We start from the raw sequence: 45,456 nt of genomic DNA, 5'->3' as shown, positions 1-45,456 counted from the left end.
TGGCGTTTGCGGGCGCGGCACAGCCTCAGTGCGTCCTGAGGGAGCCCAAAACCCGAAATACCCGGCTGAAACGCGTACATTTACCCAATCCACATCCGAAAACGGGCCGTTTTTCCCCCAGCTCGGTCACGCGTTGGCGCCGTCATGTCCACGGCGCCGGTTTCGGTGGATTGATCAGCGATTCCCTCACGCGGCAAACAAGCTCGGAAATACCGTAAAGCCAGGCATGCAAACGGGTTGGACATAGCTTCGGCAAACCACTTCGATCAACGATCGCTAATTTGACGACGCGAAGCGGCGGCAAATGCGTTGACGGGAAGGCACGGTTATGCACGTTCACTCGAATACCATTGAATAGTCGCGATCTTCTTCCAGCGGCTCAAGGTTGGAGAAATACAACTTAGGTCGCCGCGCCCCGATGCGACCTGTTTCATCAATTCGGTTAACTGTTCCAAACAGCCTGCATTTCAGGAACAGTAGTGGCTTGTAGCGAACAATACTTCCCGTTTCAGGGTATGCAGTCAGGATGTGATCGTTGTACTTGAATCCCATCGAGTTTGACGTTTTGTTCTCCCGAGTGACTTCGCCCTCCAAGACTACGTAGTCGCCATGAACTAGCTCTGGGAAGAGAACGTCTTCCTCAAGCTCAGCATCTTCATCACAGAAAATGTACTTATCCTTCAAATCAACTATTTCTTCGTCAACGTCGCCGGCCTGCACCGAGCCAATAGCAAATGATCTTCCGTCTTGAATGTTTTCAGCCATGTCTTTCAAAAGCCCGGGATTCGTACTGACATACAAATCTAGTATGTGCTTGGGAACAAAGAGAACTTCTCCATCTTCGTTTGTAATTCCGATTTGCTTTAGGCCATCAGTGAACTGAACGTTCTTAAATTCACGGATGGTAACATTTCCCATGTGCTTCCCGATTCTGGCGAACCATTTTATGGAATCGATAGCCAACCTAAACAGTTCCGTTATGCCGAAGTCCTCGAAATCTTTGTCCGCCATCTTTTGGGCGGCCTTCGTGAAATAAGCGGTGGCAACCACCCCCAAACCTGCTTGAACCCAGCCTGCGACTGTTTCCGGTATTAAAGCTTCCCATGATCCTTTTCGAACGCGGACCGGTATTTCAAAGTCAATGTTTCGAAAGTCAGGAGCGCGTTTGGCGATGAAGTAACGTAAAGCCGAATCAAATCCAATCAGCGCCTTGGCCTGCTTCCGAGCATCCATGAGCCCGTCCTCGACTAGCGGGCCTTCGTACTTGATATATCCGAGATATTTCTCTTCGTCCACGGAAGCAGCCTCTCGCTAAGCCTTTGGTGCATAACTACAAATGGGCACCCGAAAAGGCGTCTTGTTTTACGCCTCCGGGGCACCCAATACTTCGCCGAGCTAGGCTACTGCGTGCTTGACCATAGTGTCAAATGTGATAGCGAGCCGTAGGGTGGGCAAAGCGCAGCGTGCCCACGCGGATTTTCATGCGGGCTCACCGAAGCTGCCCGCTTTTTCCGATTCACCCGCCGCCCAATCTTCGGGCAAAACACCCCTTGCCACGTAGCGGTGGAAAGACGAGTAGGGCCAATCGCTTACTCGTCCTGCCAGGCCGTGCTTGACCGGATTGAAGTGAATGTAATCCACATGCCGGTCGAGCTCCGCGCCATCCCGGATCTGATGTTCCCAGAAACAGCGTTGCATGATTCGGCGTAACCGATATTGGGCTTCCTGCGTCAGCCCAACCTATCGCCCACCGGCCCGCACGCTGCAGAGCAATATTGCATGATCTGGTCAAAGATCGGGACGGCTTGTTTCAGTATTTCCAGTGCAGATAGCAGCGGGGCGAAGATGTCGTCATCCTCGGTAAATTCACCATACTCCAAAAAACTGTTTGCCAGCATCTGGTTATCCAGAGTGACCGGAAGGAAGAAATTCCCCTTGTTCCGGTTTTGAAAACCGAGCGCGGTGAGCTTGGAAATAAGTTCTTGCGGGATTGTCTTGACCCAAGCACTCCGGGTATTCCTTAGTCCGAAAGCGCCCACATCAATCTTGAAGAGAAAACCAGCTCGTCCGCCTTGAGTCGCGACATCACAAAATAGGGCACTCCAAAAATCATCATCGCCATCAATATAATCGATTGCAAACTGCGCCTTGAATTTAGGGCCTTCTTCTCCTGGGTTTGTAATCCAGGCCTTGGGTGCGAGCCAGCAATCGTTATCCGACTCCAATTCGTATTCCCCATCCCAGTCGTTTTTTTCGGCAAACGAGTCGACAGTCACATCGATCCCTTTCAAAATAGCCGGCTCAACGACCTGCTCGAACAGAACGGCCGCCTCATTGAACATCTTGAGCTGAGAAAGAATCAATTGCCCTGCTTTTTTATCTTCTGACATGCTTTTTCTCCTACAAGTTAGAATGAACGAATTTTCTTGAGAAAACACCGAACGGCATATTCGGCACTCTGGCGCGGAATGGAGAGAAGGGGCAGGTCGTGTGTTACTGCTTTACGATTCGGAAGTTGTTGCTCCAGCGCGGAGGCAAGTGATTTCCAGAGCATAGGAACGATCCGACCCGAATCCGCATACTTGCCTGCTGAAGTTGCCTCCTTGCCCTTTGGGGTCAGGAAAACAACCGCCCAGGGCCGGTTGCCTGCACGTTCCTCGGCCTGCCGGCAATAGCGTTCCAGTTGCTCACTCTGTTCCGGGGCATTAATCTTGATTTCGACAATAAGGTAAAAATTCTTGGCATCGATCTCGACATCCACCCGGTCGGCAATTTCGCCGTTTGGGTTGATTTCCGTGCGCACCCGACAAAACTGCCCAGGTTCTGCCGAAAAATCAGCATTGAAAAACGACTGGAAATGGCGATTGACCACAGCCAGCAGGCCATTGATGGCGGCGACGCCAAGACCGTGGCTACCAAGCGGATTCAGCAGCCAAGCCAGCACACTGGCATTGCGCGTTTCTTTGGATTCCAGACCAGCTATTTCCCACGGGTCAAAATGAAAAGCACCTTGACGTGAAGCAATGAGCGGTATTTTCAGGCTCGCTAGAAAAGCAGCAAGGCCATCCGGATCAATCGCGACACGCGCCGTCTTTGGAGCTTCGACCTGGACTCGGTAAGCTGAAAAACCGTAAAAAAAGCCGGGCAACCACTTGGACAATCTCTGTTTTTCCGGTGCGCTACGCGTTTCGGCGTATGCTCGGAAAAAGCCCGGCAGTCGCTCAGAAAGGGGTTGTGTTGCTGCTGTCGTCATCTCAAGTCATCTTTTTCAAAACCCTATTACAAATAGAGGACAGGCCACGATTCTTGGATCCATCCCCAAACCCCTGCCCGCTCGGGCTGACGCAGGAAGCTCAAAAGATTCAACCCTCGCTTGAAAAACACGATTGCGAAGCCCGCGCACCTTGCGTCCCACCCAAGCATCACGCACAGAAATCGCTCCGTTGTGCAGGTTGCAGCCGGCAACCGTTGTGCTCCAGTATTCCCGGCATGAACGATATTGGGCTTCCTGCGTCAGCCCAACCGGGCTACGAGGCCTCAATGCTTAATCCCCTTCATGCGACGGAACTCCTCATAAACTGCTATACCTTTATCGTCACATGACTTCCTAAGATCGCGAAGTTGCTTTTCAAATGCAGCATCTAGTTCAAACACCTTGCCACGTCGAACGCTACTTCTAACCGACTCTCTATAATCGTCGGTGATTCTTATCTCTTCCCCCTTGTAGGCATATTCTTTGACAAGCTTTTCAATATTCGCCCTTGTCTCCACCTCAACTGTCGATTCAAGCGCTGAGCGTTGCATTTGGTAGCTCGCTGCAAGCCCAGAAAAGTCGGGCATTGTGCATTGCAGTGCGGATCGACGCGACTCTATGAATGCTTGAAGTTCAGAGTAGTAGCTTGCTGGTACTTGATCGCCACCTCGCATCGTCTTGGCCACTTCCACTGATTCGACTAGCGCAACATATGGGCGCGGCCATTCAGATTCTTCTGCCCGGATAAGATCAGAGCCTTCAAGGTGCGTTGACCAGTCCCTAGCGAAATTTTTGATAGAGGGAAGCATGTATGCGCGCAAGACGTCGAGCAACACAAGCTCCCATCGGGCTGAGTCGAGCGACTTTACCTGCGCTTGCAAGGCTCGTTCAGCATCTCTGGCACGTTGTATCGCAAGAAGTTCCTGTTTTCGGGCATCGCTTGCACTAGTAGATAGCTGAGCGTTTCTCTCCAATTCCTTTTTCCACCTCTCGCGAAGCAATGACGTGTCCCGACTCACTCGCTGCTGCTCGACAAGAAGTTCATCAAGTCGACGCTGGGCGTCTGCTTTTTCAATCTCGAGTCGGGCGGCTTGCTCTTCCAGCTGCTGATTCTGAAAGACCGGTAAGACCGTGTAGAAGTATCCGAACACGCCCAACAGTAATAAACCTACTTGCGTAAGATGTGCTATGCGCTGCAGCCAGACATCAAGTGGCCGACTGCCAACCATAGCCGCAGCATTGGTATGAGCGACTCGCGATTGGCGACGCCGCAGGCGCTGCGGTAGTTTCATTTAAGGGCGCATTCCTGCGCTGCGTGAAACGCTGAATGCTTCCGCGTTGCTTCATGCCCCGCGCGGCACGGTCTGCGCCTCGGCGAACTCGTAGATGCCCTCGGCGCCGCCCTCGCGGCCGAAGCCGGATTGTTTGATGCCGCCGAATGGCGCTTCCGGGGTGGGGCCGGAGCCGGTGTTCCAGCCGACGTGCTGGAACTGCAGCGCCATGATGGAGCGCTGGGCGCGGGCCTCGTCGCGGGTGAACACGTAGGCGGCCAGGCCGAACTCGGTGTCGTTGGCCATGTCCAGCACCTGCGCCTCGGTGTCGAACTCGATCACCGGCACCAGCGGGCCGAAGGTTTCTTCCTTGCAGCAGGCCATGTCGTGGGTCACGCCGCGCACAACGGTCGGGGGGTGAAATCCGCCCCATTCGGTGTCGATCGGCTGAGCGCCGCCGCCGACCAGCAGGGTCGCGCCCTTGGCCAGGGCGTCCTCGACGTGAAAGCGCACTTTCTCGTAGCCGGCGCGGTCCACCAGCGGGCCGATGTCGGTATCCGCATCCATGCCGTTGCCCAGCTTGAGCTTCTTCACCCGCGCGACGACCTTTTCCAGGTACGCATCGACCACGCTGCGCTGCACGTACACGCGGTTGGCGCACACGCAGGTCTGGCCGTTGCCGCGGAATTTGCTCGCCATCAGCTGGTCGGCGGCGTGGTCGAGGTCGGCATCCTCATAAACGATGAACGGCGCATTGCCGCCCAGCTCCAGGGTCAGGCGCTTGACCAGCGGCGCGCTTTTCTCGATCAGCTCGCGGCCGACTTCGGTGGAGCCGGTGAAGCTGATCACCGCCACGTCGGGGTGGCCGAGCAGCGTATCGCCGATCATGCCGGCCGAGCCCATCACCAGGTTGGCGCGCCCGGCCGGCAGCTTGACGACCTGATCCAGCAGCGTGAACAGCGCCAGCATGGTCAGCGGGGTCTTGGAGGCCGGCTTGATGACGCTGGCGCAGTCGGCGGCGATGGCGGCCGAGAGTTTTTTGGCGATCATGCCGATCGGGAAGTTCCACGGCACGATCAGCCCCACCACGCCGGCCGGGCGGTACTGCACGGTCCATTCGCAGCCGCGCGGCCGCTCGGCCAGCTTGCGCGGCTTGAGCAGGTCCAGGTGCTCGGCGCAGTAGGCGAAAAAGCCGGCTGCGTAGTCGGCCTCGCCGGCGCCCTCCTTCCACGGCTTGCCGTGCTCCAGGGTCAGGATGCGGCCGATTTCCTCGCGGTGCTCGCGCAGCGCCTGGGCGATGCCGGTCAGCCACGCATGGCGCTGCTCGAAAGTCGACGGCGTGCGCAGCGCCTGCTTGGCGGCGCTGATGGCGGACAGCACTTCGTCACGGCCCAGCGAGGCCACGTCGGCCAGGTGGTCGCCGGTGGCGGGGTTGATGACCTTGAAGGTCTTGCCGGCGGCCGGCTTGGTCCAGCGGCCGTCGATGTAAGCGTCCAGATGCGGCAGCAGCGGGGAGTCGATCATGATCCGTCCTTGATGGCCGAAGGCGCCTGCCCGGCGCTGATTGAGGTCGATGGCATTATAGGCCGGCCGGTCGTTCGGGCCGGCGGACGAGGAGGCAGCGATGGGACAGCACAAGTGGGCGGAGCAGGCCCCGGACGAGGATTTTTTCCGCATCCTGGCGCCCGATGGCGGGCTGGTCGGGGAGGCGCCGGATCTGGACGACGCCACGCTGCTGCGCATGTACCGCGCGCTGGTGCAGACGCGCGCCTACGAGACACACACCATCCGCATGCAGCGCCGTGGCGAGCTGAGCGTGACCGCGCAGTCCACCTACGAGGAAGCCGTGGGCCTGGGGGCCGCGGCGGCGCTTCGCGAAGGCGACTGGTGCTTTCCGTCCTACCGGCAGTTCGCGGCGCACCTGTACTGGGGCGTGCCGATGGACCGCACGCTGGCCATCCTGCGCGGCGGCGCGCCCGAGACCGTCGCCGAACATCTGCCGATGGAGCGCCCGCCGGGTGTCACCTTCACCCCCTACGGCGTGATCCTGGGCACCAATGTGCTAAATGGCGCAGGCTCGGCCATGGCCGACAAGCTGAACGGCCGCGACACGGTGACGCTGGCCTTCACCGGCGAGGGCTCGACCAGCGAGGGTGATTTTCACGATGCGCTGAACTTCGCCGCCGTGTTCAAGGCGCCGCTGGTCGTCGTGGTCCACAACAACCAGTGGGCAATTTCCACGCCCGCACACCGCCAGCACGCGGCGCCCACCTTCGCCCACAAGGCGCTGGCCCACGGCCTGCCCGGCGAGCGGGTGGACGGCAACGACGTGCTGGCCATGTACCAGAAGACGCGCGAGGCGGTGGACCGCGCCCGCAGCGGCAGCGGCCCGACGCTGATCGAGGCGGTCACCTACCGCGTGGTGGACCACAACACCTCCGACAGCGCCGAGGTCTATCGCGACCAGGCGCTGGCCGAACACTGGAAACAGTTCGACCCGCGCCCGCGCTTCGAGGCTTACCTGACGGCCCGCGGCCTGTTCACCGAGGCGCTGCGCGAGCAGTACGAGGCCGAGTGCCTGGCCGAAGTCCAGGCCGCCGCGGCGCGGGCACTGGCACTGCCGCGCTCGGACCCGATGACCATGTTCGACAGCCAGTTGCACGGCGATCCGGGCTGGCACCTGCGCCTGCAGCAGCGGGAGCTGGCGGCGGAACTGAGCGGCGCCAATCCGTTCACCAGCATCGACCCGGAGACCCTGGCATGAACGCGCCGACCACCGGAACCACCGATCTGAACCTGGTGCAGGCCGTCAACCAGGCCCTGCGCGACGAGCTGGCCCACGACCCGCGCGTGCGCGTCATGGGCTACGACATCGGCCCCATCGGCGGCGTGTTTCGCGCCACCGAGGGCCTGTACGACGCCTTCGGCGGCGAGCGCGTCATCGACACGCCGCTGTCGGAAAACGGCCTCATCGGCGCCGCCGTCGGCATGGCCATGCGCGGCGAACGGCCGGTGGTCGAGATCCAGTTCCTGGGCTTTCTGTACAACGCCTTCGGGCAGTTCGTGTGCCTGATGTCGAACGTGCGCGAGCGCTCCGGCGGCCAGTTCTCGGTGCCGATGACCATCCGCACGCCGTTTGGCGGCGGCATCAAGCCGCTGCAGTTCCATTCCGAATCGACCGAGTCGTACCTGATCCACACGCCCGGCGTGCGCGTGGTATGCCCGAGCACGCCGGCCGAGGCCAAGGGCCTGCTGTCGGCCAGCATCCGCTGCGACGATCCGGTCGTGTTCCTGGAACACAGCCGCCTGTACCGGGCATTTCGTGAGCCGGTGCCGGACGCGCCGTACGTGCTGCCACTCGACCAGGCGCGCGTGGTGCGCGAGGGGCGGGACGTGACCGTGCTCGCCTGGGGCGCGATGGTACATACCGCCCGCCAGGCCATCGACGAGATGGAAGTGGACGCGGAGCTGATCGATCTGCGCGTGCTGGCGCCGCTGGACACCCGCACCATCCTGGATTCGGTGCGCCGCACCGGCCGCTGCGTCATCGTCCACGAGGCGCGGCGCACGCTGGGCCTGGGCGCGGAACTGTCGGCGCTGGTCAACGAGCACGTGTTCGACTGCCTGAAGGCGCCGGTGCGGCGGGTGACGGCCTTTGACGTGCAGTTCCCGGAGAACCAGATCGAGGATTTCTACCTGCCGGACGTGCGGCGCGTGCGCTATGGCATCGAGTCCGTTCTGCAGTACCGGTTTTGAGGAGGCGCTTATATGCGTTTTGAATTTCGTCTGCCCGACGTCGGCGAGGGCATTACCGAATCCGAACTGCTGGCCTGGCACGTGGCGCCTGGCGACGAGGTGCAGGAAGACCAGACCCTGTGCGAGATCGAGACCGACAAGGCGACGGTGGAAATCCCGGCACCGTGCAGCGGCCGGGTCGAGCAACTGGCCGCGCAGGTCGGGCAGATCGTAAAGGTCGGCGAAATACTGGCCGTGTTCGATGCCGAACGGGCGCCCGCGCAGCAGTTCTCGGGCGAGAAGCACGCCGCGCCGGTCGCGGCTGCAAGCCCGCCGGCCCTGCCTGCACGGCAGCCCGCTGGCCCGGTCCGCGCCGCGCCGAGCACCCGCCGTTACGCACACCAGCAGGACGTGGACCTGGCCGCGGTCACCGGCAGCGGCCCCAAGGGGCGCGTGCTGCGGGAAGACATCGACGCCGTTCTGGCGCGCGTCGCGCGCCCCGTGCCGACACCGACATCGGCGCCCTCCCCTGCCATTGCCTCATCGCCAGCCGCCGGCGGCGAGCGGCGCTGGCGCCTGTCCGGCGTCGCCAAGGCCATGTACGACAGCATGAGCCGCGCCGCCCACGTGCCGCAGGCAACGACGGGCTTTGCCGTGAACGCCGCCGCCTTCGAGACCGCCCGGGCGCGCCTGGCCGCCCACACCGGGCAGCGCGTGTCCTACGTCGCGCTGCTGATCAAGGCGCTGATCCCGGCGCTCAAGGCCATGCCGCAGTTCAACGCCAGCATCGACGACCAGACGCTCGAAGTGGTCGAGAAGCACTACTACCACATCGGCTTTGCCGCCTATACCGACGCGGGTCTAGTGGTGCCGGTGATCCGCGACGCAGACCGCCTGAACGTGGTGCAGCTGTCGGCCGCCATCGATGATCTGGCGGCCCGTGCCCGCGAGCGCAAGCTCGCCCCAGACGACATGCGCGGCGCGACCTTTACCTTGAGCAACTGGGGCAGCCACGGCGGGCAGGACATCTTCGGCACGCCCATCATCAACCCGCCGCAGGTGGCCATCCTGGGCATGGGCCGGGTGCGCAGCGAGCCGGTGGTGGTCGACGACAGCCGCATCGAAATCCAGCGCCGCCTGAACCTGGTGCTGTCCTACGACCACCGCCTGATCGACGGCGTGACCGCGCTGCGCTTCATGCAGCCGATCCTGGCGGCGGTGCAAGACCCGCTGCTGCTGCTGGCGGATGCTTGAAGTCGCGTGGCTCTCGGGCGAGGCGGCAGCCGAGCCTCACGCCGCCCGCGCCGGATGCGCGGCGTGCAAAAAGCGCAGCAGCGCGGCGCGGCAGTGGGTAAAGACCGCGTCCTCGGCCAGTGCCAGGCGCTCGCGCGGGCGCGCCAGCGGCACGCTCATGACTTCACCCACATGGGCGTGCGGGCCGTTGGTGAGCATCACCACCTTATCCGACAGCAGCACCGCCTCATCCACGTCGTGGGTGACCAGGATGACGGTCATGCCCAGGCTGGCGTGCAGTTCCAGTAGCGCGTCCTGCAACTGGGCGCGGGTGAGGGCGTCCAGAGCGCCAAACGGTTCGTCCATCAGCAGCACTTTGGGCTGCATGGCCAGCGCCCGGGCGATGCCTACCCGCTGGCGCATGCCGCCGGAAATCTCGGCCGGCTTGCGATCGGCCGCGTGCGCCATGTGCACCAGTTCCAGGTGCTGCACGGTCCAGTCGTGGCGCTCGGCCTTGGTCTTGGTTTTGCCGAACACGCGGTCCACGGCCAGGCGCACGTTGTCGTAGGCCGACAGCCACGGCAGCAGGGCGTGGGTCTGGAACACCATGGCCCGATCCGGGCCGGGCTCGGTGACTTCGTGGCCTTCCAGGATCACGCCGCCACGGCTGGCGGTGTGCAGGCCGGCGATGACGTTCAGTAGTGTCGATTTGCCGCAGCCGGAATGGCCGATCAGGGCCACCACCTCGCCGCGCGCCACGTCGAAACTGGCGCCTTCCAGCACGGTGAGCGGGCCTTTGGGCGTCGGGAAAGTTACGTCGACCTTTTCGACGGTCAGGAATTTCGATTCGTTCATGGTCTGGCTCCCGCAAGAAAACTCGCAACCGCTTTCAACGACTGCCGGCGTTGAAAACAAAAAATCACGGCAATCGACGGGCCAGCAGCAGCAGGGCCTGCTCCAGCAGCAGACCGACCGCGCCGATGACGAAAATCGCGATCAGGATGTGTTCGACGTTCAGGTTGTTCCACTCGTCCCACACCCAGAAGCCGATGCCCACGCCGCCGGTCAGCATCTCGGCGGCGACGATCACCAGCCAGGCGATGCCCACCGACAGGCGCACGCCCGTCAACACCTGCGGCAGGCTGGACGGCAGCAGGATGCGTCGAAACACGGTCCATTCCGACAGCCGCAGCACGCGCGCCACGTCCAGATACTCGCGCGGCACCTGCTGCACACCGGACGCGGTGTTGATGATCATCGGCCAGATGCTGCAGATGAAGATGGCGAAGATCGCCGAGGGCTCGGCCGACCGGAACAGCAACAGGCCGATCGGCAGCCAGGCCAGCGGCGATACCGGCCGCAGCAGGCTGATGACCGGCCCGGCGGCATCGCCCAGAAAGCGGAAGCGGCCAATCACGAAGCCGAGCGGGATGCCGACCAGCGCCGCCGCACCAAAACCCAGCGCCACCCGCCGCAACGAGGCCAGCACGTTCCAGCCGATGCCCTGGTCGTTGGGCGAGTTTCTGTAGAACGGATCGCTGAACAACTCGACCGCCGACACCCAGGTGGCGGCCGGCCCCGGCAGGCGGGTATTGGCCGCCACCAGTGACCACAGCGCCACCAGGACCAGCAGGCCAACCGCCGCGGCAATTGCTTGCCTGGCAAAAGCCTGCACACGCGGGTTCGGTCCTGTGGCGCGCAACCATGCCGGCCCGCGCGGGGACGGCGCCATATCATCGGGCACCGTTGCCGCGCCCTCGGGCGCGGGTTCTGTGGTGGCCGGCGCAAGCACGGGCCCCTGGGCTGCCGACACGAACGGGATAACCGCGGCCATGGCTCAACTCCTGATCTTGAAACTTGTCGCATACGCGGCCGGGTCGGTGCCGTCCCACACCGTGCCGTCGATGAGCGTGGACTTGCGCAGCGTGTCCTTGGGAACTGCCACGCCCACCGCCGCTGCCGCCTGCGCGTACACGTCGAGGCGGTTCACTTTCCTGGCCACTGCCAGGTAATCCGGGTCGCCGGCCATCAGGCCCCAGCGTTTGTGCTGGGTCAGGAACCACATGCCGTCCGACAGCCAGGGATAAGTGACCTCGCCGTCGCGGAAAAAGCGCATGGGCTTGGCGTCGGTCCATTTCTTGCCGAGGCCGTTCTCGTACTCGCCCAGAATGCGCCCCTTGATGATGTCCACCGGGCAGTTCACGTACGACTTGGCGGCCACGGCCTCGGCCATCTCGGCGCGGTTCTCCTGCGCGTCGCACCAGCGGGCGGCGTCCAGGATGGCGGCCGTCATGGCGCGCGCCGTGTTGGGGTACTGGGCGACGAACTCGGCGCTCGTGCCGAGCACTTTTTCCGGATGATCGGGCCAAATTTCCTGGCTGGTGACGGCGGTAAAGCCGATGTCGTCGGCGATGGCGCGGGCGTTCCAGGGCTCGCCCACGCAAAAGCCGTCCATGTTGCCGACGCGCATGTTGGCCACCATCTGCGGCGGCGGCACGACGATGTTCTTGACGTCCCGGAACGGATCGATGCCGTTGGCCGCCAGCCAGTAGTACAGCCACATGGCATGTGTGCCGGTCGGGAAGGTCTGCGCGAAGACGTAATCGCGGGCCTTGCCGTCGACCAGCTTTTTGAGCGCGGCGCCGTCGGTGACGCCAGCCTTCTTGAGGTCGTTCGAGAGCGTGATGGCCTGACCGTTGTTGTTGAGCGTCAGCAGCACGGCCATGTCCTTTTGCGGGCCGCGGGTGCCCAGCTGCACGCCGTAGATGAGGCCGTACAGCACGTGCGCGGCGTCGATCTCGCCATACATCAGCTTGTCGCGCACGGCGGCCCAGGAGGCTTCCTTGGTCGGGGTGATGTTCAGGCCGTATTTCTTGTCGAAACCCTTCAAGGCCGCCATCACCACCGGCGCGCAATCGGTCAGCGGAATGAAACCAATCTTGAGGTCCGGCTTTTCCGGCGCGTCCGAACCGGCCGCCCAGGCCGCGCTGCGAATGGCCGATGGCACCAGGTTCAGGAGCGCGGCCGCGCCGGTGGTGACCAGGGCGCCGCGCAGCAGGCTGCGTCGGCCCGGATCGACCGGCTGATCGGCCGGCTTGTCCGGGGTAGCGACGGGGCTGCCGGGGATCTTCGAATCGTTCATGCACAGGCTCCTTGCGCTGCCGTGAGGCCAAAAAAAAGCCCGCCGTCACAAGGGTGTGTGACGGCGGGCTCCGTTGCCCGCGACCGCCACGCCGTCGGTGGCGTGAGTCGGTCCGTTATGTGGGTCGTGCGGGCGGCTTCGCTGCCGCACACACGACGCTTACGCTGTTGCTTAAAGCACGACGCGTGCCAGCCGCATCAAGCCCGCGCCAAAAGCACCAGCAGCGCGATCGCCAGCAGCGCGTACAGGCCCTGCCAGAAACGCAGCGGATTGCGTGCATACAGGGGTTGCGGGCGTTGTGGCGCCGTGCCGGCGCCGCCGGACAGGCCATGTTCAAGGTCCGCCACTACATCCGCCCCGTGGGCGTAGCGGTCGGCGGTCTGCACCGCCGTGGCGCGCGCGAGCACCGAATCGAGCCAGGCCGGCCGGTGGGCCGGCAATGCGCCAGTCGTCCCGCTTGGGCAACCGCAACAACGGCCGGACAGCCAATACGGCTTGAGTGTGATCATTCGTCCCACCCCTCATCCCAAGAAACATGTGCACCGGAACAAACAGGACCGGACGCCCCCGACGGGGACGCCCGGCCCGTCTGTCTACCCGCCGTGCTGGGAGATCAGATCTTGATCTGCACCCACAGCCAGCTCTTGCTGACGTCGCTGGTGTCCGGCCGGCCGGCGACGAAGGCCGGCGCGTCGGTGCTGTAGTCGGCGTACTTGAGGCCGACGGTGTACTTCTCGGCGAAGGTCTTGCTCAGCAGCACGCCCCACTCGTCGCCGTAGTCGTTGCTCCCGGCGTCCGATTTGTAGCTGTCGTAACGCAGCAGCCAGTCCATGGCCAGCCCCGGCACCGGTCCGCCGACCGTGAAATAGGTGTCCTTCAGCCCTGCCGCCGGCGTGCGCAGGAACTGATCCGTCCAGCCGTTGAAGGCATGCAGCGTGGCGAGCGGCGTCTGCAGGGCGCGGGTGCCGTTCATCGCGCCGCCTTGCAGCAGCTCGTAGGCGGCCTTGAAGCTGACGCCAAACAGGCGCACGCCGCCCTCGGCCAGCGCGTAGTCGAGATTGAAATTGCCCGGGTTGTCGGCGTAGTCGCTCTGGCGGGCGTACTCGGCGGCGTACAGGATGGCCGAACCGGCGGCGCCCGGCAGGGTCGGCAATTTCAGCTGCGGCAACGGGATTTCGCCCATCGCACGCAGGCCATAGGTGGCGGTGGACTCCGCCGCGAAGTCGTCGAAATCGAGCAGGTAGGCGTAGCCGGTCAGCGTAGTGACGGGGTTTGGCTTCCACTGCAGATTGATCAGGTGGCCTTTCAGGTGCAGATCGCCGGCGTTGGCGAACGCCTTGTTGGGCGTGTCCTCACCGAACACGCGGTTCACGTTGTAGACGTAGGCATAGCTGCCGGTCACGCCCGGCAGCATCTTGTTCTCGTAAAAGAAGCTGTCGAAGGTCTGCTGGTTCTGGCGCCAGCCGACGTCACCGACGAAGCGGTGGTTGTCGAAGAAGAACGCCTGGCGACCGTAGCGGAAGGTGTTGCCCTTCAGGCCGAGGTAACCCAGGTACGCCTGGTTGACCTCGGTGCCGTCCGGGTCGGCCACGACCGGGAATCTGGTCTTGCCGTTGTAGGTGTTGTTGTAGTCCTCCTCGCCGACCACCGACACATTCTCGGCTTCGCCGTAGGCAAAGAAACCGTGAAACAAACCGGTGCGCCAGCCCAGGCGCGTGCGTACGGTTTGGGCGCTGGCCTCGTCCCGGATGCTCGCTGGCCGGTCCTGGTCGACCTGTTCGAAGCGGTAGCGCACGTCCAGGCTGACCTTGCCCTGCATGAGGGAGTCGGTCAGCGGGAACAGTGCGTCGTCGATGGCGTGCGCGGCCGCCGTGCCGGTCGCCAGGCTGCCTGCCAACAGAGCGCCTGCGCCGATGATTGCGATGTCAGATTTCATGCTTCCATCCCTGATATGAACGCGCCCGCCTTTCAGCGGGCACAAAAAAAAGGCCGCACCCGCCTGTTGGCAGGTACGACCTCGTTGTCGTTGCGTGACGCGACCGCGCGTCGGTTGGGGCGAACCCCGTGGCTGCAGCGTCGCAGCCAGCTGGCATTCAGCAATAACTGGGCCAGCTCCCGGCGACCGGTCGCTGGCCCGCGAGCAAGCCGCTCAGGCGGCCCGCGTGTCCTTGGCGCTCGCCAGCAGCTGGCGCAGTTCCGGCACGCAGGAGCCGCAGTTGGTACCGGCCTTCAGCGCGGCGCCGATGGCTTCCGGGGTGCTCAAACCCTGCTCGGCGATGCCCCGGCGCAGCGTGTTGATGCCGACCTGAAAGCAGGCGCACACGGTGCGGCCGGCATCGGCACCGCCCGCCCCCGGCACGCCGGCCAGCAGGCGACGGCGCTCATCGGCGGCCAGCTCGCGGCCAAAACGCGCCACCAGCCAGTCGCCGGCCAGCCAGTCCACATCGCGCCCGCTGAACAGCGCCAGCATCAGCCGGCCCTCGTGCAAGGCGGCCGCGCGGTAGGCGCCGGCGCTGTCGCGGTATTCCAGCCACTGCCAGGCCGGATCGACGCCGGGCAATTCGCGCAGCCAGGCGGCGCTGTCGGCCGGCGCGCAGCTCGCAGCCAGCTGGTGCCTCCAGCAATCGGCGGCACGGGCACTGGCCCAATAGTCGACGCCGCGCGGCCTGAGCTCAGACCGCGTCAGCAGCAGCGCGCGCCACGGCAGTGACACCCCCTGTACGCGCACCGGGGTGTGCTTGAACTCCGGCTGGCCGGAGATCGGGTCCAGATGCGCGCCGACCAGCGCATCGGCCGGGCCGGTGCTGGCGAAGCTGTGACTCCAGTGCATCGGCAGGAACACGCTGCCCAGACGCTGGCCAGGATCGATGGCGGCGCGCACCACGCACTGCCCGTGGCGGCTCGTCACGCGCGCGAAACCGCCCGCCTCTACTCCTAGCCGGGCAGCATCATCCGGATGCAGATCCAGGCGCGGCTCCGGCATGTGGGCGGACAGGCGCGCCGATTTGCCGGTGCGGGTCAGCGTGTGCCAGTGGTCGCGCACGCGGCCGGTGTTGAGCAGCAGCGGGTAGTCGGCATTCGGCTGGTCGACCGCAGCGCACTGGGTCACGGCCACCATGCGACCGCGCCCGGTCGGCGTGAAAAACTGTCCGTCGCCCAACAAACGCGGCGTGCCGGCCGGCTGCCTGGCGCTCACCGGCCATTGCACGGGCTCCAGGGCGTCGAACCCCGCCCGGCCCAGACCCGCCAGCGCGCTGATGTCGAAATCCCTACCTGCCCGCCCGGCCAGGGCCGACAGACGCGCGTACTCGTCGAAGACTTCTGCCTCGTCGGCAAAGCCGAAGCCGGCGTGACCCAGGCGCTTGCCCACTTCGCACAGCGCCCACCAGTCCGCCCGCGCCTGGCCCGGCGGCGGCAGAAACGCCCGCTGGCGCGACAGCCGCCGCTCGCTGTTGGTCACCGTGCCGCTTTTCTCGCCCCAGGCCAGCGCCGGAAGCAGCACGTGCGCCAGCGCTGTGGTGTCGGTATGACGCACGCAGTCGCTGACGACCACCAGTTCGCAGCCGGCGAGCGCGGCCCGGAAGCGGTCCGCTTCCGGCAGGCTGACCAGCGGGTTGGTGCCCATGATCCACACCGCGCGCACCTGCCCGGCCTCGATGGCGCGAAACAGATCGACCGCCTTGTGGCCCGGCGCGTGGGCAATCGGCCCGCCGCCCCAGAACTGCGCCACCTGCGCGCGGTGGTCGGCATTCGCCAAATCCAGATGACAGGCCAGCGCGTTGACCAGGCCGCCCACCTCGCGCCCGCCCATGGCGTTCGGCTGACCGGTGAACGACAGCGGCCCCATGCCCGGCCGGCCGATGCGGCCGGTGGCCAGGTGACAGTTGATGATGGCGTTGACCTTGTCGGTGCCGGCCGTGGACTGGTTGACGCCCTGCGAGTAGACGGTGACCGTCTTGTCGGTGGCCATGAACCAGTCGAACAGGGTCTGCACGTCGGCCGGATCGAGCCCGCACGCGGCGGCGACCGCGGCCACATCCGGCGCATCCGCATGCGCCGCTGCCAATGCAGCATCGAAGCCGTCCACATGGGCCACCACATAGTCCCGGTCCACCGCGCCGGCATCGGCCAGTGCCGCCAGCAGGCCGTTGAACAGCGCCACGTCGCTGCCCGGCGCCAGCGGCAGGTGCAGATCGGCGATGTCGCAGGTCGGTGTGCGGCGCGGGTCGATCACCACCACGCGCAAGCCGGGCCGGGCGGCCCTGGCGGCGCGGATGCGCTGGTAGAGCACCGGATGGCACCAGGCGGTGTTGCTGCCGACCAGCAACAGCAGCTCGCACTGTTCCAGGTCCTCGTAGCAACCGGGCACGGTGTCGGCCCCGAACGCCCGGACGTGGCCGGCCACGCTGGAGGCCATGCACAGGCGCGAGTTGGTGTCGATGTTGTTGCTGCCGATGAAGCCTTTCATCAGCTTGTTGGCGACGTAGTAGTCCTCGTTCAGCAGCTGGCCGGAGACGTAGAAGGCGACCGCCTGCGGGCCGTGCTCGGCGATGACGGACGCGAAGCCCTCGGCGACGGTGTCGAGTGCCTGATCCCACGACACCGGCTGCCCATGCAGCAACGGCTCCAGCAGGCGGCCGTCCAGGTCCAGCGTCTCGCCCAGCGCCGCGCCCTTGGAGCACAAACGGCCCAGATTGGCCGGATGCTGCGGATCCCCGGCGATGGCCGCACCGCCTGTGCCATCGGGCGTGGCCAGCACGCCGCAGCCGACACCGCAGTATGGGCAGGTGGTGCGCACCGGGCCGTTCACGGGTCTGCGCCCGGCATGCCTACCAACACCCGATCGCCGTCCAGGCGCACCGGGTAGCTGGCCACGCGCACCGCCGGGTCTTCCAGGCACTGGCCGTCGAGGAGCCGGAAATGCTGCTTGTACAGCGGCGAGGCCACCACCAGCTGCCCGCCCAGATCGCCGACGATGCCGCGCGCCAGCACGGCGGCCTCACCCAGCGGGTCCCAGTTGTCGAGGGCGTAAACGGCGGGTATCTCGGCCGGCAGGTAGAAGATCGCCACCTGCCGGCCGGCCACGCGCGCCGCCGCGCCGGCGTTGCGGGGCAGATCCTGCACGGCGCATACGTCGATCCACATTGCATCCACACTCGGGTCGAGTTGCAGGGCGGCGCCGTCAGCCATGATCGGCCGCCGCGGTGGCGCGCTCGTCGGCCCGGGCCGGGCGCGGCTGGCCGCGCTCCCGCACGAAGCGGATCGTCTCGTCCGGCGTGTCGCTGTTCACGAAGGCGCGGAAACGGCGCAGGCGGTCCGGATCATCGACGGTCCTTTTCCACTCGCACTCGTAGGTGTCGATGACGTGGCCCATTTCGGCTTCCAGCTCGGCGCCCAGGCCCAGGCGATCGTCGATGACCACCTCGCGTACGTAGTCGATGCCGCCTTCCAGGTTGTCCAGCCACACCGAGGTGCGCTGCAGGCGGTCGGCGGTGCGGATGTAGAACATCAGGAAGCGGTCGATGTAGCGGATCAGCGTCGATTTATCGAGCGCGGTGGCGAACAGGTCGGCGTGGCGCGGCTTCATGCCGCCGTTGCCGCAGATGTACAGGTTCCAGCCGTGCTCGGTGGCGATCACGCCGACGTCCTTGCTTTGCGCCTCGGCGCATTCGCGGGTGCAGCCGGACACGGCGAACTTGAGCTTGTGCGGCGAGCGCAGGCCCTTGTAGCGTTCCTCCAGTTCGATCGCCAGACCCACGCTGTCGTCCACGCCATAACGGCACCACGTGCTGCCGACGCAGGATTTGACCGTGCGCAACGCCTTGGCGTAGGCGTGGCCGGACTCGAAGCCGGCATCGACCAGCCGCCGCCAGATGGCCGGCAGTTGATCCACCCGGGCGCCCAGCAGGTCGATGCGCTGGCCGCCGGTGATCTTGGTGTAGAGGTCGAACTCCTTGGCCACCTCGCCCAGCACGATCAGCTTGTCCGGCGTGATCTCGCCGCCCGGCACGCGCGGGATGACCGAATAGGTGCCGTCCTTTTGCAGGTTGGCCAGGAAGCGGTCGTTGCTGTCCTGCAGGCCCTCGTGGGCGGGCTTCAGGACATATTCGTTCCAGCAGGCGGCCAGGATGGCGGCCACGGTGGGCTTGCAGATGTCGCAGCCGCGGCCGCGGCCGTGTTTTTCCAGCAGCGCGTCGAAGGTCTCGATCCGGCCCATGCGCACCAGGTTGTACAGATCCTGGCGCGTGTAGGGGAAGTGCTCGCACAGGTCGGTGTTGACCTCCAGGCCGCGCTTTTTGAGCTCCAGCTCCAGCAGGGATTTGACCAGCGGCACGCAGCCGCCGCAGCCGGTGCCGGCCTTGGTGCAGGTTTTCAGTTCCGCCACCGTGGTGCAGCCGCCGTCGATGGCGGCCACCAGTGCGCCCTTGCTCACGTCGTGGCAGGAGCAGATCTGCGCCGTGGCCGGCAGCTTGTCGGGTCCGAAGGCCGGTTTGGCGCCGCCGCTGTCCGGCAGGATCAGCGCCTGCGGCTGCGCCGGCAGCTCGATGCCGTTCAGGCAGTACTGCAGCAGGCCGCCGTAGTCGGCGGCGTCGCCGACCAGCACCGCGCCCAGCAGGCGCTTTCCATCGCCGTCGACCACCAGCTTCTTGTACACGCCCGCCTGGTCGTCCTGATAGGTGTAGCACAGCGCGCCGGGCGTCCTGGCGTGGGCGTCGCCGATGCTGCCCACGTCCACGCCGAGCAGTTTCAGCTTGGTGCTCATGTCGGCGCCGGTGAAGCTGGCCTCGCCGCCGCACAGGTCGGCCGCCGCGGTCTTGGCCATCTGATAGCCGGGCGCCACCAGGCCGTAGATGCGCCCGCTCCACAGCGCGCACTCGCCGATGGCGTAGATGTCCGGGTCCGAGGTGCGGCACTGGTCGTCGACCACGATGCCGCCGCGCTCGCCGACTTCCAGACCACAACCGCGGGCCAGTTCGTCGCGCGGGCGGATGCCGGCCGAGAACACGATCAGATCCGTTTCCAGGTGCTCGCCGTCGGCGAACACCATGCGGTGACGGCAGGCTTCGCCGTCCACGATTTCGCGCGTGTTGCGCCCGGTGTGCACGCGCACGCCAAGCGCCTCGACCTTGCGCCGCAGCACGGCGCCGCCACCGGCGTCGAGCTGCACACCCATCAGCTGCGGGGCGAACTCCACGACGTGCGCCTCCAGCCCCAGGGCCTTGAGCGCATTGGCCGCCTCGAGGCCCAGCAGGCCACCGCCGACCACCACGCCGACCCGCGCGCCCTGCGCGCTGGCGCGGATGGCGTCCAAGTCATCGAGCGTGCGGTACACGAAACAGCCCGGCCGTTCGCGGCCCGGCACCGGCGGCACGAACGGAAACGAGCCGCTGGCGATCACCAGCTTGTCGTAGGCCAGTTCCTCGCCGGCAGCGGTCGTCACGCTGCGCGCGGCGCGGTCGATGGCCGTCACCGGCGTGGCGGTACGCAGGGTGAAGCCATGCCTGGCGTAGAAATCCGGCGTGGTCAGGGCCAGTTCAGCCGCGGATTTCTCGCCGAAATACTCGCTCAGGTGCACGCGGTCGTAGGCCGGACGCGTTTCCTCGCCGCAGACGGTGAGCTCGAAGCGGTCGGCCGCCGTTTCTGCCAGCGTGTCCACCAGATGCTGGCCGACCATGCCGTTGCCGATCACTACCAGTCGCGTCTTTTGCATGGCTTTGTCCTCGCAGGACGATGGGGAAACGCCGTCCGCCAGTCGCGGCTCGGCCAACGACCGACCAAACAGCAGCACCTCGCGGGCGGCAGAAACGTCGGTTCGGGAAGCGATGAGTTGCTGAAACCAGGGGCCGTCCGACACGTCGCCGACCAGCACCGCGCCTACTACGCGGGGGCCGGCCAGCAGCAGGCGCCGGTACACGCCGGCCGTGGGGTCGCGCAGCACCAGATCGTCCGTATCGGGCGCGTCGAGGTCGCCGCTGGAGAACACGTCGATGCCACTGACCTTCAGCTGAGCGGACACCACCGAGCCGACATAGAGCGCGCTGTCGTCGCCGGCCATGCGCCGCGCCCACACCGCCGCCTGCTCGTGGACCGGCGCCACCACGCCGTAGCTGATGCCGCGGTGCTCGGCGCACTCGCCGACGGCGTCGATGTGCGGATCGGAGGTGGCCAGTGCGTCGTCGACCAGCACGCCGCGGTTGCAGGCGAGCCCGGCCTCGCGGGCCAGTTCGGCGCGCGGGCTGATACCGACCGCGAACACCACCAGCCGCGCCGGCAACTCGCGGCCATCGGCCAGCCGGACGGCTTCAACGTGCTGCTCGCCCAGCAGCGCCTCGGCGCGGGCGTTCAATTCGAAGCGGATGCCGCGGGCTTCGAGCTGCGTTTGCAGGATGGCCGCGGCGAGCGGGTCGAGCTGGCGGTTCAGCAGATGGCCGGCCGCGTGCAGTACCGTGACGGCCATGCCCTGGCGGGCCAGACCGGCGGCGGTTTCCAGGCCCAGCAGCCCGCCGCCGACCACCACTGCCTCGCCGCCGGCCGCGCAGGCGTCCTGCAGGCGTTCGAGGTGGCTCAGGGTGCGAAAGGCGATCACGCCCGGCAGGCGGCTGCCGGGCAATGGCGGGTGGGTGGCGCGGGCACCGGTTGCCAGCAGCAGGCGGTCGTACGTGAGCGATTCGCCATTCGCCAGCAGCACGCGGCGCGTCTGCGGCTGGATGCCTGCCACGCGCTGACCGGTCAGCACGCGCACGCCGTGGGCCTGCAGATCGTTTTTGGGCTGCAAACGCAGCTGCTCGGCGGCCGCCTCGCCCGCCAGCACGGCCGACAACAGCACGCGGTTGTAGGCGGGCGCCGGTTCGGCGCCCAGTACGGTGATGCGGTAGCGCTGCGGCGCGCGGGCCAGCAGCTCGTCCACGGCGCGGCTGGCGGCCATGCCGTTGCCGATCACGATCAGGTGGGGTCGTTCGTCCATGACTGTCGGTTCAAGCGCGTAACACCGCCCTGGCACAAACCAGGGTCCTGTTCGGCTCACCGTCTTTGGCGAACGCAGGCCGCTCCATCGTTGGGGCGGTTTCGAATCGGTGGGCGCCCTCTGAGAAGCTGCCCCGCCGATTCGGATTACATGAATTTATTGAGCAATCTTCGCGCCAACATCCGCCGGGTCGAACACGGCCCCGTCGATGAAACGGTCGGGGCCCAGCGCCACCGCGGCGTTGCCCTCACCGAGTTTCCAGGGGCCTCGATGGCCGCCCTCGGCCTTCATGTCCACGACCGGCGCCGGCACGCCCAGACGGGCCGCGGCCAGCCGGTAAATGTCCGGGCGGTACGTGGCATGGGCCGCGGCCAGCAGATCGACATCGGCCGGCAGCTGTCCCCAGCGGACCATTTGCCGCAGCATCCACAGCGCATGGGAGCGCCAGGGGAAGTTGGCGGCATAGCGGTAAAAGACGTGAAAGTCCGCCAGCTCGCGCTGCGTGCCGCGCTGGTCGAGCGTCAGGTGGCCGCTGAGCGAGGCCGCAATCACCTCCACCGGCAGGTTCAGGTACGTCGCGCCGGCCAGCAGATGCGCCGCCTGCAGGCGATTTTCGGGACTTTCATCGAGCCAGCGGGCGGCCTCGACGATGGCGCAGATCAGCGCCATGTGCGTGGCCGGGTAGCGCTGCGCCCAGGCGGCGCCCACGGCCAGCACCTTTTCCGGCGCGTTGTTCCACACGTCGTGCCCGGTGGCGACGATGCAGCCGATGCCGTCGCGCACCGCCAGCGTGTTCCAGGGCTCGCCGACGCAGTAACCGTAGATGTCGCCCTGTTTCAGGCGCTGCACCATCTGCGGCGGCGGTACCACGATCAGGCGCAGGTCACGGTCCGGGTCGATGCCCGCTGCGGCCAGCCAGTAGCGCAGCAGATAGGTGTGGTTGGAGGTCGGATAGACCGTCGCGAAGGTCAGCGGATCGGCGCCTGCCGCCCGGCGCCGCGCGATGACGCTGGCCAGTGCCTGCGCGGTCACGGGCTGGCCGCCCGCCGCCGCCTGCATGTCCCGGTACAGGTTGTCGGCGACGGTGATGGCATTGCCGCCCAGGCCAAGACTGAGCGCTGTCACCAGCCGCTGCGGCACGCCTTCCACACCCAGCGAACAGGCCAGCGCCATCGGCGCCAGCAGGTGCGCGCCGTCCAGATGACCGATGCCGAGCTTGTCGCGCAGCGTGGCCCACGACGGCTGGCGCGACAGGCTCACATCCAGCCCGAAGCGCTCGAAGTGGCCATTCTCCAGCGCCACCACCAGCGGCGCGGCGTCCGTGAGCGGGATGTAGCCCAGGCGCAGCCGGGGCAGTTCCGGGGTCGGCAGGCTCGGGCTCATTTGAACAACTCGGCGGTGTCGATCACGCCCTGGGCGATGTCGGCGATGGTCTTGTTCTGATCCATGGCCAGCTTGCGCAGGGCATGGTAGGCCTCGCTTTCGGTGCGCCGGCCGCGCTCCATGAGGATGCCCTTGGCGCGATCGATGAGCTTGCGCTGCGCCAGACTGGTGCGCGCCTCGGCCAGTTCGCGCTGTAGCGATGCGTACTGGCGAAAGCGCGCGACCGCCACCTCCACCACCGAGCGCACCCGGCCGGGACTGAGGCCGTCGACCACGTAGGCGCTGACGCCGGCCTCGATGGCCTCGCGAATGGCGTCGCTATCGGACGAGGTGGCGAACATCACCACCGGATGCGGGTTGTCGCGCGACAGGCAGCGCATGTTCTCCAGGATGTCGCGGTCGGGCGATTCCAGGTCGATGATCACCACGTCCGGCGTGCAACCGGCCACCGCCCGCAACAGCCCGTCGGCAGTGCCCAGCTGGGCCACCACTGCCAGGCCAGCATCGTTCAGTGCGGCGGCCACCAGCGCGCGGCGTTCGAGGTCGTCATCGACCAGCATGACGCGCAAGGAGGCAGGTTTCATCCGGGACAGGCAATGTCGGGGGCTTATAACTGGGCTAGCAGTGGCCGTGCCAGGGGCGGCCAGTCGGGCCTTGCGCGGGTGTCGATCAGTAGGTATCCAGCGGGTCCACGTCCAGCGACCAGCGCACCTGGCGCGCCGCCGGCAGCTGCGCCAGCGCCGGCAACCAAGCGCGCAGCAGCGCGTGCAGCGGCGCCCGCCGCTGCGCCTGCAGCAGCAGCTGCGCGCGGTAACGGCCGGCGCGTTTGGGCATCGGCGCCGGCACCGGACCCAGCAGCTCGACCCCGGCGTGGCCGATTTCCGCCGCCACCGACAGGGTCTCGCCCAGGAACCACAGCGCGTCCTCATGCCGCGTCGAGTCCGCCCGCAGCAGGGCCAGATGGCTGAACGGCGGCCAGCCGGCGGCCTCACGCTCGGCCAGCAGCTCGGCCGCAAAGGTGCCGTAGCCGCCGTGCAGCAGCGCACGCAGCACCGGATGCTGCGGCTGGTGGGTCTGGATCAGCACCCGGCCCGCCTGCTCGCCGCGCCCGCAGCGGCCGGAGACCTGATAAATGGTCTGCGCCAGGCGCTCGCTGGCGCGAAAGTCGGCCGCGAACAGGCCCTGGTCAGCGTCGAGAATGCCGACCAGCGTCACCGCCGGAAAGTGATGGCCCTTGGCCAGCATCTGCGTGCCGACCAGGATGTCGGCACTGCCATCGCGCGCGGCGGCCAGGTGCGCGTCCAGCGCCCCGCGCCGGCGCGTGCTGTCGCGGTCGACGCGCAGCACCCGGTGGTCCGGGAACAGCGCCGCGATGTCGGTCTCGATGCGCTCGGTGCCGGCCCCCAGCGGCAGCAGGTCCTGCGCGCCGCAGCCCTCGCAGCGGGTCGGCGGCGGCCGCTCGCGCCCGCAGTGATGGCACAGCAGCAGGCGGCGGCCGCGATGCAGCGTGTAGTGCGCGTCGCAGCGGTCGCACTTGGGTACCCAGCCGCAGGCGTGGCACAGCAGCACCGGCGCATAGCCGCGACGGTTCAGGAACAGCATCACCTGCCGGCCGGCGGCCAGTTCCTCGCGCACCGCCCCCGCCAGCGCGGGCGACACCAGGCCCGCCATGCGCTGGTGACGCACGTCGAGCAGTTCCAATTGCGGCAGGCGGGCGCTGCCGGCCCGCTCGCGCAGATGCAGCATCCGGTACTGGCCGCTCCTGCCGTGGGCCAGGCTCTCCAGGGACGGCGTGGCGCTGCCCAGCAGCACCGGCACGTCCTCGATGCGCGCGCGCAGCACCGCCATGTCGCGGGCGTGGTAACGAAAGCCGTCCTGCTGCTTGTAGGAGCCGTCGTGTTCCTCGTCGACCACGATCAGGCCCGGCCGGGCCAGCGGCGCGAACACCGCCGAGCGGGTGCCGATCAGCACCCCGGCCTGGCCGCCGCGGGCGGCCAGCCAGGCGGCCAGGCGCTCGGTGTCGGAAAGGCCCGAGTGCAGCACCGCCACGGCAGCCCCGAAGCGCGCCCGAAAGCGTGCCTCGGTCTGCGGCGTGAGGCTGATTTCCGGCACCAGCACCAGCGCCTGACGGCCGGCGGCGAGCACCCCTTCGATGGCCGTCAGATACACCTCGGTCTTGCCGCTGCCGGTGACGCCGTCGAGCAGGAAGGCGCCGAAGCCGCTGCTGGCCGCAACCGCATCGACCGCCACACGCTGAGCCGTGGTGAGTGCGTGGCCCTGCTCGGGCGGCCCGTCGGCGGCGGCTTCGGGGGCTATCGGCGCGCGCTCGATCCAGCCCTTGTCGGCCAGCGTGCGTGCGGTGACCCGCCAACCGGGAAGCGCCGCGTCAAGCTGCGATTCCTCGCATGGACCCTGCGCTAGCGCACCGAGCAAAGCAGCCTGCCTGGGCGCCCGGCTCAAGCTGTCTGGACTGGGCGCCGCTTCGGTCAGCGCCCATTGCCAGACCTGCATCGGCCGCGCCGGCCGGCCGGCGCGCAGCAGGCCCGGCAGGGTCCCCACCAGCACCTCGCCGGGCGGCGCATGGTAGTAGTCGGCCGCCCGGCGCAGCAGTTCGAGCACGCTGGCCGGCAGCAGCGGCTCGGCATCCAGCGGCTCGTGGATGTGCCGAAGCTGCGCGTCGGCCACCTCCGCATGGCGGGCATGCGCCACCACCAGACCGACCTGGCTGCGCCGCCCGAACGGCACGCGCACGCGGCAGCCGACCGCCGGCGGCGGGACATTGAACAAGGGCAGATAATCGAACAGGTGCCGCAGCGGCGCGTCGATGGCGACCTTCAGGATCAGCCGCGGCATGGGGCGCGCTCAGGCGTGATACGGCGCACTCAGCTCGTGGACCGCATCCACCAGCACCGCCACGTGATCCGGATCGGTCTGTTGCAGCACGCCGTGGCCCAGGTTGAACACATGCCCCGGGCCGGGGCCATAACTTTCCAGAATGCGTGCCACCTCGGCGCGGATGCGCTCGGGCGGACCGAACAGGGCGATCGGGTCCAGATTGCCCTGCAGGGCGACCTTTCCGCCGGTGGCGGCGCGCACGTCGCCGAGCTCCTGCGTCCAGTCGACGCCGAGCGCCGCGCAGCCGATCTGCGCCTGTTCGGCCAGCCAGCGGCCGGCGCCCTTGGTGAACACGATCAGCGGCAGTTCGCGCGTTGCCGTCCGGGATTTGAGCAGCTCAGTCACCCGCGCCTGGTAGGCCAGCGAGAACTCTCGGTAACCGGGCGTGGTCAGCACCCCGCCCCAGGTGTCGAACAGCATCAGCGCCTGCGCGCCGGCCGCCGCCTGCGCGGTGAGGTAATCGGCCACCGATTCGGCCAGCAGCGCGAGCAGCCGGTGCAGGGCCGCCGGATCGGTGTACGACAGGCCCTTGATGAGCCGGAAATCGTCGCTGCCGCCGCCTTCCACCATGTAGCAGGCGAGCGTCCACGGGCTGCCGGCAAAGCCGATCAGCGGCACCCGGCCGGCCAGCTCGCGGCGCAGCATGCGCACCGTATCGAACACATAGGGCAGCGCGCTTTCGATGTCCGGCGCGCGCAGCGCGTCGATGTCGGCGCGGCTTCGGACCGGCCGCTCGAAGCGCGGCCCCTCGCCTTCCACGAAGTGCAGGCCAAGGCCCAGCGCGTCGGGGATGGTCAGGATGTCCGAGAACAGGATGGCGGCGTCCAGATCGAAGCGCGCCAGCGGCTGCAGCGACACTTCGGTGGCCAGTTCCGGGCTGCGCATCAGGCTCAGGAAACTGCCGGCCCGCCCGCGCGTGGCGCGGTATTCCGGCAGGTAGCGCCCGGCCTGGCGCATGATCCACACCGGCGTGCGGTCCACCGGCTCACGGCGCAGGGCGCGCAACAGGCGGTCGTTGCGCAGCGGCGGCAGGCTGCCCACCGCCTAGACGCCGAGGTACTGCAGGATGCCCTCGGCGGCCTGGCGACCGTCGTAAACCGCCGTGACCACCAGATCGGCGCCGCGCACCATGTCGCCGCCGGCAAACACCTTCGGATTGGCCGTCTGGTGCGCGATCGGCGCCTTGGCCGGTGCGTGGACGCGGCCGTTGTTGTCGGTGGCGATGCCGAACTGGTCGAACCAGGCCGGCGGGTTCGGCCGAAAGCCGAAGGCGATGATCACCGCATCGGCCGGGATCACCTCCTCGCTGCCGGGGATGGGCTGCGGCTGGCGCCGGCCCTTGGCGTCCGGCGGGCCAAGCTCGGTGGTGACCATCTTCACGCCACAGGCGCGGCCATCCGGGCCGGCCAGGATCTCCAGCGGCTGGCGGTTCCACAGGAACTGCACGCCCTCGTCCTTGGCGTTGCCGACCTCGGTGCGCGAGCCGGGCATGTTGCGCTCGTCGCGCCGGTAGGCGCAGCTCACCTGCGCGGCGCCCTGACGGATGGCGGTGCGATTGCAGTCCATGGCCGTGTCGCCGCCGCCCAGCACCACCACCCGCTTGCCAGCCATGTCGATGAAATCGGCCGGATTGCGCTCAAAGCCGAGCTGGCGGTTGGCATTGGCGACCAGATACGGCAGCGCCGGGGTCACGCCCGGCAGCTGCTCGCCCGGGAAGCCGCCCTGCACGAACTTGTAGGTGCCCATGCCCAGAAACACCGCGTCGTAGTCGGCCAGCAGGCTTTCGAACTCGACGTCGCGGCCGATTTCCACGCCCAGACGAAACTCGATGCCCATGCCCTCGAAGATCGCCCGCCGCCGCTGCACGACGCTTTTCTCCAGCTTGAAGCCGGGGATGCCGAAGGTCAGCAGGCCGCCGATTTCCGGGTAGCGGTCGAACACCACCCCCTGCACGCCGGCCCGGGCCAGCACGTCGGCACAGGCGAGTCCGGCCGGCCCGGCGCCGACCACGGCGACCTTCTTTCCGGTGGGCACCACCCGCGACAGATCGGGCTTCCAGCCGAGCTTGAAGGCTTCCTCGGTGATGTATTTCTCGATCGAGCCGATGGTCACGGCACCCAGGCCGTCGTTCATGGTGCAGGCACCCTCGCACAGGCGGTCCTGCGGGCAGATGCGGCCACAGATTTCCGGCAGCGAGTTGGTCTGGTTGGACAGTTCGGCGGCTTCCAGGATCTTGCCGTCCTGGACCAGCTTCAACCAGTCCGGGATGAAGTTGTGCACCGGGCACTGCCACTCGCAGTACGGGTTGCCGCAGTCCACGCAGCGGCCGGCCTGGCGGGCGGCGGTGGCGGCGTCGAAGGGCACGTAAATCTCGTGGAAATGCTTGATGCGCTGCGGCGCCGGCTGCTTGTCGAGCTGACGCGGCACGTCCAGGAACTGCAGCGGATTCTTGCGGGGCTTGGGGGCGGCAGCCATGAGTCGGTGTTCGCTTTGTTGTCGGGACGGGGGGCGACGACGGCGCGGCCGCTCAGCGTGGCGCGCGCACGGCGTCGAGCAGGCCGGCCAGCTCGCTGGCCTGCGGCTTGACCAGCCAGAACTTGCCGCGCAGGTCCGGCAGATTGTCCAGGATCCGGCGACCCCATTCGCTTTGCGTCTCCTCGGCGAACTCGCGCAGCAGCCCGCGCAAGAAGCCGACGCAGATGGCCGTGTCCTCGGTGTTGATGCGGTGCAGTTCCACCAGCTCCGGGTTGTAGCGCTCCGGCAGGCGGTTGTCCGGGTCGTAGACGAAGGCCATGCCGCCGGTCATGCCGGCGCCAAAGTTGACCCCGGTCGGCCCCAGTACCACCACCACGCCGCCGGTCATGTACTCGCAGGCGTGATCGCCGACGCCCTCGATCACCGCGATGGCGCCCGAGTTGCGCACCGCGAAGCGCTCCCCGGCCTGCCCGGCGGCCAGCAGCTTGCCGCCAGTGGCGCCGTACAGACAGGTGTTGCCCATGATCGGGGTCAGGTGCGACTGCAGGCGGCTGGCGCGCGGCAGGCTGAGTACGATCTTGCCGCCGGCCATGCCCTTGCCGACGTAGTCGTTGGCGTCGCCCTCCAGCAGCAGGTGCAGGCCGCCAGCATTCCACACGCCCAGACTCTGCCCGGCGTGGCCGCGCAGCTTCAGGGTGATCGGCGCGTGCTCCATGCCGTGATTGCCCCAGCGACGGGCGATCTCACCCGACAGCCGCGCGCCGATGGAGCGGTGCGTGTTGCTGATCTCGTAATGGAAGATGCCACCGCGAGCGTGCTCGATGGCATCCAGAGTATCGGCCACCATCTGTTCGGCCAGTTCGCCCTTGTCGTAGGGCTCGTTGCAGGCGGCGGTGCAGAAATGCTTACCGTCCACTGCCAGGCCGTTGCCGGTCAGCAGGGGATTCAGGTCCAGATGCCGCTGCTTGGCGGTGGTGCCGGCGCGCGGCTGCAGCAGATCCGTGCGCCCGATCAGGTCTTCCATGCTGCGCAGGCCCAGTGCCGCCAGCAGCTCGCGCGTTTCCTGCGCCACGAAGCGCAGGTAGTTCTCGACCATTTCCGGCAGGCCAACGAAGTGCTTGCTGCGCAATTCCTCGTTCTGCGTGGCGATGCCGGTGGCACAGTTGTTCAGATGACAGATGCGCAGGTACTTGCAGCCCAGCGCGATCATCGGCGCGGTGCCGAAACCGAAGCTTTCCGCGCCCAGCATGGCCGCCTTGATGACATCCAGACCAGTCTTGAGGCCGCCATCGGCCTGCACGCGCACCTTCTCGCGCAGCTTGTTGGCCAGCAGCGCCTGGTGGGTCTCGGCCAGCCCGATCTCGAACGGGATGCCGGCGTACTTGACCGAGGTCAGCGGGCTGGCACCGGTGCCGCCATCGTAGCCGGAGATGGTGATCAGGTCCGCGTAGGCCTTGGCAACCCCGGCCGCCACCGTGCCGACGCCGGCCTGCGCCACCAGCTTGACCGATACCAGCGCCTGCGGGTTGACCTGCTTGAGGTCGAAAATGAGCTGCGCCAGGTCCTCGATCGAGTAGATATCGTGATGCGGCGGCGGCGAAATCAGCGGCACGCCGGGCATGGTGCAGCGCAGGCGGGCGATCAGCTCGTCCACCTTGTTGGCTGGCAGCTGGCCGCCCTCGCCGGGCTTGGCGCCCTGCGCGATCTTGATCTGCAGGACCTCGGCGTTGACCAGGTAATGCGGCGTCACGCCAAAGCGCCCGGAGGCCACCTGCTTGATCTTGGAGGTGCGCTCGGTGCCGTAGCGGGCCGGATCCTCGCCGCCCTCGCCGGAGTTGGAGCGCCCGCCCAGGCGGTTCATGGCGATCGCCAGCGCCTCGTGCGCTTCCGGCCCCAGGGCGCCCAGCGACATGCCGGCGCAGTCGAAACGCGCCGTGATGGCCTCGATCGGCTCCACCTGGTCGATCGGTATGGGCTTGCCGAGACGCAGGTCCAGCAGGTCGCGCAGCGTCGCCACCGGGCGCTCGTTGACCAGTCGCGCGAAGGTCTTGTAGTCCTCGTAGTCGCCACTGCGGGCGCAGCGGATCAGCGTGGTCACCACGTCCGGGTTGAAGGCGTGGTACTCGCCGCCGTGGACGTAGTTGAGCAATCCACCCTGAAACAAGGGCTTGCGGCTGCTTGCGGCAGCATCGGCCAACAAGTGAAGGTCGGCCTCGAGATCATCGAAGCCTGCACCCTGTAGCCGGCTGACCACGCCCTCGAAACACAGGCTGATCACTTCGTCGTGCAGGCCGATGGCCTCGAACAGCTGCGCGCCGCGGTAACTGGGCAGGACCGAGATGCCCATCTTGGACATGATCTTGAGCAGGCCCTTGTTGATGCCGGCGGCGAAATTGGCGCAGCCGCGCTCGGCGCCATCCACGCCCAGCATGTCGGCAATGCTGGCGTAGGCCAGGTACGGATAAATCGCCGTCGCACCCAGCCCCAGCAGCACCGCGAAGTGATGCGGATCGCGCACGCTGGCGGTCTCGATCACCAGGTTGGCGTCCGAGCGCAGTTCAAGGCGCGTCAGGTGATGGTGCACGGCACCGGTGGCCATCGCCGCCGGCACCGGCAGACGCTGCGGGGACGCCGCGCGGTCGCTGAGCACGATGATGACCTTGCCATCGCGCACCGCTGCCTCGGCCTCGGCGCAGATGCGCTCGATGGCCATTTTCAGGCCCGTGTAGCCGGCATCCGGACGTGGGTAGGACAGGTCGATCACCACGTTCGGGTAATCCGCATCGTCCACCTTGAGCAGCCGCTCGAAACGCTCGCGGCTGAGCACCGGGCTGGCCGTGACCAGCCGCCGGGCGTGATCCGGGGTCTCCTCGAACACGTTGTGATTGCGCCCGAAGCTGGTGCTGAGCGACATCACGATGGTCTCGCGCAGCGGATCGATCGGCGGATTGGTGACCTGCGCAAAGGACTGGCGGAAATAGTCGTACAGCGAACGCGGCTGCTCGGACAGCACGGCCATCGGCGCATCGTCGCCCATCGAGCCGACCGCCTCCTGACCATCCACGGCCAGCACGCGCAGGATCCGCTCGCGCTCCTCGTAGCTGAGGCCGAACAGCTTCTGCTGGGCTTTCAGGTCGCCGCCGGTCAGGGCCTCGGCCTGAAAGCCGCCGTTTTCCATGTCGTCCAGGCGCCGCACGTGCCGCTGCAGCCAGCGCCGGTAGGGCTGGCGACGCTTCAGCCGCTCGTCGATGTCGGACGGCAGCAGCAGTTCGCCGGTTTCCGTATCGGCGGCAATCATCTGGCCGGGCATCAGGCGCCCGCTGGCCACCACGTCCTCGGGGGCGTAGTCACGCACGCCGATCTCGGAGGCCAGGGTGATGATGCGGTCGCGCGTCACCACCCAGCGCGCCGGGCGCAGGCCGTTGCGGTCCATGGTGCAGGCGGCGTAGCGACCGTCGGTCAGCACGATACCGGCCGGCCCGTCCCACGGCTCCATGATCATGCCGTGGTATTCGTAGAACGCACGCAGATCCGGGTCCATGCCCGGCACGTGCAGCCAGGCCGGCGGGATCATCAGGCGCATGGCCCGGAACACGTCCATGCCGCCCGACAGCAGCGCGTCGAGCATGTTGTCCAGGCTCATCGAGTCCGAACCCCAGGTCGACACCAGGGGCAGGATGTCCTCGACTTCCGGGAACAGCGGGCTGGCGAACTTGTGCCCGCGCGCCATGGCCCAGTAGCGGTTGCCCTGCACGGTGTTGATCTCGCCATTGTGGGCCAGATAGCGAAACGGCTGGGCCAGCTGCCAGCGCGGCCAGGTGTTGGTCGAAAAACGCTGGTGGTAGACGCACACCGACGAGGCGAAGCGCGGGTCGCCAAGGTCCGGGTAGAACTGCGGCAGCCGGTCGGGCATCACCAGGCCCTTGTAGACCATCACATGGCACGACAGGCTGGTGACGTAGAACTCCGGATCGCCCGGTTCGATGCGCTTTTCGGCGCGCCGACGGGCGAAGTACAGGCGTCGGTTGAAGTCCTCGTCGGTCAGCGTGCGCGGCGCCGTCACGAACACGTGCTCGATGCCCGGCAGCATGGCCAGCGCCTGCTCGCCGCAGGCCTCGGGATTGACCGGCACCTGCCGCCAGCCGGCAATGCCCAGGCCCTCGCAGGCCAGTTCGGCCGCCAGCACCTGGCGCGCTTCCTGCGCCAGCGCCGGATCGCGGTTCAGGAACACCGAGCCGACGGCGTAGTTCTCGCCGATGCCCATGCCGGCAACCGACGCCACGGCACGCAGGAACTGGTCCGGCTTGCGTATCAGCAGCCCGCAGCCATCACCGGTCTTGCCGTCGGCGGCGATCGCGCCACGGTGCGTCATGCGCGCCAGGGACTGGATGGCGGTCGTCACCAGCCCGTGCGACGCTTCCCCGTCCATGTGGGCGATCAGGCCGAAACCGCAGTTGTCGCGCTCGAAGCGCTCGCGGTACAGCGTGTCCGATAGATCGGGTTTCGTGCTCACTGAGTTTCCAATAAGGTCTCTGGTAACGGCGCCGGAATGGCAGCCGGCGCCCCCGACCGGTCGGGGGCCGCCGGAAACGAACCGGCGATTTTATCCATCCACAGCATGCCCCACAAATGTGCAAACCGTCATCGCCTGCACCGTGGGGACGGATCGGCCACGCGCCATTCATCCAAACCGAGCCGGTTGTGCGCGCCAAAACCGCCCACCGCCGTGCAACTGGCAGAACTGCTGCCGCAACCTGCTAGACTCGATTCGCCTTGCAACTTCGTCATTGCAAAGGCCGTGCCGGCCTGCGGCTGGCCCGACACCTTATCCCGGACTGGCCTCTGCACGTCCCAATTTCCAGCAACGAGGAACCCCCATGACCCACGAACTGCCCCCCCTGCCCTACGCCATCGACGCCCTGGCGCCGCACATTTCGGCCGAAACCCTGGAGTTTCACCACGGCAAGCACCACAAGACCTACGTCGACAACCTGAACAAGCTGATTCCGGGCACCGAGTTCGAAAACCTGTCCCTGGAAGACATCGTGCGCAAGTCCAGCGGCGGCATCTTCAACAACGCCGCGCAGATCTGGAACCACACCTTCTACTGGAACTGCCTGGCGCCCAAGGCCGGCGGCAAGCCGACCGGCGCCCTGGCGGCTGCCATCGACACGGCCTTTGGCTCGTTCGACGCCTTCAAGGAAAAATTCAGCCAGACCGCCGTCACCACCTTCGGCTCCGGCTGGGCCTGGCTGGTGAAGAACGCCGCCGGCGGCCTGGAACTGGTGTCCACCAGCAACGCCGGCTGCCCGCTGACTGCCGGGCAGACGCCGCTGCTGACCTGCGACGTGTGGGAGCACGCCTACTACATCGACTACCGCAACGCGCGGGCCAAGTACGTGGAATCGTTCTGGAACCTGGTCAACTGGGACTTCGTGGCGCGCAACTTCGGTTGAGGTCACCGTCGCGGTCGGGCACGGGGCGCTGCGGCGCCCCGTGCCTTGTCTGACATCTGAATCGACCCGGAAACAGCCGTGCCCATCCCCAGTTCCCGTCAGTGGTTCGCGCTCGGCGCAGCGGCCTGCGCCGGCCTGCTCGGCTTCGGCTACTACCTGCAGTTCGTGCAGAACATCGAACCGTGCCCGCTGTGCATCCTGCAGCGGCTGGCGTTCATGGCGCTGGGTTTGAGCTTCCTGACCGGCGCGCTGATCGGCCCGGGCCGCATCGGCACCCGCATCGTGGCAGGCCTCGGCCTGCTGGCGGCGGCGCTCGGCGCTGGCGTCGCCGGTCGCCAGGTGTGGCTGCAATCCCTGCCGGCCGATCAGGTGCCGGCCTGCGGGCCGGGCCTGGATTACATGGTCGAGAACTTTCCGCTGCTGAAAACCCTGTCGATGATCCTGCGCGGCTCCGGCGAGTGTGCCGAGAACGCCTGGCAGTTCCTGGGCCTTGGCATCGCCGCCTGGGCGCTGCTGTGGTTCGCGTTGCTGGGCGCGCTGTCGATTTACGTGCTGCTGCGGCCCGGACGGCAGGCGGCCTGAGCGCGGTCATTTTCAATCGGCGTTGTCGATCGGCAAGCCGCCCTCCTACACTGGCCCGTCACAACAGCCCGAGGAGGAGCCCGCAATGAAGATCGATTGTTTCACCCACGTCATGCCCAAGCCCTACATCGATCGCTTCAGCGCGGCGGTGAAGGACTTCTACCTGGGCGATCTGCCGGCGAAAATTCCGGAGATGGTCGATCTGGCACCGCGCATCGCCATGATGGATCGTCTGGGCATCGACCAGCAGGTGCTGACCATCGCCACGCCGCCGATCGAGGAAGTGGTCAGCGATCCGAAACTCGCTGCCGAACTGGCCACGGTGGCCAACGACGCCATTGCCGAGATGGCGGCCAAGCGGCCGGATCGTTTCATGGCCGTCGGCACGATTGCCATGAACAACATGGACGCCGCCCTGCGCGAGGCCGAGCGGGCCGTCACGCAACTGGGCATGAAAGGCATCCTGATCTATACCAACTGCCAGGGCCGGGCCATCGACGCGCCCGAGTTCATGCCGTTTTATGAGCTGATGGCCAAGCTCGACCTGCCGATCTGGCTGCACCCGGCGCGCACGCCGATGCGGGCAGACTACGTGGACGAGGACCGCTCGCAGTACGCCATGTGGCAGATCTTCGGCTGGCCGTTCGAGACCAGCATGGCCATGACGCGGCTGATCTTTTCCGGCGTGCTGGACCGCCACCCGGACATCAAGATCATCACCCACCACGCCGGGGCGATGATTCCCTACTTCGACAAACGCATCGAGTACGTCTACCCGCTGTTCCAGGCCCTCGGCCAGATGGGTGACGCGCTCGAGCGCCTGCAAAAGCCGGTGATCGAGTACTACCGCATGTTCTACAACGACACGGCGGTGATGGGCTCGGTCGGCGGCATGCACGCAGCCTACGCGTTCTTTGGCGCCGACAAGCTGTTGTTTGGCACCGACACGCCCTTCGATACCAAGGGCGGGTCGCTGTTCACCCGCGAGACGGTGTTCAGCATCGAGGCCCTGGCCATCCCGCCGGCCGAGAAAGCCGCCATCTACGCCGGTAACCTGAAGCGCTTGCTCAAGTTATAAGTCACAGGGGTGGCCCGGCAGTCCGAAGCCCGCCGGGCCACCGATCAGGAAACGCGGCGATGACCGTGGGAGCGGCGCCCTCGCCGCGAACAACCCAGCCAGGCCGCTCCCGCCCGCGGGCCTCCTGCACCGAAAATGATGGCGGCGAAAACGCCGTCAGGCCACGATCGGAAACCCGAACACCCGCGCCACGTTCTCGTAGACGATCTTGCGCGTCTGGTCGGCCGGGCAGTCGGCAAAGTCGCGCCCCACCTGGCGACGCGAGAACGGCCACACGCCCTCGGTGTGCGGGTAGTCCGAACCCCACATGATGTTGTCGATGCCGATGATGTCGCGCGTACGCACGCCGGCCCGGTCGTCCTCGAAGGTCGCGAAGAAATTGCGGTGGAAATAGGTGCTGGGCCTTTCCTCGAGCCGCGGCTTCATCCAGCCCTTGTGGTCGTTCCACCAGTGGTCCATCAGGTCGAGCACAGCGGCGATCCAGCCGATGCCGCCCTCGACCAGGGACCATTTCATGTTCGGAAAGCGCATCGGCGCGCCGCCCCAGATCACCAGATTCAGCGGCTCGGCCAGCTGCTGGAACTTGCCGCCGCAGACCAGCGAGCCGCTGGCGCCCGGGCCGCGGATATGCGTCGGAAAGCTCGTTCCGCCCAAATGAAACGTCGCCACCACGCGCATCTCCTCCAGCCGCGCCCACAGCGCATCCCACACCGGCTGGTTGTAAGGCTGGGCGGTATTGGTGGCCGGCAACATCACGGCTGCCAGGCCCAGTTTGCCGATCGCCCGCTCAGCCTCGGCCACGGCCCACTCGGTCGGCCCCTTGCCGGGCAGCAGGGCGGCGCCTTTAAGACGCGTCGGATGCGCGCTGCAGAACTCGGCCAGCCAGTCGTTGTAGGTGCGGCAGACGGCGTACTCGTACTCGGCGTCCGGCGTCTCGCACACGAACAGGCCGACGCCCGGATAAATCACCTCACCGCTGACGCCATCCACGTCCTGGTCCTGCATGCGGGCGTCCGGGTCCCAGCCGCCGGGGCGGGTGTCCTCGTAGCGAAAATCGGTGATCTTGGGAATCTCGACGCCGCGCGCCTTGAACTCGATCATCGGCCCTTCGAAGGCCAGCGGACGGGGCTTGAGGCCATCCACCAGCATGCAGTCGCCAAGCCCATCGAGGGATTCGATCCGCGGCGCGCGGTCGCGCCATTTGCTGTCCATGCGCTTGACCCACAAATCGCGCGGCTCCACGACATGCGAGTCGGCCGACAGCAAGGGGCCCTGGTAATTGGTTTCGGACATGATTCGATTTATCCTCTAACTGATTGTTTTCAAAAACTCTTGAAATGGTCCGGGCGCTGCGTCAGCCAGGTCTCGCCCCACAGCTGCCCGCCGCCGTCCACCACCAGCGTCTCGCCGGTCACGAACTTGGCTGCCGGGCTTGCCAGGTACGCGCAGGCCTCGGCCACGTCGTACACGTCGCCCAGCGCCCGCATCGGATTGGCGTTGTAGAACTGGTTCAGTTGCCCGGCCGGGTACTGCGCAAAGCCGCTGCTCTCGATGGCGCCAGGCGCCACGCAGTTGATGCGGATGCGGTGCGGCGCCCACTCCACCGCCAGCGTGCGCGCCAGGTTCATCACCGCCGCACGGGCGGCGCTGGAATGCGCGATCGACGGCATGCCGCGGAAGTTGTCGAGCACGATGCTGACCACGTTGCCCGGATGCGCGTGCTCGCGCCAGGCGCGTGCGGCGGCCTGCGTCACGTACCAGGTGCCGTTCAGGTTGGTATCCACGACCGCGTTCCAGCCGCGCGGGCTCAGGTCCAGCGCCGGCTGCGCAAACTGCCCACCGGCGTTGTTGATCAGGACATCGAGCCGACCGAAGCGCTGCCAGGTGTGGTCGATCAGCGCCTGCACCTGGTCCGGGTCGCGGATGGTCATGGCCTGCGCGTCGGCATCGGCGCCCAGGTCACGCAGCAGAGCGAGTGTTTCCTGCAGCGGCTCCGGGCGTCGGCCGCAGATCATCAGCGACGCGCCCAGCCGCGCGAACAGCACGGCAATCGCCTTGCCGATACCGCTGCCACCACCGGTGACCAGTACGGTCTGACCGGCAAAAAGATCGTCGCGGAACACGGTCGGGCGGGTCCGCAGCGCGTCATCGTCCAGGCCGAAGGACGTGCGCATGGACAGGTCGTCGAACACCGAGGTCTCCTCGCGCGTGAGCCAGGCCATCCTTGGCCACGTCAGAAGTACACGGTCGTTCAGTTATTTTATGCGCGAAAGAGGGCCGTCGGCGTCAAGACCGGTTCAGGCCTGCGCGCTGGGCCGGGCAGAAACAGCGGCGTGCCAGCGCGCCAGGTGCGGCCGCTCGCCGATGCGGATGCCGCTGACGCGGCCAAAATCGATGCCGCACAGGGCCGTGATGTCGGCGATGGTGTACACGTCACCGGCGATGAACGGCCGCCCGTCGGCCAGTTCGCCATCCAGCCAGTCCAGGCGCTTGAGCGCATGCGCCCGGCATACCTCACCGTACTCCGGCAACTGCGGGTGCTTGCCCTTGAAGAACGGATGGATATGCCGGAACACGTTGGCAATCGGCCAGAACAGCTCGAACTCCATGCGCCGGTTCCACATCTCCACCCGCGCCATGTCGAGGCCAGGCTCTCCAAAAAGCGCAGGTTTCGGCTGCAAGTACTCAAAGTAACGACAGATTGCGACCGATTCCGTCAGGTAACTGCCGTAGTCCAGTTCCAGAACCGGCACCTGGGCCAGCGGATTGCGGCGCAGGAACTCCGGCGTCAGGATGCCGCCCTCGCCGATGCTGACGGCGACGAATTCGACATCCGTGATGCCCTTCTCGGCCAGGAACACCCGCACGCGGCGCGGGTTCGGGGCTACGCGGTCTTCGTAAATCCTCATGCCGTCGGCGACGGTAACACCAGCACCGCGCAGGGCGCGTGATGCACCACCTTGGCCGATACCGACGGGTTGAATACCCGCTCCAGCAGCGAGCGCGGCCGAGTTTCGAGCACGATCAGGTCCACACCGTGCTCACGCGCCAGGGCGACGATTCCCTCGGCCGGCTCGTCCACCCGCGCCACCGCCTGGTGCGGCAGGTCGCCGATTTCTTCCTGGATGATGGCGCCGAGCGCGCCTTCCAGCCGATCCCGAATCTGGTCCAGGCTCTCCACACGAAAGCCGACCTGGCCCATCTGGCCCGGTTCCGGCGACACATAGGCCAGGATCAGCCGGCTGCCCAGTTCGCGGGTCATCTGGGCGGCCGCGCGCAGGGCCAGCCGTGCCGGCCGATCCGTGGTCAGCGGCACCATGATCGTTTGCGGAGCCAGAGATTTGTGCATGAACGCGTCCTCGTGTTGAGTCTGAACCGTCAACCGGCCATCGAATAGCCGCCGCTGACCGACAGCACCTGACCGGTGATGTGTCCGGCCACCCGGTCCGAACCCAGAAACAATACCGCGTTGGCGATGTCCCGCGGCTTGCCGATTTTCTTCAGCGGCAAGGCCTTGGCCACTTTTTCCAGTTGTTCATCGGTGAACATGGCGCCCTTGTTGGCCCACATGCTGTTTGCGCCGACTTCGCTCTGCTCGTCCGGGATGGTGACGCCCGGACAGACCACGTTGCAGCGCACGCCAAAGCGGCCATTCTCGCGCGCGATGCTCTTCATGAAGCTGTTGATGGCCGCCTTGACGCCACCATAAACCGCCTCGCGCGCCTCGCCCTGACGGCTGGCATCGGAACTGATCGATACGATCGACCCACCGCCGGATTTGAGCATGCCGTCGAGCGCCGTCTTGGTGCAGTTCAGCACCCCCACGTAGTTGATGCGAATGATCTTGTCCCAGAACTGCGGCGTGGTTTCGGTGAAGTACATCAGCTGGTCCCAACCGACCGCATTCACCAGCACCTTCACCGGCCCGTGCGCCGTCTCGGCGGCCGCGAACAGGCCCTGCACCTGTGCAAGATCGGTCACGTCGGTCGTCACCGCCTGCGCCTGCCCGCCCAGCGCCCGCGCCTCGCCGGCCACGCGACCGGCCTGCTCGGCATCGATGTCACCGATGGTCACCCGCGCGCCTTCGGCCGCAAAACCCAGCGCAATCGCCCGGCCGATGTTGGACGCCGCACCGGTCACAACCACGCTCATCCCCGAATAGCCCAAATCCACACTGTTCTCCTCATGTTTGGTTTGACGTTTCTGCAGTGTCATGCAACGCGATGGCGGCGACAAGATACGCCCCCCGCAGTGGCGGCCTGGATTCCCGCGCATGCGAATCCGCACGCCGTGGCAAGCCTCGCTGTCGCCTTGGCGATCAAGTATCGAACCTGCCGATGCAGGCGAAGCCGGTGTAGCCACTGACGTCGCACCAACACAAGCCGGCAGGCGCCGGCATGCTGGCCATCAGCGCACCCATGCTGTCCACCTCACTCCGCTTCGAGCTGGCCCACGTGACGCCTTACAACCCCGCAGTGCTGACCAGCTATCGGGTGGCGCCAGGCCGCCAGCGCTCGCGCACAGGGTTCACGCTGATACTGGAAAAACAGGCGGCCTGACCGAAGACGGCCTGGCCGGCCCGATTCACGGCACCGCAACGACGCCGGCTGCCGAAGCCGACGGTGGTGACCCGCCCTGCCCCACCGCTCGGTCCGCACGCTGCCGAAGCGCAGGCCCTGACGTTATGCTCCCTACGCCACTACAGCGCAGAAAAAATTTCTCCACACCGGCTCACAGTCTCAGGAAACAAGACTGTAGAGGTTCACCATAGGCAGCCATCCACCCCTAAACGGGGGAAGCGCGTGTTGGAGTGGCAGCCATGACCAGCGCAACAGACAACGCTACAGCGGCAGGTGCACTGGCCCACACCGCGATTGGGGAAAGCGATCTTCGACTGCACTCACTCGTCGAGCACCTGCAGGAGGTCGCGCGGCTGGCCGCGGGCCACGCCGCGCCTTTCGGTGGCCAGGCCTGGGCGCACCTGGCCGGTCTGTGGCACGACCTCGGCAAATACCGGCCGGGTTTTCAGCGCTACCTGCGCGCGGCGAGTGCCGCCGACGCGGAGAACGCGCACATCGAAGGCGGCGCCGGCCGAGTCAGCCACTCCACCGCTGGCGCGTTGCTGGCCTGCGAGCGCTTCGGCATCGCCGGCCGGGTGTTGGCGTATCTGATTGCCGGCCACCACGCCGGGCTCTACGACTGGCACTCGGACCTCAGCAGCCTACAAGCGCGCCTCGACGCCGAGGCGAGCCGCGCCGAGTTGCAGGAAGCCTTGGCCGCGGCGCCGCCGGAGATCCTCGACCACGGCGATTTCGCGCCGGAGCTGCGCAACCTGCCCGGCGGCTCGGCAGGCTTCGCGTTGTGGCTGCGGATGCTGTTCTCGGCGCTGGTCGATGCCGATTTTCTGGACACCGAAGCCTTCATGGATGAAGGCAAGGCCAGCGCCCGCGGCGCCTGGCCGGAACTCGCAACGCTACGCGCGGCGCTCGACGCCCACATGGGCACGCTCGCAGCGCAGGCGCCAGACACGCCGGTCAACCGCCTGCGCGCGCGCATCCTCGCCCAGTGCCGCGCCAAGGCCAGTGACGCGCCCGGCATCTTCTCGCTCACCGTGCCCACCGGCGGCGGCAAGACGCTGGCCTCGATGGCCTTCGCGCTCGACCACGCACTCGCACACGGCCAACGGCGGATCATCTATGTGATCCCCTACACCAGCATCATCGAGCAAACGGCGGATGTGCTGCGCGGCATCTTCGGCGAAGCGGTCATCGAGCACCACAGCAACGCCGAATCCGACCCCGGCCGCGAGCGCCTGCGCAGCCGCCTCGCCTGCGAGAACTGGGACGCGCCCATCGTCGTCACCACCAGTGTGCAGTTTTTCGAGTCGCTGTTCGCCGCGCGTACCAGCCGCTGCCGCAAGCTGCACAACATCGTCGGCAGCGTGGTGGTGCTGGACGAGGCGCAGCTGCTGCCGCCCGAATTCCTGAAACCGATCCTGGGCGCGCTGAACCTGCTCACCCGCCACTATGGCGTGACGGTGGTGCTGAGCACCGCCACCCAGCCGGCGCTGGCGCGCCAGGAGTATTTCGACCCGCAGAAAAACATCGCCGGGCTCGATGACGTGCGCGAGCTGATGCAGGGCGGCCCGCACGTCCAAACACCGGACGAGCTGTACCGGGACCTGCGGCGTGTGCGCGTGCGCCTGCCGGCCGATTGGCAGGCGCGCACCGCCTGGGAAGACCTTGCCGCCGAGCTTGCGGCGCAGCCCAGCGTGCTGGCCATCGTCAACACCCGCCGCCATGCCGCAGCACTGCACGCATTGCTGCCCAAGGGCACCCTGCACCTGTCGGCGCTGATGTGCGGCGCGCACCGGGCCGATGTCATCGACGCCATCAAGGCGCGCCTCGCAGCCGGTGTGCCGACACGCGTGGTCAGCACCCAGCTGGTCGAGGCCGGTGTCGATCTTGACTTCCCGGTGGTCTACCGGGCGTTGGCCGGGCTCGACTCCATCGCCCAGGCCGCCGGGCGCTGCAACCGCGAAGGCCGCTTGGACGGCCTGGGTGAAGTGGTGGTGTTCGTGCCGCCCGAGGGCGCGCCGCCGGGCCTGCTCGCCAAGGGCGAGGGCGCCTGCCGCAGCGTGCTGCACGGGCATGCCGGCGACCCGCTCGACCGCGCGCTGTTCGAGCGCTACTTCCGCCAGCTCTATTACCAGTGCGATCTGGACAAGCACGGCATCGACAAGCTGCTCACCGTCCAACGCGAGCCGCCGCTAGCGGTGAACTTTCGCACTGCCGCCGAGCGTTTTCGCCTGATCGACGACGCCGACCAGGCCAGCGTCATCGTGCGCTACCGCGGCCCCGCGGGGCAGGACGCCAGCGTCGATCAGCACCTTGCGCAACTGCGCCGCGACGGCACCCGGCGCTGGCTGATGCGCGCCCTGCAGCGCTACACCGTGACCATCCCCCAGCGCGACACCCGGCGCCTGCTGGCGCAGGGGGATATCGAGGAGTTATTGCCGGGCTTGTTCGTGCAGGTGGGCGACGTGCTTTACCACCCGGTGTTGGGGCTGAGTGTGGACGGCGGCGGCATTCCGAGCCGGCCGCTGATGGTTTGAAGGAGCATTTCATGACCAAAGCCTATTGCCTCGAAGTCCGCGGCGATTTCGCCTGCTTCACCCGGCCCGAGATGAAGGTCGAGCGCGTGAGCTACGACCTCATCACGCCGTCGGCGGCGCGCGCAGTGTTCGAGGCCATCCTGTGGAAGCCGGCCATCCGCTGGCGGGTGCGGCGCATCGAGGTGTTGGCGCCCATCCGCTGGATCAACCTGCGCCGCAACGAGGTCGCCGGCGTGGTTTCCATGCGCAACGTCGAGACCGCCATGCGCGCCGGCACTGGCCATCTCGGGCTGTATATCGAGGACGAGCGTCAGCAACGCGCCGGGCTGTTTCTGCGCGACGTGGCCTATCGCCTGCACGCCGAATTGGCCTTGCAAGCCAATGCCCCGCCGGGCGAGACGTTCACCAAATACCGCGAGATGTTCGAGCGCCGCGCCAGCAGGGGCCAATGCGTGAACCAGCCGTATCTGGGCTGCCGGGAATTTGCGGCGGCCTTCCGGCTGGTGACGGACCCGACCGCCGAACCGCCGCCCATCGCCGAGACCCGCGATCTGGGCTTCATGCTGCACGACCTCGACTTCGCCAATCCCGCCGATCCCGTGCCGCGCTTTTTCCGTGCGCAGATGACGAGCGGCGTGGTGACGGTGCCGGACTTCGATGGCACGGAGGTGCGCGCATGATTCTGCAGGCGCTCAGCGACTACTACCGGCGCAAGCAGGCCGACCCGGACCCAGCCAACCGTCTGCCGGCCTACGGCTTCGAGGAGAAGGAGATTCCCTTCATTCTGGAAATCGACGGTGACGGTCGCCTGGTGCAGATCCTGGATACCCGCAGCGGCGAGGGCAAAAAGAAAGTCGCCCAGCGTTTTCTGATGCCGCAAGCGGTCAAGAGAGCATCAAACATAGCTGCCAATCTGCTCTGGGATACCGCCGAGTACGTGCTCGGCATCGACACCCGCGGCAAGCCGCAGCGGGTGGCCGAGCAGCATGCCGCCTTTCGCGCCCGCATCGACGCGCTGCCAGAGGCGGTGCGGGCAGATGCCGGCATCGCCGCCGTGCGCGCATTTCTCGATCACATCGACTTCGACGCGCTCGCCGCCTGCCCGGCCTGGGAGGAGATCAAGACCACCAACCCGCTGCTCAGCTTTCGCCTGCATGGCGACGTGGAACTGGTTTGTCAGCGCCCAGCGGTGACCACCCTCACCGGCGAGGAACCGGGTGACGCAGCCACAGTGACCTGCCTGGTCAGCGGCGAGCAGACCGCGCCTGAGCGCCTGCATGCCGCCATCAAGGGCGTATGGGGCGCGCAAAGTTCGGGCGCGAACATCGTCTCGTTCAACCTCGATGCCTTCAATTCCTACGGCAAGGCTCAAGGGGCCAATGCGCCGGTCGGCAAGGCCGCCGCCTTTGCCTACACCACCGCGCTCAACCACCTGCTGGCCAAGGGCTCGCGCCAACGCATCCAGGTGGGTGATGCCTCCACGGTGTTCTGGGCCGAGGAGCCGCACGAGCTCGAAGCCGCCTTGCCAGATTTTTTCGGCGAGCCGCCCAAGGACGACCCGGACCGCGGTGCCGACGCCCTGCGCGCGCTCTACCGCGCCGTCGAGACCGGGCGCTTTGCCGTCGGCGGTGAAGACACCCGCTTTTACGTGCTGGGCCTGGCGCCGAACGCTGCGCGCATCGCCGTGCGCCTCTGGGAAACCGCGCCGGCCATCGAGCTGGCCCGGCGCATCAAACAGCACTTCGACGACCTTACCGTGGTGCGCTCGCCGCGCGACCCGGAGCACCTGTCGCTGTTTCGCCTGCTGGCCGCCACCGCGGTGCAGGGCAAGGCCGACAACATCTCGCCCAGGCTCGGCGGCGAGGTGATGCGCGCCATCCTCGAAGGCCTGCCTTATCCCGCCAGCCTGCTGAACGCCGCCGTGCAGCGCTGCCGCGCCGAGCAGCAGGTGAGCTATCCGCGAGCCGCCGCCATCAAGGCCTGGCTCAACCGCGACGCCCGCCGCCAACGCGTTTCGAATCCACCCCGGGAGGAGTTCTCACCCATGCTCGATCCAGACAACCCCAGTGCCGCCTACCGGCTCGGTCGGCTGTTTGCCACGCTCGAAAAGATCCAGGAAGAAGCCAGCCCGAACCTGAACGCCACCATCCGTGACCGCTACTACGGCGCTGCCTCGGCCACGCCGGTGGCGGTGTTCACCACGCTGCTGCGGCTCAAGAACCACCATCTTGGCAAGCTCAATCCCGGGCGCGCGACCCAGATGGAAAAACTGATCGGCGAAATCATGGGCGGCATCGACGAGTTCCCGCGCCACCTGAATCTGCCCGATCAGGGCCGCTTCGCGCTCGGCTATTACCACCAGCGCCAGGCCTTTTTCACCAAACGCGACCACGAAACCGAAGCCACCCAGGGAGAACCCGCATGAGCCTTGCCAACCGCTATGACTTCGTCCTGCTGTTCGACGTGAAGGACGGCAACCCCAATGGCGACCCCGACGCCGGCAACCTGCCGCGCCTGGATGCCGAAACCGGCCATGGCCTGGTCACTGATGTGGCGCTCAAGCGCAAGGTGCGCAATTTCGTAGCATTGGCGCATAACTACAAACGTCCCTTCGATATTTACGTGAAGGAGCGAGCGGTTCTCGGTCGCTCGCATGTCGAAGCGTTTAAGGCGCTCAATATCAGCCAAGGGAATCGCTGATCAATCCACCGAAACCGGCGCCGTGGACATGACGGCGCCAACGCGTGACCGAGCTGGGGGAAAAACGGCCCGTTTTCGGATGTGGATTGGGTAAATGTACGCGTTTCAGCCGGGTATTTCGGGTTTTGGGCTCCCTCAGGACGCACTGAGGCTGTGCCGCGCCCGCAAACGCCA

At 66.7% G+C, this 45,456-nt stretch carries 34 protein-coding genes and 2 pseudogenes; 11 read left to right on the top strand and 25 right to left on the bottom strand.

The features are described 5' to 3' along the window. Window positions 1–336: 336 nt before the first annotated feature. The 6 genes and pseudogenes from H5U26_RS13805 to H5U26_RS13780 all read right to left on the bottom strand — a co-directional run bounded on the left by H5U26_RS13805 (window position 337) and on the right by H5U26_RS13780 (window position 6,048). Window positions 337–1,296 (bottom strand): hypothetical protein, encoded by a 960-nt coding sequence (locus H5U26_RS13805; protein WP_290620694.1) that lies wholly within the window; start codon window positions 1,294–1,296, stop codon window positions 337–339. Between the two features lie 183 nt (window positions 1,297–1,479). Beyond that, a pseudogene (locus tag H5U26_RS13800) lies at window positions 1,480–1,701 on the bottom strand (transposase); the annotation flags it as partial. 29 nt (window positions 1,702–1,730) lie between these two features. Then, window positions 1,731–2,390, bottom strand: a complete 660-nt coding sequence (locus tag H5U26_RS13795) for a hypothetical protein (protein WP_290620690.1) — start codon at window positions 2,388–2,390, stop codon at window positions 1,731–1,733. 17 nt (window positions 2,391–2,407) lie between these two features. After that, window positions 2,408–3,253, bottom strand: a complete 846-nt coding sequence (locus H5U26_RS13790; protein WP_290620688.1) for a PD-(D/E)XK nuclease family protein — start codon at window positions 3,251–3,253, stop codon at window positions 2,408–2,410. Window positions 3,254–3,537: 284 nt separating this feature from the next. Then, window positions 3,538–4,545, bottom strand: a complete 1,008-nt coding sequence (locus H5U26_RS13785; protein ID WP_290620686.1) for a hypothetical protein — start codon at window positions 4,543–4,545, stop codon at window positions 3,538–3,540. Between the two features lie 51 nt (window positions 4,546–4,596). Continuing rightward, window positions 4,597–6,048, bottom strand: a complete 1,452-nt coding sequence (locus H5U26_RS13780) for an NAD-dependent succinate-semialdehyde dehydrogenase (protein WP_290620684.1) — start codon at window positions 6,046–6,048, stop codon at window positions 4,597–4,599. 100 nt (window positions 6,049–6,148) lie between these two features. On the opposite strand from H5U26_RS13780, the gene H5U26_RS13775 reads away from it, so the two are divergent. The 3 genes from H5U26_RS13775 to H5U26_RS13765 are packed head-to-tail and all read left to right on the top strand — an operon-like array spanning window position 6,149 to window position 9,513. After that, window positions 6,149–7,288, top strand: a complete 1,140-nt coding sequence (locus H5U26_RS13775) for a thiamine pyrophosphate-dependent enzyme (RefSeq protein WP_290620682.1) — start codon at window positions 6,149–6,151, stop codon at window positions 7,286–7,288. Continuing rightward, window positions 7,285–8,280, top strand: coding sequence for an alpha-ketoacid dehydrogenase subunit beta (locus tag H5U26_RS13770; RefSeq protein ID WP_290620680.1), 996 nt, complete (start codon window positions 7,285–7,287; stop codon window positions 8,278–8,280). The genes H5U26_RS13775 and H5U26_RS13770 overlap by 4 nt, the downstream gene beginning before the upstream one ends. Before the next feature lie 12 nt (window positions 8,281–8,292). Beyond that, the gene (locus H5U26_RS13765) at window positions 8,293–9,513 is read left to right on the top strand and encodes a dihydrolipoamide acetyltransferase family protein (RefSeq protein WP_290620678.1); all 1,221 of its coding nucleotides are present in this window, start codon (window positions 8,293–8,295) and stop codon (window positions 9,511–9,513) included. Window positions 9,514–9,549: 36 nt separating this feature from the next. On the opposite strand, the gene H5U26_RS13760 is transcribed toward H5U26_RS13765, so the two are convergent. The 14 genes from H5U26_RS13760 to gltB all read right to left on the bottom strand — a co-directional run bounded on the left by H5U26_RS13760 (window position 9,550) and on the right by gltB (window position 32,865). Beyond that, complete coding sequence (locus H5U26_RS13760; RefSeq protein WP_290620676.1) at window positions 9,550–10,347, bottom strand: ABC transporter ATP-binding protein; 798 nt, start codon at window positions 10,345–10,347, stop codon at window positions 9,550–9,552. Window positions 10,348–10,411: 64 nt separating this feature from the next. After that, window positions 10,412–11,224: a nitrate ABC transporter permease gene (ntrB, locus tag H5U26_RS13755; RefSeq protein WP_366055970.1), complete on the bottom strand. Its 813-nt coding sequence runs from the start codon at window positions 11,222–11,224 to the stop codon at window positions 10,412–10,414. 105 nt (window positions 11,225–11,329) lie between these two features. Next, window positions 11,330–12,634, bottom strand: coding sequence for a CmpA/NrtA family ABC transporter substrate-binding protein (locus H5U26_RS13750; protein ID WP_290620672.1), 1,305 nt, complete (start codon window positions 12,632–12,634; stop codon window positions 11,330–11,332). Between the two features lie 197 nt (window positions 12,635–12,831). Further along, on the bottom strand, window positions 12,832–13,074 hold the full coding sequence (locus H5U26_RS13745; protein ID WP_290620670.1) for a hypothetical protein: 243 nt from the start codon (window positions 13,072–13,074) through the stop codon (window positions 12,832–12,834). A gap of 173 nt (window positions 13,075–13,247) precedes the next feature. Further along, window positions 13,248–14,570: an alginate export family protein gene (locus H5U26_RS13740; RefSeq protein WP_290620668.1), complete on the bottom strand. Its 1,323-nt coding sequence runs from the start codon at window positions 14,568–14,570 to the stop codon at window positions 13,248–13,250. 213 nt (window positions 14,571–14,783) lie between these two features. After that, complete coding sequence (locus H5U26_RS13735; protein WP_290620666.1) at window positions 14,784–17,444, bottom strand: nitrate reductase; 2,661 nt, start codon at window positions 17,442–17,444, stop codon at window positions 14,784–14,786. Further along, complete coding sequence (gene nirD / locus H5U26_RS13730) at window positions 17,441–17,824, bottom strand: nitrite reductase small subunit NirD (RefSeq protein ID WP_290620664.1); 384 nt, start codon at window positions 17,822–17,824, stop codon at window positions 17,441–17,443. Before nirD ends, H5U26_RS13735 begins: the two co-directional genes overlap by 4 nt. Further along, window positions 17,817–21,599, bottom strand: a complete 3,783-nt coding sequence (gene nirB / locus H5U26_RS13725) for a nitrite reductase large subunit NirB (protein WP_290620662.1) — start codon at window positions 21,597–21,599, stop codon at window positions 17,817–17,819. The genes nirD and nirB overlap by 8 nt, the downstream gene beginning before the upstream one ends. 156 nt (window positions 21,600–21,755) lie before the next feature. Further along, window positions 21,756–22,982, bottom strand: coding sequence for a CmpA/NrtA family ABC transporter substrate-binding protein (locus H5U26_RS13720; protein ID WP_290620660.1), 1,227 nt, complete (start codon window positions 22,980–22,982; stop codon window positions 21,756–21,758). Next, window positions 22,979–23,566 (bottom strand): ANTAR domain-containing protein, encoded by a 588-nt coding sequence (locus H5U26_RS13715; protein WP_290620657.1) that lies wholly within the window; start codon window positions 23,564–23,566, stop codon window positions 22,979–22,981. Before H5U26_RS13715 ends, H5U26_RS13720 begins: the two co-directional genes overlap by 4 nt. 85 nt (window positions 23,567–23,651) lie before the next feature. Further along, window positions 23,652–25,835, bottom strand: a complete 2,184-nt coding sequence (locus tag H5U26_RS13710; protein WP_290620655.1) for a primosomal protein N' — start codon at window positions 25,833–25,835, stop codon at window positions 23,652–23,654. Window positions 25,836–25,844: 9 nt separating this feature from the next. Beyond that, window positions 25,845–26,909 (bottom strand): uroporphyrinogen decarboxylase, encoded by a 1,065-nt coding sequence (gene hemE, locus H5U26_RS13705; RefSeq protein ID WP_366055968.1) that lies wholly within the window; start codon window positions 26,907–26,909, stop codon window positions 25,845–25,847. Window positions 26,910–26,921: 12 nt separating this feature from the next. Continuing rightward, window positions 26,922–28,352 carry an FAD-dependent oxidoreductase gene (locus tag H5U26_RS13700; protein ID WP_290620651.1) on the bottom strand — a complete coding sequence of 477 codons (1,431 nt, stop codon included), beginning with the start codon at window positions 28,350–28,352 and terminating at the stop codon, window positions 26,922–26,924. Window positions 28,353–28,404: 52 nt separating this feature from the next. Beyond that, window positions 28,405–32,865, bottom strand: a complete 4,461-nt coding sequence (gene gltB / locus H5U26_RS13695; protein WP_290620649.1) for a glutamate synthase large subunit — start codon at window positions 32,863–32,865, stop codon at window positions 28,405–28,407. Window positions 32,866–33,229: 364 nt separating this feature from the next. On the opposite strand from gltB, the gene H5U26_RS13690 reads away from it, so the two are divergent. From H5U26_RS13690 to H5U26_RS13680, 3 genes are all read left to right on the top strand, one after another. After that, entirely contained in the window at window positions 33,230–33,808 is a 579-nt protein-coding gene (locus tag H5U26_RS13690; RefSeq protein ID WP_290620647.1) for a superoxide dismutase, read from the top strand. A gap of 84 nt (window positions 33,809–33,892) precedes the next feature. Further along, entirely contained in the window at window positions 33,893–34,390 is a 498-nt protein-coding gene (locus tag H5U26_RS13685; protein ID WP_366055967.1) for a disulfide bond formation protein B, read from the top strand. A gap of 85 nt (window positions 34,391–34,475) precedes the next feature. Further along, window positions 34,476–35,468 carry an amidohydrolase family protein gene (locus H5U26_RS13680; protein WP_290620643.1) on the top strand — a complete coding sequence of 331 codons (993 nt, stop codon included), beginning with the start codon at window positions 34,476–34,478 and terminating at the stop codon, window positions 35,466–35,468. Between the two features lie 156 nt (window positions 35,469–35,624). Here H5U26_RS13680 and H5U26_RS13675 read toward each other — a convergent pair whose 3' ends face one another. The 5 genes from H5U26_RS13675 to H5U26_RS13655 form a co-directional block, all read right to left on the bottom strand. Further along, the gene (locus H5U26_RS13675) at window positions 35,625–36,761 is read right to left on the bottom strand and encodes an amidohydrolase family protein (protein ID WP_290620641.1); all 1,137 of its coding nucleotides are present in this window, start codon (window positions 36,759–36,761) and stop codon (window positions 35,625–35,627) included. A 29-nt stretch (window positions 36,762–36,790) separates the two neighbouring features. Beyond that, the gene (locus H5U26_RS13670) at window positions 36,791–37,690 is read right to left on the bottom strand and encodes an SDR family oxidoreductase (protein WP_290620639.1); all 900 of its coding nucleotides are present in this window, start codon (window positions 37,688–37,690) and stop codon (window positions 36,791–36,793) included. 75 nt (window positions 37,691–37,765) lie between these two features. Then, the gene (locus H5U26_RS13665) at window positions 37,766–38,377 is read right to left on the bottom strand and encodes a glutathione S-transferase (protein WP_290620637.1); all 612 of its coding nucleotides are present in this window, start codon (window positions 38,375–38,377) and stop codon (window positions 37,766–37,768) included. Beyond that, window positions 38,374–38,817: a universal stress protein gene (locus tag H5U26_RS13660; protein ID WP_290620635.1), complete on the bottom strand. Its 444-nt coding sequence runs from the start codon at window positions 38,815–38,817 to the stop codon at window positions 38,374–38,376. The genes H5U26_RS13665 and H5U26_RS13660 overlap by 4 nt, the downstream gene beginning before the upstream one ends. Before the next feature lie 29 nt (window positions 38,818–38,846). Then, window positions 38,847–39,641: an SDR family oxidoreductase gene (locus H5U26_RS13655; RefSeq protein ID WP_290620633.1), complete on the bottom strand. Its 795-nt coding sequence runs from the start codon at window positions 39,639–39,641 to the stop codon at window positions 38,847–38,849. A gap of 224 nt (window positions 39,642–39,865) precedes the next feature. Between H5U26_RS13655 and H5U26_RS13650 the strand changes: the two genes are divergently transcribed. The 5 genes and pseudogenes from H5U26_RS13650 to H5U26_RS13630 form a co-directional block, all read left to right on the top strand. Continuing rightward, a complete protein-coding gene (locus H5U26_RS13650) occupies window positions 39,866–40,027 on the top strand; it encodes a hypothetical protein (RefSeq protein ID WP_290620631.1) in 162 nt (53 codons plus the stop codon). A 260-nt stretch (window positions 40,028–40,287) separates the two neighbouring features. After that, the gene (cas3, locus tag H5U26_RS13645) at window positions 40,288–42,582 is read left to right on the top strand and encodes a CRISPR-associated helicase Cas3' (protein WP_290620629.1); all 2,295 of its coding nucleotides are present in this window, start codon (window positions 40,288–40,290) and stop codon (window positions 42,580–42,582) included. An 11-nt stretch (window positions 42,583–42,593) separates the two neighbouring features. Beyond that, entirely contained in the window at window positions 42,594–43,262 is a 669-nt protein-coding gene (cas5c, locus tag H5U26_RS13640) for a type I-C CRISPR-associated protein Cas5c (RefSeq protein ID WP_290620627.1), read from the top strand. Beyond that, window positions 43,259–45,007 carry a type I-C CRISPR-associated protein Cas8c/Csd1 gene (cas8c, locus tag H5U26_RS13635; RefSeq protein WP_290620626.1) on the top strand — a complete coding sequence of 583 codons (1,749 nt, stop codon included), beginning with the start codon at window positions 43,259–43,261 and terminating at the stop codon, window positions 45,005–45,007. Before cas5c ends, cas8c begins: the two co-directional genes overlap by 4 nt. Continuing rightward, window positions 45,004–45,264 (top strand): annotated as a pseudogene (locus H5U26_RS13630) (type I CRISPR-associated protein Cas7); the annotation flags it as partial. The gene cas8c and the pseudogene H5U26_RS13630, both read left to right, overlap by 4 nt. Between the last annotated feature and the right edge of the window lie 192 nt (window positions 45,265–45,456).

This window comes from Immundisolibacter sp., from assembly GCF_014359565.1.
Lineage (GTDB): Bacteria > Pseudomonadota > Gammaproteobacteria > Immundisolibacterales > Immundisolibacteraceae > Immundisolibacter.
The sequence above is the reverse complement of the archived record's forward strand: the minus strand, read 5'-3'. Positions and strand labels throughout refer to the sequence as shown.

Excerpts from the sequence above, each read along its gene's own strand:
- cas3 (WP_290620629.1), top strand. The coding sequence starts at position 40,288 with ATGACCAGCGCAACAGACAACGCTACAGCGGCAGGTGCACTGGCCCAC.
- H5U26_RS13715 (WP_290620657.1), bottom strand. The coding sequence starts at position 23,566 with ATGAAACCTGCCTCCTTGCGCGTCATGCTGGTCGATGACGACCTCGAA.
- H5U26_RS13775 (WP_290620682.1), top strand. The coding sequence starts at position 6,149 with ATGGGACAGCACAAGTGGGCGGAGCAGGCCCCGGACGAGGATTTTTTC.
- H5U26_RS13660 (WP_290620635.1), bottom strand. The coding sequence starts at position 38,817 with ATGCACAAATCTCTGGCTCCGCAAACGATCATGGTGCCGCTGACCACG.
- H5U26_RS13675 (WP_290620641.1), bottom strand. The coding sequence starts at position 36,761 with ATGTCCGAAACCAATTACCAGGGCCCCTTGCTGTCGGCCGACTCGCAT.
- H5U26_RS13740 (WP_290620668.1), bottom strand. The coding sequence starts at position 14,570 with ATGAAATCTGACATCGCAATCATCGGCGCAGGCGCTCTGTTGGCAGGC.
- H5U26_RS13700 (WP_290620651.1), bottom strand. The coding sequence starts at position 28,352 with ATGGCTGCCGCCCCCAAGCCCCGCAAGAATCCGCTGCAGTTCCTGGAC.
- H5U26_RS13785 (WP_290620686.1), bottom strand. The coding sequence starts at position 4,545 with ATGAAACTACCGCAGCGCCTGCGGCGTCGCCAATCGCGAGTCGCTCAT.
- H5U26_RS13650 (WP_290620631.1), top strand. The coding sequence starts at position 39,866 with ATGCTGGCCATCAGCGCACCCATGCTGTCCACCTCACTCCGCTTCGAG.
- H5U26_RS13780 (WP_290620684.1), bottom strand. The coding sequence starts at position 6,048 with ATGATCGACTCCCCGCTGCTGCCGCATCTGGACGCTTACATCGACGGC.
- H5U26_RS13670 (WP_290620639.1), bottom strand. The coding sequence starts at position 37,690 with ATGGCCTGGCTCACGCGCGAGGAGACCTCGGTGTTCGACGACCTGTCC.
- cas5c (WP_290620627.1), top strand. The coding sequence starts at position 42,594 with ATGACCAAAGCCTATTGCCTCGAAGTCCGCGGCGATTTCGCCTGCTTC.
- cas8c (WP_290620626.1), top strand. The coding sequence starts at position 43,259 with ATGATTCTGCAGGCGCTCAGCGACTACTACCGGCGCAAGCAGGCCGAC.
- nirB (WP_290620662.1), bottom strand. The coding sequence starts at position 21,599 with ATGGACGAACGACCCCACCTGATCGTGATCGGCAACGGCATGGCCGCC.
- H5U26_RS13760 (WP_290620676.1), bottom strand. The coding sequence starts at position 10,347 with ATGAACGAATCGAAATTCCTGACCGTCGAAAAGGTCGACGTAACTTTC.
- H5U26_RS13720 (WP_290620660.1), bottom strand. The coding sequence starts at position 22,982 with ATGAGCCCGAGCCTGCCGACCCCGGAACTGCCCCGGCTGCGCCTGGGC.
- ntrB (WP_366055970.1), bottom strand. The coding sequence starts at position 11,224 with ATGGCGCCGTCCCCGCGCGGGCCGGCATGGTTGCGCGCCACAGGACCG.
- H5U26_RS13680 (WP_290620643.1), top strand. The coding sequence starts at position 34,476 with ATGAAGATCGATTGTTTCACCCACGTCATGCCCAAGCCCTACATCGAT.
- H5U26_RS13790 (WP_290620688.1), bottom strand. The coding sequence starts at position 3,253 with ATGACGACAGCAGCAACACAACCCCTTTCTGAGCGACTGCCGGGCTTT.
- H5U26_RS13690 (WP_290620647.1), top strand. The coding sequence starts at position 33,230 with ATGACCCACGAACTGCCCCCCCTGCCCTACGCCATCGACGCCCTGGCG.
- H5U26_RS13710 (WP_290620655.1), bottom strand. The coding sequence starts at position 25,835 with ATGCCGCGGCTGATCCTGAAGGTCGCCATCGACGCGCCGCTGCGGCAC.
- nirD (WP_290620664.1), bottom strand. The coding sequence starts at position 17,824 with ATGGCTGACGGCGCCGCCCTGCAACTCGACCCGAGTGTGGATGCAATG.
- H5U26_RS13770 (WP_290620680.1), top strand. The coding sequence starts at position 7,285 with ATGAACGCGCCGACCACCGGAACCACCGATCTGAACCTGGTGCAGGCC.
- H5U26_RS13765 (WP_290620678.1), top strand. The coding sequence starts at position 8,293 with ATGCGTTTTGAATTTCGTCTGCCCGACGTCGGCGAGGGCATTACCGAA.
- H5U26_RS13750 (WP_290620672.1), bottom strand. The coding sequence starts at position 12,634 with ATGAACGATTCGAAGATCCCCGGCAGCCCCGTCGCTACCCCGGACAAG.
- H5U26_RS13795 (WP_290620690.1), bottom strand. The coding sequence starts at position 2,390 with ATGTCAGAAGATAAAAAAGCAGGGCAATTGATTCTTTCTCAGCTCAAG.
- H5U26_RS13665 (WP_290620637.1), bottom strand. The coding sequence starts at position 38,377 with ATGAGGATTTACGAAGACCGCGTAGCCCCGAACCCGCGCCGCGTGCGG.